The organism is Shimia aestuarii, from assembly GCF_022814865.1.
In the GTDB taxonomy this organism is placed as follows: Bacteria; Pseudomonadota; Alphaproteobacteria; order Rhodobacterales; family Rhodobacteraceae; genus Shimia; species Shimia aestuarii_A.
The window spans coordinates 1-56,643 of the sequence record NZ_JAKVRD010000006.1; the positions used below are offsets into that span (position 1 = coordinate 1).

General features: G+C 58.0%; 55 protein-coding genes, 3 tRNA genes and 1 other RNA gene (1 of these 59 only partly in view). 27 read left to right on the forward strand and 32 right to left on the reverse strand.

From position 1 onward, the window contains the following. The coding region (locus MK745_RS07610; protein WP_243612692.1) for an SIR2 family protein at positions 1–2,009 on the forward strand (2,009 nt) is incomplete at its 5' end. A gap of 517 nt (positions 2,010–2,526) precedes the next feature. Further along, complete coding sequence (locus tag MK745_RS07615; protein WP_243612693.1) at positions 2,527–2,922, forward strand: DUF6634 family protein; 396 nt, start codon at positions 2,527–2,529, stop codon at positions 2,920–2,922. Positions 2,923–3,566: 644 nt separating this feature from the next. Here MK745_RS07615 and MK745_RS07620 read toward each other — a convergent pair. The 5 genes from MK745_RS07620 to MK745_RS07640 all read right to left on the reverse strand — a co-directional run bounded on the left by MK745_RS07620 (position 3,567) and on the right by MK745_RS07640 (position 7,501). Beyond that, positions 3,567–3,926: a helix-turn-helix domain-containing protein gene (locus tag MK745_RS07620; RefSeq protein ID WP_243612694.1), complete on the reverse strand. Its 360-nt coding sequence runs from the start codon at positions 3,924–3,926 to the stop codon at positions 3,567–3,569. Continuing rightward, the gene (locus MK745_RS07625) at positions 3,923–4,120 is read right to left on the reverse strand and encodes a type II toxin-antitoxin system RelE/ParE family toxin (RefSeq protein WP_243612695.1); all 198 of its coding nucleotides are present in this window, start codon (positions 4,118–4,120) and stop codon (positions 3,923–3,925) included. The genes MK745_RS07620 and MK745_RS07625 overlap by 4 nt, the downstream gene beginning before the upstream one ends. A 116-nt stretch (positions 4,121–4,236) precedes the next feature. Beyond that, complete coding sequence (locus tag MK745_RS07630) at positions 4,237–6,108, reverse strand: hypothetical protein (protein ID WP_243612696.1); 1,872 nt, start codon at positions 6,106–6,108, stop codon at positions 4,237–4,239. Between the two features lie 324 nt (positions 6,109–6,432). Further along, a tRNA-Asn gene (locus tag MK745_RS07635) sits at positions 6,433–6,507 on the reverse strand. A gap of 79 nt (positions 6,508–6,586) precedes the next feature. Beyond that, a complete protein-coding gene (locus tag MK745_RS07640; protein WP_243612697.1) occupies positions 6,587–7,501 on the reverse strand; it encodes an MBL fold metallo-hydrolase in 915 nt (304 codons plus the stop codon). A 39-nt stretch (positions 7,502–7,540) separates the two neighbouring features. Here MK745_RS07640 and MK745_RS07645 point away from each other — a divergent pair, with 39 nt between their 5' ends. After that, a complete protein-coding gene (locus tag MK745_RS07645; RefSeq protein WP_243612698.1) occupies positions 7,541–8,860 on the forward strand; it encodes an ATP-binding protein in 1,320 nt (439 codons plus the stop codon). Between the two features lie 24 nt (positions 8,861–8,884). On the opposite strand, the gene MK745_RS07650 is transcribed toward MK745_RS07645, so the two are convergent. Further along, positions 8,885–8,961, reverse strand: a tRNA-Ile gene (locus MK745_RS07650). A gap of 108 nt (positions 8,962–9,069) precedes the next feature. Between MK745_RS07650 and purM the strand changes: the two genes are divergently transcribed. From purM to rnd, 3 genes are all read left to right on the forward strand, one after another. Next, positions 9,070–10,116: a phosphoribosylformylglycinamidine cyclo-ligase gene (gene purM, locus MK745_RS07655; protein ID WP_243612699.1), complete on the forward strand. Its 1,047-nt coding sequence runs from the start codon at positions 9,070–9,072 to the stop codon at positions 10,114–10,116. After that, complete coding sequence (gene purN, locus MK745_RS07660; RefSeq protein WP_297755291.1) at positions 10,113–10,709, forward strand: phosphoribosylglycinamide formyltransferase; 597 nt, start codon at positions 10,113–10,115, stop codon at positions 10,707–10,709. The genes purM and purN overlap by 4 nt, the downstream gene beginning before the upstream one ends. A 91-nt stretch (positions 10,710–10,800) precedes the next feature. Continuing rightward, positions 10,801–11,958: a ribonuclease D gene (gene rnd / locus MK745_RS07665; RefSeq protein WP_243612700.1), complete on the forward strand. Its 1,158-nt coding sequence runs from the start codon at positions 10,801–10,803 to the stop codon at positions 11,956–11,958. 18 nt (positions 11,959–11,976) lie between these two features. On the opposite strand, the gene MK745_RS07670 is transcribed toward rnd, so the two are convergent. Beyond that, entirely contained in the window at positions 11,977–12,483 is a 507-nt protein-coding gene (locus tag MK745_RS07670; RefSeq protein WP_243612701.1) for a hypothetical protein, read from the reverse strand. 123 nt (positions 12,484–12,606) lie between these two features. Between MK745_RS07670 and MK745_RS07675 the strand changes: the two genes are divergently transcribed. Further along, positions 12,607–13,017 carry a SufE family protein gene (locus tag MK745_RS07675; RefSeq protein WP_243612702.1) on the forward strand — a complete coding sequence of 137 codons (411 nt, stop codon included), beginning with the start codon at positions 12,607–12,609 and terminating at the stop codon, positions 13,015–13,017. A 6-nt stretch (positions 13,018–13,023) separates the two neighbouring features. On the opposite strand, the gene MK745_RS07680 is transcribed toward MK745_RS07675, so the two are convergent. The 9 genes from MK745_RS07680 to MK745_RS07720 form a co-directional block, all read right to left on the reverse strand. Continuing rightward, on the reverse strand, positions 13,024–13,245 hold the full coding sequence (locus tag MK745_RS07680) for a ribbon-helix-helix domain-containing protein (RefSeq protein ID WP_243612703.1): 222 nt from the start codon (positions 13,243–13,245) through the stop codon (positions 13,024–13,026). Then, positions 13,242–13,421, reverse strand: coding sequence for a DUF4169 family protein (locus MK745_RS07685; protein WP_243612704.1), 180 nt, complete (start codon positions 13,419–13,421; stop codon positions 13,242–13,244). The genes MK745_RS07680 and MK745_RS07685 overlap by 4 nt, the downstream gene beginning before the upstream one ends. Continuing rightward, a complete protein-coding gene (gene fumC, locus MK745_RS07690; protein WP_243612705.1) occupies positions 13,421–14,815 on the reverse strand; it encodes a class II fumarate hydratase in 1,395 nt (464 codons plus the stop codon). Before fumC ends, MK745_RS07685 begins: the two co-directional genes overlap by 1 nt. Before the next feature lie 104 nt (positions 14,816–14,919). After that, positions 14,920–15,393, reverse strand: a complete 474-nt coding sequence (locus tag MK745_RS07695; RefSeq protein ID WP_243612706.1) for an SspB family protein — start codon at positions 15,391–15,393, stop codon at positions 14,920–14,922. 63 nt (positions 15,394–15,456) lie between these two features. Beyond that, positions 15,457–16,719, reverse strand: a complete 1,263-nt coding sequence (gene chrA, locus MK745_RS07700; protein WP_243612707.1) for a chromate efflux transporter — start codon at positions 16,717–16,719, stop codon at positions 15,457–15,459. A 77-nt stretch (positions 16,720–16,796) separates the two neighbouring features. Further along, on the reverse strand, positions 16,797–17,222 hold the full coding sequence (locus MK745_RS07705) for an ester cyclase (protein ID WP_243612708.1): 426 nt from the start codon (positions 17,220–17,222) through the stop codon (positions 16,797–16,799). A gap of 78 nt (positions 17,223–17,300) precedes the next feature. Further along, positions 17,301–17,652: a transfer-messenger RNA gene (ssrA, locus tag MK745_RS07710) on the reverse strand. A gap of 122 nt (positions 17,653–17,774) precedes the next feature. Continuing rightward, complete coding sequence (locus tag MK745_RS07715) at positions 17,775–17,951, reverse strand: hypothetical protein (protein WP_243612709.1); 177 nt, start codon at positions 17,949–17,951, stop codon at positions 17,775–17,777. A 34-nt stretch (positions 17,952–17,985) separates the two neighbouring features. Beyond that, entirely contained in the window at positions 17,986–18,720 is a 735-nt protein-coding gene (locus MK745_RS07720) for a FadR/GntR family transcriptional regulator (RefSeq protein ID WP_243612710.1), read from the reverse strand. 207 nt (positions 18,721–18,927) lie between these two features. On the opposite strand from MK745_RS07720, the gene MK745_RS07725 reads away from it, so the two are divergent. The 12 genes from MK745_RS07725 to MK745_RS07780 all read left to right on the forward strand — a co-directional run bounded on the left by MK745_RS07725 (position 18,928) and on the right by MK745_RS07780 (position 30,141). After that, a complete protein-coding gene (locus MK745_RS07725) occupies positions 18,928–19,446 on the forward strand; it encodes a DinB family protein (protein ID WP_243612711.1) in 519 nt (172 codons plus the stop codon). A 71-nt stretch (positions 19,447–19,517) separates the two neighbouring features. After that, positions 19,518–20,513: an acryloyl-CoA reductase gene (gene acuI / locus MK745_RS07730; RefSeq protein ID WP_243612712.1), complete on the forward strand. Its 996-nt coding sequence runs from the start codon at positions 19,518–19,520 to the stop codon at positions 20,511–20,513. A 73-nt stretch (positions 20,514–20,586) separates the two neighbouring features. After that, positions 20,587–21,012 carry an HIT family protein gene (locus MK745_RS07735; protein WP_243612713.1) on the forward strand — a complete coding sequence of 142 codons (426 nt, stop codon included), beginning with the start codon at positions 20,587–20,589 and terminating at the stop codon, positions 21,010–21,012. A 195-nt stretch (positions 21,013–21,207) separates the two neighbouring features. Next, on the forward strand, positions 21,208–21,642 hold the full coding sequence (locus MK745_RS07740; RefSeq protein WP_243612714.1) for a hypothetical protein: 435 nt from the start codon (positions 21,208–21,210) through the stop codon (positions 21,640–21,642). Between the two features lie 111 nt (positions 21,643–21,753). Then, positions 21,754–22,977 (forward strand): aminotransferase class V-fold PLP-dependent enzyme, encoded by a 1,224-nt coding sequence (locus tag MK745_RS07745; RefSeq protein WP_243612715.1) that lies wholly within the window; start codon positions 21,754–21,756, stop codon positions 22,975–22,977. Between the two features lie 78 nt (positions 22,978–23,055). After that, entirely contained in the window at positions 23,056–24,264 is a 1,209-nt protein-coding gene (locus MK745_RS07750) for an SAM-dependent methyltransferase (protein WP_243612716.1), read from the forward strand. Further along, positions 24,264–24,713 (forward strand): TrgA family protein, encoded by a 450-nt coding sequence (locus MK745_RS07755; RefSeq protein ID WP_243612717.1) that lies wholly within the window; start codon positions 24,264–24,266, stop codon positions 24,711–24,713. Before MK745_RS07750 ends, MK745_RS07755 begins: the two co-directional genes overlap by 1 nt. A gap of 5 nt (positions 24,714–24,718) precedes the next feature. Next, on the forward strand, positions 24,719–25,843 hold the full coding sequence (locus MK745_RS07760; protein ID WP_243612718.1) for an NUDIX domain-containing protein: 1,125 nt from the start codon (positions 24,719–24,721) through the stop codon (positions 25,841–25,843). A gap of 54 nt (positions 25,844–25,897) precedes the next feature. Beyond that, positions 25,898–26,932 carry a cysteine synthase A gene (locus tag MK745_RS07765; RefSeq protein WP_243612719.1) on the forward strand — a complete coding sequence of 345 codons (1,035 nt, stop codon included), beginning with the start codon at positions 25,898–25,900 and terminating at the stop codon, positions 26,930–26,932. An 8-nt stretch (positions 26,933–26,940) separates the two neighbouring features. Beyond that, complete coding sequence (locus MK745_RS07770) at positions 26,941–29,283, forward strand: DUF3772 domain-containing protein (RefSeq protein ID WP_243612720.1); 2,343 nt, start codon at positions 26,941–26,943, stop codon at positions 29,281–29,283. Beyond that, positions 29,280–29,999, forward strand: coding sequence for an alanyl-tRNA editing protein (locus tag MK745_RS07775; RefSeq protein WP_243612721.1), 720 nt, complete (start codon positions 29,280–29,282; stop codon positions 29,997–29,999). The genes MK745_RS07770 and MK745_RS07775 overlap by 4 nt, the downstream gene beginning before the upstream one ends. A gap of 52 nt (positions 30,000–30,051) precedes the next feature. Continuing rightward, a tRNA-Ser gene (locus MK745_RS07780) sits at positions 30,052–30,141 on the forward strand. Between the two features lie 510 nt (positions 30,142–30,651). Here the strand turns inward: MK745_RS07780 and MK745_RS07785 are convergent. From MK745_RS07785 to MK745_RS07830, 10 genes are all read right to left on the reverse strand, one after another. Then, positions 30,652–31,275, reverse strand: coding sequence for an HAD family hydrolase (locus tag MK745_RS07785; RefSeq protein WP_243612722.1), 624 nt, complete (start codon positions 31,273–31,275; stop codon positions 30,652–30,654). 97 nt (positions 31,276–31,372) lie between these two features. Continuing rightward, positions 31,373–32,518 (reverse strand): iron-containing alcohol dehydrogenase, encoded by a 1,146-nt coding sequence (locus MK745_RS07790; RefSeq protein ID WP_243612723.1) that lies wholly within the window; start codon positions 32,516–32,518, stop codon positions 31,373–31,375. Between the two features lie 41 nt (positions 32,519–32,559). Then, on the reverse strand, positions 32,560–33,936 hold the full coding sequence (locus tag MK745_RS07795; protein WP_243612724.1) for an aldehyde dehydrogenase family protein: 1,377 nt from the start codon (positions 33,934–33,936) through the stop codon (positions 32,560–32,562). A 5-nt stretch (positions 33,937–33,941) separates the two neighbouring features. Beyond that, positions 33,942–35,306, reverse strand: coding sequence for a glutamine synthetase family protein (locus MK745_RS07800; protein WP_243612725.1), 1,365 nt, complete (start codon positions 35,304–35,306; stop codon positions 33,942–33,944). Beyond that, positions 35,294–36,061 carry an N-formylglutamate amidohydrolase gene (locus MK745_RS07805; protein WP_243612726.1) on the reverse strand — a complete coding sequence of 256 codons (768 nt, stop codon included), beginning with the start codon at positions 36,059–36,061 and terminating at the stop codon, positions 35,294–35,296. Before MK745_RS07805 ends, MK745_RS07800 begins: the two co-directional genes overlap by 13 nt. After that, positions 36,061–38,505 (reverse strand): GcvT family protein, encoded by a 2,445-nt coding sequence (locus MK745_RS07810; protein ID WP_243612727.1) that lies wholly within the window; start codon positions 38,503–38,505, stop codon positions 36,061–36,063. Before MK745_RS07810 ends, MK745_RS07805 begins: the two co-directional genes overlap by 1 nt. After that, a complete protein-coding gene (locus MK745_RS07815; protein ID WP_243612728.1) occupies positions 38,502–39,401 on the reverse strand; it encodes a choline/ethanolamine kinase family protein in 900 nt (299 codons plus the stop codon). The genes MK745_RS07810 and MK745_RS07815 overlap by 4 nt, the downstream gene beginning before the upstream one ends. Continuing rightward, positions 39,398–41,401: an ABC transporter permease gene (locus MK745_RS07820; protein WP_243612729.1), complete on the reverse strand. Its 2,004-nt coding sequence runs from the start codon at positions 41,399–41,401 to the stop codon at positions 39,398–39,400. Before MK745_RS07820 ends, MK745_RS07815 begins: the two co-directional genes overlap by 4 nt. Next, entirely contained in the window at positions 41,398–42,426 is a 1,029-nt protein-coding gene (locus MK745_RS07825; protein WP_243612730.1) for a quaternary amine ABC transporter ATP-binding protein, read from the reverse strand. The genes MK745_RS07820 and MK745_RS07825 overlap by 4 nt, the downstream gene beginning before the upstream one ends. A gap of 94 nt (positions 42,427–42,520) precedes the next feature. Then, positions 42,521–43,462 (reverse strand): ABC transporter substrate-binding protein, encoded by a 942-nt coding sequence (locus tag MK745_RS07830; RefSeq protein WP_243612731.1) that lies wholly within the window; start codon positions 43,460–43,462, stop codon positions 42,521–42,523. 211 nt (positions 43,463–43,673) lie between these two features. Between MK745_RS07830 and MK745_RS07835 the strand changes: the two genes are divergently transcribed. Both MK745_RS07835 and MK745_RS07840 read left to right on the forward strand, forming a co-directional pair. Beyond that, the gene (locus MK745_RS07835; RefSeq protein ID WP_243612732.1) at positions 43,674–44,444 is read left to right on the forward strand and encodes a DeoR/GlpR family DNA-binding transcription regulator; all 771 of its coding nucleotides are present in this window, start codon (positions 43,674–43,676) and stop codon (positions 44,442–44,444) included. Between the two features lie 8 nt (positions 44,445–44,452). Further along, positions 44,453–45,229 (forward strand): inositol monophosphatase family protein, encoded by a 777-nt coding sequence (locus tag MK745_RS07840; protein ID WP_243612733.1) that lies wholly within the window; start codon positions 44,453–44,455, stop codon positions 45,227–45,229. Between the two features lie 65 nt (positions 45,230–45,294). On the opposite strand, the gene MK745_RS07845 is transcribed toward MK745_RS07840, so the two are convergent. Beyond that, positions 45,295–46,224 carry a phosphotransferase gene (locus MK745_RS07845; protein WP_243612734.1) on the reverse strand — a complete coding sequence of 310 codons (930 nt, stop codon included), beginning with the start codon at positions 46,222–46,224 and terminating at the stop codon, positions 45,295–45,297. A gap of 9 nt (positions 46,225–46,233) precedes the next feature. After that, positions 46,234–48,657: a GcvT family protein gene (locus tag MK745_RS07850; RefSeq protein ID WP_243612735.1), complete on the reverse strand. Its 2,424-nt coding sequence runs from the start codon at positions 48,655–48,657 to the stop codon at positions 46,234–46,236. A 176-nt stretch (positions 48,658–48,833) separates the two neighbouring features. Between MK745_RS07850 and MK745_RS07855 the strand changes: the two genes are divergently transcribed. The 3 genes from MK745_RS07855 (at position 48,834) to MK745_RS07865 (ending at position 51,809) form a co-directional block, all read left to right on the forward strand. After that, entirely contained in the window at positions 48,834–49,817 is a 984-nt protein-coding gene (locus tag MK745_RS07855; RefSeq protein WP_243612736.1) for a GlxA family transcriptional regulator, read from the forward strand. A 50-nt stretch (positions 49,818–49,867) separates the two neighbouring features. Next, positions 49,868–50,617, forward strand: a complete 750-nt coding sequence (locus MK745_RS07860) for a DeoR/GlpR family DNA-binding transcription regulator (RefSeq protein ID WP_243612737.1) — start codon at positions 49,868–49,870, stop codon at positions 50,615–50,617. Between the two features lie 184 nt (positions 50,618–50,801). Beyond that, positions 50,802–51,809, forward strand: coding sequence for an NAD-dependent epimerase/dehydratase family protein (locus tag MK745_RS07865; RefSeq protein ID WP_243612738.1), 1,008 nt, complete (start codon positions 50,802–50,804; stop codon positions 51,807–51,809). Between the two features lie 12 nt (positions 51,810–51,821). Here the strand turns inward: MK745_RS07865 and MK745_RS07870 are convergent, their stop codons facing one another. From MK745_RS07870 to MK745_RS07880, 3 genes are read right to left on the reverse strand one after another with little or no spacing between them, the layout of a single operon-like run. After that, positions 51,822–52,952, reverse strand: coding sequence for a DegT/DnrJ/EryC1/StrS family aminotransferase (locus MK745_RS07870; protein WP_243612739.1), 1,131 nt, complete (start codon positions 52,950–52,952; stop codon positions 51,822–51,824). Positions 52,953–52,957: 5 nt separating this feature from the next. After that, complete coding sequence (locus tag MK745_RS07875; RefSeq protein WP_243612740.1) at positions 52,958–53,608, reverse strand: acetyltransferase; 651 nt, start codon at positions 53,606–53,608, stop codon at positions 52,958–52,960. After that, positions 53,605–54,201, reverse strand: coding sequence for a sugar transferase (locus MK745_RS07880; protein ID WP_243612741.1), 597 nt, complete (start codon positions 54,199–54,201; stop codon positions 53,605–53,607). Before MK745_RS07880 ends, MK745_RS07875 begins: the two co-directional genes overlap by 4 nt. A 118-nt stretch (positions 54,202–54,319) precedes the next feature. Here MK745_RS07880 and MK745_RS07885 point away from each other — a divergent pair, with 118 nt between their 5' ends. Genes MK745_RS07885 through MK745_RS07895 form a run of 3 tightly spaced genes read left to right on the forward strand, consistent with a single transcriptional unit; the run spans position 54,320 to position 55,625 of the window. After that, positions 54,320–54,583, forward strand: coding sequence for a spike base protein, RCAP_Rcc01079 family (locus MK745_RS07885; protein WP_243612742.1), 264 nt, complete (start codon positions 54,320–54,322; stop codon positions 54,581–54,583). Further along, positions 54,580–55,308, forward strand: a complete 729-nt coding sequence (locus MK745_RS07890) for a hypothetical protein (RefSeq protein ID WP_243612743.1) — start codon at positions 54,580–54,582, stop codon at positions 55,306–55,308. Before MK745_RS07885 ends, MK745_RS07890 begins: the two co-directional genes overlap by 4 nt. Next, a complete protein-coding gene (locus MK745_RS07895) occupies positions 55,305–55,625 on the forward strand; it encodes a hypothetical protein (RefSeq protein WP_243612744.1) in 321 nt (106 codons plus the stop codon). The genes MK745_RS07890 and MK745_RS07895 overlap by 4 nt, the downstream gene beginning before the upstream one ends. Before the next feature lie 105 nt (positions 55,626–55,730). Here the strand turns inward: MK745_RS07895 and MK745_RS07900 are convergent, their stop codons facing one another. Continuing rightward, on the reverse strand, positions 55,731–56,643 hold the 3' portion of the coding sequence (locus MK745_RS07900; RefSeq protein ID WP_243612745.1) for a glycosyltransferase family 2 protein. 62 nt of this gene lie beyond the right edge of the window; the window shows 913 of its 975 coding nt (coding positions 63–975); its start codon lies beyond the right edge, outside the window; it ends in the stop codon at positions 55,731–55,733.

Here is a 56,643-nt window from a genome sequence, read left to right on the forward strand (position 1 = left end):
ATTGTGAACTATTCAAGATCCACGGAACAATTGAGAAAGACATATCGGACGGAAATCAGAGTAGGATCATCTTAACCGTAGACGACTACGACCAAACTGAAGAGTTTCGCGAGCAACTCTATGATCGGATGCGCGGAGACCTCGCCGGTGCCGACCTGGTGATAGTTGGACAATCGCTTTCCGACCCCGACATGGACGCATTGGTGAAGCGTGCCGCAAGACTAAACGAGAGCAGCCTCTCCCCTGGGAGCATCACGCTTCTGGTTTACACTAAGAACGAGAGTCGGGCCCTCCTACAGGAGAGAAAAGGGCTGCGAGTTGTGTTCGGTGGTGTAGATGAGTTATTTACACAGCTTGAAAAGAAGCCGCCGAAAGTAGTTGCTGCAAGTGCGGTGAAAGACGACGAGGTTCTTACCGGCACTCATATTTTGAATTCTATAATTGAGGTTTCAGAAGTTTCGAACGGCGCCGAGGCTGATGTGAGCTCAATGTTCAACGGCTGGCCGGCATCTCACCGGGAAATTGAAGCGGGTTTGACCTTTGAAAGAGACATTTCTCGCGAGATTGCTAAGCACTTCGAAGAACCAGGCATCCTTTCGGGGGTAATTCTCGGCGCGGCTGGTGTAGGTAAGTCAACAGCGGCCCGGCAAGCGCTCCAACTTCTTCGTAGAGCGGGCTTTAGGGCCTGGGAGCATATCAACGAGCACACGCTGAGCGTAACCAACTGGAGAAGGATCGCGGCTAATCTCAAGGAGAAAGAACTCGTCGGCGTACTATTCGTTGACGAAGCTCACTCTCACTTGCACCAGCTCAATGAGCTCGTGGACCTGCTTGTAGCCGACGATAATCCCCATCTAAAAATTTTGGCCGTCTCAACGAAGAGCAACTGGATTCCACGGAGCAGAACCCCAAACTTCAATCGTTGCGGGCAAGATTTTTGGCTCTCAAAATTGTCCGGTGACGAGATCGACCGGTTGTTAAATCTAATTGATCGACAGCCACGTATTCGTGAGCTTGTCGAAGATTCCTTTAGTGGCTTCAACAAATCAGAGCGGCGACGGCGCTTGGTGCATAGATGTGAAGCGGACATGTTTGTTTGCTTGAAAAACATCTTTGCCTCTGAGTCGTTCGACGACATTATTCTTCGCGAGTATGCGGGACTTGATCCCGTTCCCCAAGATATTTACAAGCACGTTGCCGCGATGGAGACATTAGGCGTCCGCGTTCATCGCCAGCTCGCTATACGAATGCTAAAGGTCGAAGCAGGCAACATAGCGAGCATCTTGGCGTCTCTCGATGATATCGTGGAAGAGTATCCTGTCGAAAGACGTCATGGGATATTCGGGTGGAAGTGCAGGCACGGAGTTATTTCAGAGATTGTCACAAGATATAAGTTTGGCGATCTTGAACAGATTGTCGGTCTTCTGGATAAAGTTATCGACAATATATCGCCATCGTATGATATCGAGGTCAGAACGCTACGCGAGCTGTGCAATCTTGACGGCGGACTATCAAGAATCCCAGAGAAGAAGGAGCAGAACCGACTATTGCGGCGAATGATATCCATGGCGCCGGGTGAAAGGGTTCCGCGCCATCGACTAATACGAAATCTCATTGATCAAGGAGAGTTCGAAAAGGCCGAAACAGAAATTCGCGTTTTCAATTACGATTTCGGCTCTGATGGTCCTGTCCACCGCTACAAGATCAAGCTGATGGTTGCGCGGGCCGCGCGGGCACCTGGGCTGCTTGATGAGGATAGAATCGCCATTCTTGAGCAGGCTCAGGAGCTTGCTTCGACAGGTGTTTCGAAATTTCCGAATAATAAAAGTATCCTATCCGCATATGCTGAACTTGGTTTGGAATATCTTCGTCGCACCGGTTCTTACAGTTTCTTCGATGTTGCAATGGATGAGTTGAAAGCCGCGGAGGCCCGCCTGGGCGATGCCGACATCACCACAATGATAAGTCGCTTCGAGCGTCGCGCCGCCGGCTCAGAGACGGATTTTTGAGATAAAAACGGGGAGCAGTCATTGGCTCTCTACGCAGCGAATGACTGCTTCCCGCCCATGCTGTTGAAAAAGTCTTTGTTGCAGCGCGGTGTCCGTCCTGAATGTTGACGCTATATGATGTCCAAGGCCTCTGACGAAGGATTAATCTTCCTATCATTTTTCGGAGGCAATCATCTCTCGTTTAGATTTCCCGTCAGATAGCTGACGTTAGGGGTATCTCCGATAGTCAAGACATTTTTGGCAATGAAGCTTCGATTGTTTTGACAGATGCTTTCAGTAGTTTCTTTTTCGCAATTTTCCTTTGTCTTGGATTGCTTGAATTAGCGGCGCGAGTTCTGCCTTTGTTCTTAAATTTTCGCAAAGATGCTTCGTGTCGCGCGTGCATACATTGTTAGGCATATGGCGCTTCCTGTCTCCTTGCCCATGTTGCACAGTTCACATTTTACCTATTCCGTCCCGTGAAAATCTGATGGTGCGACGGCCTGAGCAGTTCGCATGAAGCATGGAGGGGGCTACTTTGGCACGACGGTATACGGCTGAGCTTGTTTCTCTATATAATCAAGCTCTTGATGCAGTGGAGCAGCGCGAAAAGTTTGACTTGGCGGCAGCTCCGGTTCTGACAGGGTATGTGCCTGTAAAGGTGGCAACCGGTCGGATCTTCATGTTTGGAAATGCCACCGACCACCCAGTTTTAGGGGATACATTGATCTCCACATCCGATCTTGTCTGGCTCGAACATGATGCCAAGATCGCACGCACGGTGTCGCGATTTTACAAGCTTGAAGTGAAAGCCGATTTTCCAACTGGAAGCCTCGTCTCGGCCGGGCATCTCTGGGGGCGCGTTCTTGGTGACGAAGAACTCGAGTACATGCTCCGAGATAAGGCAGCACTATTTCGGAAACTCATGAACTAGGGTACAGCCGGTATCTCATGATCTCATAAAGATTTCCGGCGCGACGAAAGCCGTGAGGCACCATTGGAAGATATCTTAAGATGAGATTCTCGCATTGACCGCAAGCATGACACAGATCTTGCGATTGCTGAATGCCACTGGTCCGTACTTCACTGCGGCGCAGCAATATTTACGTTGGAGCGATGAGGAGTCTAACGGGCAGATTAGGGTCTTGGTTTCAATTGAAAAGGAAGTCGGGGAATTCATCCGATTTCGAAGCTTTGACATCCGGACCTCAGGACTGAATCTAGCAAGATATCAGCCGTCGAGCCCATGGATCATGTTTCATAATAATATCAAGCCACTGGCACTATTTCAGCATTTTAGCATCGACAGAGATTTTGGTCTCTACAATTCCGACGCTCAGCTTCTCAGTGAATGGGTCTATGCGAATAGATCTGGTCAGGTGCTCTTCAGATCGTGTCGAAACATAGGTAAGCTTTGATCCGCTTGGTTTCGTTCAGCCAGTTATGCTTAATATGAGGACCCGAAGGGGAGCAGGGCAAACCCAATCTGTAAACATATCCTCACCCGGAAAGCAAACAGGGCCGCGCAAAGCGCGACCCTAGGACGTTTAGTGTTCTGAAATTCAAGGCATATCGGGATCAGACGTCCACAAGAAGTCTCTCCTTCTCGTTCCGAACAAAATAGCGAGGATCCTGATGAGAGGCGACTTTCTTGAAGCCGATTTCAACATCCCGATTCAATCGAACCATAAACGACAAGAGCTTTTCCAGAGAAAACCCATGAAGTTTTCCGTTCTGCAGAGCAGAGACTTTTGGCTGTGGAACCCCGAGAATCTCAGCTGCTTGTCGTTGATTCAGGTGGCGATGATGAACAATAGAGTTGATTTGACCCGCGATCGTAGCTTTAAGTTTTAGCTCAGGCGCATCATCGAGCCCCAGGTCAGCAAAAACATTTCCGCTGCCAACTTCGATCTCAAGTTCTTCCGCGACATCAGTCATGCTTTTTTCCTCAGTTGTTCTTTTACTTGCTTTAGGCGACGCTTTACCAGATCAGTTTCAGATTTCGGGGTCTTTTTCCCGGTTTTAGACTTCTTTTTGAACGCGTGAAGCACATACAAATCATCCCCGAGATTCACTGCATAGACGGCTCGACAGGTTGCAACAACCTTCGCGCGCTCTGTGCTGTTGCTCATCTTAAGTTACATCTTGTTGCTTCCCATCATCCCAACGCAGTACTTTCGATTGACATTCAAGGTTTCGAATGAATGGGCGTGAACTCTCTTTAGCCCTCCCGTAGGACGCAACGCCATCACATCAGTCGAGGCAGCTTCTCGATTGCGTCCCGCTTCACATGGAGTGGCGTCTCGTCGCGATAGGTAGAGGTGTTGATGGATTCATCGCCTTCGCTATGGATGTGGCCCACCAGATCCGTACGCGTGACATCAAGCACGTCGCCACAATGCAGGAGCGTGTGATTTACGTAGTGGCGCAGACTGTGGATGCACAGTTTGCGGCGATTCCCCTTGAGCGCAATTGTCATTGCTTTCCGCCACGCATCGTCAAAACGTTCGCCGAACTTCTCAACGGACAAGGCGAGGTCTTCGGTCGGTGACCGCTTACTGCCTTTGCGTGGGGCAGGGACGACATCGGGGAACAGCAGCGTGTGACCCTTTTGGGCAGTGGATTCGGCGTATTCCATGATGCCCAGGTCGATCAGCTGCGAGTGAATGGGCACCATGCGAGTCAGCTTGTCAGCCTCATCACAGTCCGCAGCTTCGCCTTTGATGCCACGGTAAACGTTCGACTGAATCACGAAGGTCGGGATGTCGTCGATAATCTGTACATCGGTGGCCAGCATCCCTGCGATCTCGGCCCGTCTTGCGCCAGTGTAAGCCAAAATGAGCGGAATCCAGTATTTCCCATCTTGCACAAGAGTTGTGCCTACCTCGTGGCGGCGTCCGGCTGAACGCGCGCCAGTCCAGATGGGGTGGGAGAACAACTGACGTGCCTCGTCGGTGCGGAAAACGGCGCGGGACTTATGCTTGTTCCGCGATGACTTCTTCTTGGGTTTCAACCCCGAGGTCTCCAGCTCTGGAAGCGGGTTGCCCTCCGCTCTTGCGCGGGCAATCAGCAGATCAATGGATTTCACATGGCGCCGCACCGTGCTCGAGTCGAGGCCGCGCTCATTGGGCGGCAGATGCTTGGCGTTCAAATACACCTCGTCAATCGTGCGGTGCAGATCCTTTGCTGAGCGCAAGAAATTCTTCGGAAACTTCTGCAAGCTGTCGGACCAGTGGGTCAGATGCGCTTGCTTGATCTCTGTGACCTTGGAAATGCCGGTGATAAACATGAAACGGCGAATGTCAGATCCGCGCTGCTTAGCGACATCCTTGCTCATTTTGTTTTCGACCGACGTGCGCCAGAAGATATGGGCGATGTCGTCAGACCAGGTATCGGGAGTTGCCGTCAATGCGTCATCCCGGGCATCAGAGAAATAATTTTCAAGGTTTTTCATTGTCTTGCAGGTGTTCTCTGAAGCACTTTTTGAAGTGCGCTCAACCTGTGGTGATGGCTGTTTAGGACTCGAGATGACCGTCACAGCGGGTGTTTCTTGGAGCTCAATCTCAGGCGGCGGCGCTTTGTCATCCGAGGCGCATTCAGGCGAGGGAGTCTGCAGTGCCACAGGCGTTTCCTCGTTGGGCTCCATGTGGTGCGTTTGTTCGGTGTCGGGGAGGTGTCCCGCCTGAACCGACTGAAGCGCGCGCAGGCGGGCTCGAAAACGCTCGGCCCGTAGCTGCGCGATATGTTCCTCGTCGTTGAGGGTCTCACCGGTGAGGGACGAATAAGTGGAAAGCAGGTCATCCTGTGTCTGTTTGGACAGTGCCTTGCGGCTTTCAGCTTCATAAAGATGTAGGGCCGTCTCCAGTGTCTCCTCGTCCCATTTGGGATCAATTTTCTCGACCGGAAGCTTTTTGCGAATACCCTGCTCAAGGAAGCTCTCATAAATGATCGGCAGTACGGACAATGAGCGCTCATTATCTGCGGAGAATCTTCCCTTCATTCTCGCAAAGTTAATCTGACGGTTCAGGTCGGAAACGCATTTCTTGAGATAATGTTCAAAATACCTGGACACGATTTTGTCAGGTAGCGCAGGCGTTAACAGTACAAAGCTATCGAACATTTGGTCGAACTCCAACTTGAGGCGTTCAAGCCATGTATGCGCAAGATTTCGATCTGTCGTCCCCAATGCCAAAAAAATTGGTGAACGAACTGTGGATAACCCTGGAACCCGCCGACGAAAATAGAATCGATTTCGTTTGCAGTAGAGATATTTTTGCTGTGTCAAAGTTGACCTCGGTGGTGAGGCCATCGCGAGTTTAGCTGTCTACAACCAATGCTCTGTGAGACTTTTGTGAGACGCCAGTGAGACGAATCCAAGTCAGAAATCGAAAGTAAACGGAGCTACTTTCTTTTTCTCATCCATATCAACACGTTAGGGTGTGTATGGCTCCGGCGGTAGGGATCGAACCTACGACCAATTGATTAACAGTCAACTGCTCTACCGCTGAGCTACGCCGGAACATGGGGCGTGATATAGCGGTGGTTTTTTCCGAGGTCCAGAGGGTTTCGTTACATTTTTTTCGTTTTTTTCGGATCGATCAGATCTGTTCGAACACAGCCTCGGATTCGAGGTCACCTTGGCTCTGGATGCGGTTTTTCCCAACAAGATCAACGAGGTGAGCGAAGACGTTGCGTGTTGCGGCCCCCATGAGGGCGGTCGGCGTATCGGTATAAATATGACAGGCGAGGTCATAAGCCCGCGCAGGGCCGGATTCGAGCGCCTTGAGAATCTCTGCCTCTCGCATTTCTCGGTGTTCAATCAGCCATGCAAGCCGCTCCGCCGGGTTCTCTATCGGCGCACCATGCCCGGCATGAAACACCTGCCACTCTCTCGCTGCGAGTTTGCGGCATGACTCCATGAAATCTGTCAGATCACCATCTGGGGGCGACACCAGAGAGCTTGCCCAGCCCATGACATGATCCCCGCAGAAGCAGACATCCTCCATGGCAAAGGACACATGGTTTCCAAAATGGCCAGGCGTGTGGATCGTTTCGAGCGCCCAATCGTCTCCTGAAACAATCTCTCCATCCGCAAGCGTGTGGTCTGGAACAAACCCCGCATCGATACCTTCGCCACCGCCGGCGAGCCCGCGCTCGGCGAGATCCTGCATAACGGGGCTTCGGCCCGCGAAGGCGTCCCCAAAAGCAAAGACCGGCGCTCCCGTGGCCTCTGAAAGGGGCCGCGCCAATGGCGAGTGATCCACATGCGCATGAGTGACCAGAATATGAGTGATCTCTTGTCCAGGAGCCACCGCATTTAGAATTGCATCAAGATGTGTCTCGGAGTCAGGTCCGGGATCTATGACGGCGAGGCCGCGCGCCCCAACAAGATAGGTATTTGTACCCCGAAACGTCATCGGGGAGGGATTCGGAGCCAACAGACGCCGCAAGCCTGAGGAGATCTCCTCGGCGATCCCGACGGGTGGGTCGAATTTCAGGATTTCAGGATCCATGGGCTTTCCTTCCGTTCACTCTCACGGCAAGGTTTACGCATGTTCTTTCAATGGCTCAAACGCTATATGCCGCGCAGTCTCTACGGACGGGCAGCCTTGATCCTGATCCTGCCAGTGGTCACGCTGCAGCTTGTGGTGTCCTTTGTCTTCATCCAAAGGCATTTCGAAGGCGTGACGGAACAGATGACGCGGTCTGTTTCGCGAGAGTTGGTCCTATTGCTCGACATGGTAGAGGCTAGCGGGGAGGGGCGGGAAGGCACCACGCAACTCGCGATGCTCTCGGATGCTCTCGAATACCATGTCGAGATCGGTGCGCTTTTGCCGCCTGGAAACCAACGGCGCTGGTATGATTTTTCAGGATTGGTGGTGATCCGGACGTTAAACGATCTCGTACCTGCTATTCGTGGTGTGGAACTACCTGACAACAGGATTGTTCGGGTCTACGCCGCGACCGGACAGGGGCCAACTATGTTCGAGTTTGACCGCCTTCGACTATCGGCGACCAATCCGCATCAGCTCTTGGTGAACATGGTCTTCTTCGGTGGACTTATGACCTTGATCGCCTATGTCTATCTTCGCAATCAGCTTCGCCCTGTGACGCGTTTGGCTGCCGCAGCCGAAGCATTTGGTCGTGGGCGGCATGTGCCGTATTCCCCGACAGGAGCGATCGAAGTGCGTGCGGCAGGCAATGCCTTTCTCGACATGCGCGCTCGGATTGAACGGCAGATCGAACAGCGGACCTTGATGCTCTCCGGGGTAAGTCATGACCTACGTACTCCACTTACTCGGCTCAAGCTTGGCCTAAGTCTCTTAGATCGAGAGGATGCCGAACCTCTTGAAAAAGATGTTGAAGACATGCGGAGACTCTTGGATGAGTTTCTCAGCTTTGCCCGCGGCGCCCACGAAGGGGAGCCTGAAAAGGTTGATCCAGTGGCACTCGTGCGAGAAATCGTCGAAGACAGCGCGCGCGGAGGACGAGACGTGACATTTGCGCCGGTCGAAGGAGATGGGGAGGGGCCTGTGTCCTTACGAGTTGTCGGGATCAAAAGGGCGGTTGAGAACCTGATCGGAAATGCCGTGCGTTATGGCACGACGGCCCGTGTGTCCCTTCGTCTTTCAGACAAATCCCTGCGCATTCGTGTTGAAGATGACGGCCCTGGCATCGCCGTCGAAGACCGTGAAGAAGCGGTCAAACCTTTCGCGCGCCTTGAACCTGGACGCAATCAGAACCGCGGTATGGGCGTGGGTCTCGGTCTATCGATCGCGGCGGACGTGGCGCGGGCGCATGGCGGGGTCTTGCGACTTGGCGAGAGCGAGGCACTTGGCGGACTCTGCGCGGATATCGTCATCGCGCGGTGACGGCGGTCGAATCGCAATGGAAACTGGTAGGCCCGGCAGGACTTGAACCCGCAACCAAAGCGTTATGAGCGCTCTGCTCTAACCAATTGAGCTACAGGCCCTACCTTAACGCTCTTTTGCTAGCAGAAGGCGCGCCCGCGTCAAGGGTTGGCGTTGCCTCCGAGACAGCGATGGTCTAGTGCCTCTTCAAGCCAGAGATGGAGTATGACATGAGCGACGGCAAGAATGGCATCACCTACGCGGATGCAGGTGTGGATATTGATGCGGGCAATGCGCTCGTTGACCGGATCAAGCCTGCGGCCAAGCGCACATCGCGCTCGGGCGTGATGTCCGGTCTCGGCGGGTTTGGCGCGCTATTTGATCTCAAGGCAGCAGGTTATGAAGATCCGATCCTTGTCGGCGCGACCGACGGTGTCGGCACCAAGCTCCGGATCGCGATTGATACCGGAAATGTCGATGGGGTTGGGATAGATCTCGTGGCCATGTGCGTAAACGACCTTGTGTGCCAAGGCGCGGAACCGCTCTTCTTTCTCGACTATTTCGCGACCGGCAAACTCGAGACCGAGGTGGCCGCGCGGATTATCGAAGGGATTGCTGAGGGCTGTGTGCAGTCGGGCTGCGCCCTGATCGGTGGGGAAACGGCGGAGATGCCGGGCATGTATGAGGCCGGGGATTTCGACCTCGCTGGGTTTGCTGTTGGCGCGATGGAACGCGGTACGGACCTTCCGGTCGATGTTTCCGAGGGTGATGTGCTGCTTGGACTTGCCTCGAACGGTGTGCATTCGAACGGCTATAGCCTCGTGCGCAAGCTTGTTGAGGTGTCTGGCCTTGGCTGGGACGATGACTGTCCCTGGGCTGAGGGCACGCTTGGTGCCGCGCTTCTTGCGCCGACTCGTCTCTATGTCAAACAGGCGTTGGAAGCGGTGCGCGCTGGCGGTGTAAATGGGCTGGCCCATATCACTGGTGGCGGTCTGACTGAAAACTTGCCGCGGGTTCTTCCCGAGGGCCTTGGCGCAGAGATCGACTTGGGTGCTTGGGAGCTTCCGGCCGTCTTCAAGTGGCTGGCGCAAACTGGTGGCATGGCTGAGTCGGAGCTTCTCAAGACTTTTAACTGCGGCATTGGCATGATCCTCGTTGTCAAAGCGGAACGTGCGGATGCTTTGGCCGATCTGCTTGAAAAAGCCGGCGAAGATGTTTCGCGCCTCGGCACGGTCTCGGCAGGCGAGGGTATGCGCTACGCAGGCGCGCTCCTGTGAAAAAGCGCGTCGCGATCTTCATTTCCGGCGGCGGCTCCAACATGGTGCGCCTCATCGAGGATATGCAGGCTGGCGATCATCCGGCTGAACCAGTGCTGGTTCTGGCGAACGATGCAGATGCAGGTGGGCTTGCTAAGGCGGCGGCGCTCGGTGTGCCGACAACTGTCGTTGACCACCGGCCCTTCAAAGGGGATCGAGTCGCTTTTGAGGCCGCGCTTCAGGCCGCTCTGGTAGAGGCTCGGCCTGACATTATCTGCCTTGCAGGGTTCATGCGTGTCCTGACAGAGGCGTTTGTCGCGCCTTGGGAAGGCAAGATGCTGAATATCCACCCTTCGTTGCTGCCAAAATATAAAGGGCTGCATACCCATGCCCGCGCCCTTGAGGCGGGGGACGCAGAACATGGGTGTTCCGTTCATCTTGTGACTCCTGCTCTCGACGATGGTCCGATCCTAGGACAGGCACGTGTCCCGGTCCTTGAAGGCGACAGCCCGGACGACCTCGCCGCGCGTGTTCTGGTGCAGGAGCACAAGCTCTACCCTGCGGTCCTTCGGCGGTTCGCGGCAAATGATCTGCGTCCCGTCCTTCTTCCTTAGAACGGCGTTTCGCACCTATTTGCAATTCCCGCGCATTCGCCGTAGTTCTTTGGAGCAGGGAGCGAGCAATATACATAGAAGAACTCCGCGTATGAAAACACTGACGACGACTGAGGAACTGGCACAGTTTTGCGAACTGGCGCGCACGAAACCCTATGTCACGATCGACACCGAATTCCTCAGAGAGCGGACCTATTTTTCAAAACTCTGCCTGATCCAGATGGCTATTCCGGATCATGAGGGCGATGATGCGGTTCTCGTTGACCCGCTTGTTGGCGATCTCTCTCTCGAGCCTCTCTATGATCTCTTCCGCGATACCTCCGTGGTGAAGGTCTTTCATGCCGCGCGGCAGGATCTCGAGATTTTCTTTGTCGAAGCCAAGGTCTTCCCTGATCCTCTTTTCGACACACAGGTTGCCGCGATGGTCTGTGGCTTTGGTGAGCAAGTGGGCTATGAGACCCTCGTGCGGAAGATCGCCAAGCAAAGCCTCGATAAGTCGAGCCGCTTTACAGATTGGTCGCGCCGCCCATTGACCGAGGCACAGCAGAAATACGCCCTCGGAGATGTGACGCACTTGCGCCGGATCTACGAGTTCTTGGCAGATAAACTTGAAGAGACAGGCCGCGCTCATTGGGTCGCTGAAGAGCTTCGTGTTCTGACCAATCCCGAAACCTACACCGTGCGTCCGTCCGAGGCCTGGAAACGGGTCAAGACACGTACAGTGACACCAAAGTTTCTCGCCGTCGTGCGAGAGCTCGCGCGGTTCCGTGAGGGGTATGCGCAGAGCCGCAATATCCCCCGCAACAGGGTCTTCAAGGATGATGCGCTTGTAGAACTGGCATCCACCAAACCCAAGAATCTTCAGGACTTGGGGCGCTCTCGTCTCTTGTTGCGCGAAGCACGTAAAGGTGAGATCGCCGAGGGAATCCTGAGCGCGATCAAGAACGGTGTGGAGTGTCGCGCAGACGAGATGCCGACACCCGATAAGACCCGCGATAAGTTGCAGGTCAATCCAGCGCTCGCTGATCTCCTGCGGGTTCTGCTCAAGGCGCGCACTGAAAGCTCGGGGGTCGCGGCAAAGCTCATTGCGACGGCGGCAGATCTCGATGCGATCGCAGCAGGACTGCGAGATGTACCCGCATTGAGCGGGTGGCGCCGTGAGGTTTTCGGTGATGAAGCGATTCAGCTTTGTGAAGGCAAGATTGCCTTGGCCGCGAAGGGCAACAACGTGAAGGTTGTGCCGCTCTAATCAGCGTTGCGCGGCGTCTTAGCGCCGCGCCTGCCGGGCGTTGCTCTGGGAATAAACCTTGATCACCCGGACGCCTTCGAGTTGTTGGTTCGTCAGTTTGTGGCCAACGATCAAACGCCGCGCCGATGCCGGGCCCACCGGATAGCGCGGGTTCTGAACCGCTTTCATATCATAGCTCAATACGCCCTTGACCGGCTTGCCTTCATTGCGTGGATCAAGCTTGATCGCGTAGCCACCTTGCACTGTCCCAGTGCCGGTTGCCCGGATGATGGCACCGCCCGGCGTGCGCTCCACGCGCAGCTCATCCACACTCGCGACTGGTGTTCCAAGATAGCCCGGGTCCGGTCGCTTCCCAAGAAGACCAGGACCTTCTTGCGGAATAAGCGGGTTCTGTTTGGCTCTTTCTTCCTCGGTCAGCGCAACCTCTTCACTGCCCCCGAACCAATTGAACGGATTGAGACGGCTCGAACAGGCGCTGACACCAAGTGCAGCGACGAGGAAAAGAATCGTGACGGAATTGCGCATCAGCTCGACCTCTTAGCGTTTGTTATGGGTTAGCGGATTGAGCGCCGCTTGAAAAGCACCAAGCGGGGCTGGACCTTTTGCAAAGACGGTTCTAACTCATGGAAAAGCGATTGGGAGAGCAAGATGGCAACTGCGGCATTCGAGGAAATCGTCGAAGATTTCGAGTTCATCGAAGATTGGGAAGATCGCTATCGGCACGTCATCGATCTTGGAAAGGCGATGGAGCCGCTCGACGATGCACTAAAGGTGCCCGCAACCAAGGTTGATGGCTGCGCCTCACAAGTCTGGCTTCATCCTCGGATCGAGGCCGGGGTCTTCAGTTTCGAAGGCGATAGCGATGCGATGATCGTGCGCGGTCTGATCGCCGTCTTGCGCGCACTCTACAATGACATCCCAGTCGTCAACGTCGGCAAGGTAGATGCGCGGGCAGAATTTGAACGCCTTGGCCTCAACGAACACCTGTCATCGCAACGTTCTAATGGACTCCGCGCTATGATCGAAAGAATCCGCTCCGTGGCTGCTGAAGCGGCTTAGGTCGGATCAGTTCGCATCCCGGTAGTAGCGAAGAACATAGAGACGTATCGCGGTCGCGAGGCCCGTTTCTATATCCCGCTCTGCATCAATTTGTGCCGCCAATTCGTTGATTGCCAAGGTTTTCTTGTCAGCGATTTCACGAAACGCACGCCAGAAGTCATCCTCCAGTGAGACACTAGTGCGGTGGCCGCGCAAAGTCAGAGAGCGTTTGATCGGTCGCGCGCTCATGGCTCGTCGCGCTTGTTGCCATCGAGATGGGCTTTGGCCTTTGCAGCCTCTGATTCATCCCGAGCGCGTTCCGCTTTGGTACGCCCGAATTTCACGGAATTTTCCTGAGCGCGGGCCTTCTTGGCGGCCCGCGCTTTTTCTTTTCGAAACCGGTTCAGGTTAACCGGATCGGCCATTAGTCCTTGGGACCAATCATTTGTTCGGGACGCACGACCTTTTCGAAGGTCTCTTCGTCCACAAAGCCAAGCGCAATGGCCTCTTCCTTGAGGGTTGTGCCATTCTTGTGGGCAGTCTTCGCCACTTTGGTCGCGTTATCGTAGCCGATCGTGGGTGCGAGCGCGGTCACCAGCATGAGCGATTCCTTCATCAGCTTCTCGATGCGCGGCTCATTGGCCTTAATACCGAGGAGCATACGCTCGGTGAAGCTATCTGCGACATCGCCCAGAAGCTGGATCGACTGCAGCAGGTTGTAGCTCATCATCGGATTGTAGACGTTGAGCTCGAAATGGCCCTGCGATCCCGCGAAGGTCATTGCGGCGTTGTTGCCCATGACATGCGCTGCGACCTGGGTCATGGCTTCTGCCTGGGTCGGGTTAACCTTGCCCGGCATGATCGACGAGCCAGGTTCGTTTTCCGGCAGGATCAGTTCGCCAAGCCCGGAGCGCGGGCCCGAGCCAAGGAAGCGGATATCGTTGGCGATCTTGTACATCGCGCCCGCGACAGTCGCGAGAGCGCCAGACATAAAGACCATCGCATCATGCGCGGCAAGCGACTCGAACTTGTTCGGGGCGGTGACAAAGGGCAGGCCGGTGATCTCGGCCATATGCGCAGCAACGGCTTCGCCCCAACCATTTTGGGTGTTGAGCCCGGTGCCGACGGCTGTGCCGCCTTGCGCGAGTTCGTAGATCCCCGGAAGCGCCGCTTCCACGCGCGCAATCCCCTGACGGATTTGGTGTGCGTAGCCGGAGAATTCCTGACCCAGGGTGAGCGGAGTCGCATCCTGCGTGTGGGTGCGGCCGATTTTGATGATGTCTTTGAATTCCTCGGACTTCTGCTCAAGCCCCTCGGCGAGTTTCTTCAGGCCCGGCATGAGCACGTCACGCACGGACATCGCCGTTGCGATATGCATTGCAGTGGGGAAAGTGTCGTTTGAGGACTGGCCCATGTTGCAGTGATCGTTGGGGTGGACCGGGTCTTTGGAACCGATAACACCACCAAGGATTTCGATGGCGCGGTTCGCGATCACTTCGTTGGAGTTCATGTTCGATTGGGTTCCCGAACCGGTTTGCCAAACAACAAGCGGAAAGTTGTCATCGAACTTGCCTTCGATCACTTCACCCGCGGCCTGGATCACGGCATCAGCGATTTTCGCGTCGAGCTTGCCCGTTGCCTTGTTTTCCATGGCGCAAGCCTTCTTGATCACGCCGAGCGCGCGGACGATCGCCACGGGCTGTTTTTCCCAGCCGATGGGAAAGTTCATGATCGAACGCTGGGTCTGGGCGCCCCAATACTTGTCTGTAGGAACCTCGAGCGGGCCAAAGCTATCGGTTTCGGTGCGGGTCTGGGTCATCGGTCGTGCTCCGTAACATTTGTCAGCCCGTGTCATAGAGAAACGGGGGCAGAAATCAATACAGTATACCGTTGGATACCGGCGCCTGCGACGGTGCAGCGCGCCTAGGTCTTACGGAAGCTATCCAGACTCACCACATCGGCGTCCTTGTGCGTTTCCTCAGCTTCGTCCACGTCGAGAGGCTCTTCGGGCGCGACCTCTAGGTCATCCTCACCCTCATCCTCCTCTTGAGTCTCAAAGCGCAGGCCGAACTCGACAGATGGATCCACGAAGGTCTTGATCGCATCGTAGGGAATATAAAGAGGTTCGGGAGAGTCGCCGAAGTTCAAAGTCACCGAGAAGCCTTCGTCACTGACTTCTAGGTTCTCGTACCAATGCTGCATGACAACGGTCATTTCACCAGGGTAGCGATCCATCAACCAGTCTGCGATCCGAACATCTGGGTGGTGGGTGTCGAAGGTGATGAAGAAGTGATGTTCACCGGGTAGACCATTGGCCTCGATGTCTTTCAACACCTCTTGGATGAGGCTGCGCATGGCGCGGTGCATCAGATTTCCGTAGTCGATCGTGCGGGTCATTGAGAGGCCTCGGTTTAGCTGTCTTCACCATAAGAGATTCGGCGGGAAACAAAAGATGTGCGATCAAAAAACCATAGGCACGACGAGAGCAAGGCCGGTTGCGACACAGGAGAGGACAAGAAGTGTGCGTAGCAGAGACTGTCGGAGCCAGAGGAACAGGAGCGCCGCAAGGCCGGTTAGGGCAAGCGGGACAGTGCGCAGCGAATCCAACTCCGGCAGCAAGCCAAAGCCCGTCTCGTGCAGTGTTCCGAAGAGAAGATGCAGCGCGAACCAGAGGCTCAGGTTGGCAATGACACCGAGCACCGCGGCGGAAATGGATTGAAGCGCAGCGGTAAGACGCGGTTGTGCAAGGAGGGTCTCGACATAGGGCGCGGCGGCGAAAATCCATAAGAAACAGGGGACAAACGTGACCCACAGGGTAAGGATGCTGGCTGCGATAGCCATACGCCAGCCCCCTTCGAGATAGCCGGCAAGTTGGCCTGTGAACTGTGTCACGAGGATAAGCGGGCCGGGGGTCGTCTCAGCCAAGCCGAGCGCGTCCATCATCTGCGATGTATCGAGCCAGCCGTGGTCTTGCACGACCGCTTGCACCATGTAGGCAAGAACGGCGTAGGCACCGCCAAAGGTCACCACGGCGAGCTTGGAAAAGAAAAGGGCGATATCGGTCAGGAAGGTATAGCCAAGCGCATAGCACAAAACGATAGGTGCGACCCAGAGCGCGCCCCAAAGAAGAACTGTGCGCAGAAGGCGGCTTGTCGATGTCACGGGAGGCGGCACGGGTGCCGACTCGGGCTCGCTGCGCGTCACGGCTCCGAGAAGAGCCGCGAGAAAAATCACCGCCGGGAAAGGCAATAGGCCGGTATAGAGGGCAAAGAACGCAGCGATTGAGATAGCAATATTTTTCTTTGAAGTCAGAACCTTGGCACCAAGGCGCGCAAGCGCTTGTAAGACGATCGCGACGACGGTGGCCTGCACGCCGAGAAATGCTGCAGCGACAAGCGGCAAGGATCCGAAAGCGATATAAAGCGCGCCGAGAAGGGCGATGGTCAGCGCTCCTGGCAACACGAAGAGGCCGCCACCGATGAGGCCACCAGGTACGCCGCGCAAGCGCCAGCCAGAATAGGTTGCGAGCTGCATCGCTTCCGGGCCGGGCAGAAGCATGCAGAAAGACAGCGCACCGAGGAACTGTTTCTCCGAGAGCCATTGGCGGTCATCGACGAGTTCACGATGCATCAGGCTGATTTGGGCTGCGGGGCCGCCGAAAGACAAACAACCAATGCGTCCAAAGACACGGATCAGGTCGGAGAGGGGCGTAGGCGCAGACATGTCCAGCAACGACCACGCCGGGGCGATTCCTGCAAGGGTTAATGAAACCTTACGACGTCGCGCGCCTCCCGAAACAACTAACCGATCCTCTGGCCCGTGAGGCAGAGAGCGAGGGAATTGGGGGGGAGGAGGCCGATTTGTTCGAAGAAGGCCATGAAATCGAAGCTGTTGTAGGTTTCGACCATCTTATTTTCGCGGAAACGCGCAAAAAGTTGGCCGGAGCCGACCACTGGCTTGCCTGTGGCGCTATCGGTGACGCGCATGGAGTAGAGCGCGGCGGCCCAATCGCCGTCTTCCATGACCTTGTCGAGGGCAACATGCACATCCTCGACCATTGCGAGAAACATCGGCACCAATTCGCGAAATTCGTCTGGGCCGACCTGCATCTCAGGTAGGAGCCCGGCGGCGTGGGTCTCGGGGCAGAACATCTCGTCAATGGCATCGAGATCGCCCTCGACCCAAACGCGGCGAAACCAATCCTCAAGAATCCGTTGCTTTGTCATGGGGTTACAACCCTTTTCGCATGTCGTGTGCGAAACAGGATAGGGGGCAAGCCTGACGAAACAGTTAAGGGAAATGGAAGTGCAGGCTTCTGTTGCCAGGTGCCTGCGAACCCCGCCTGACCTTGCTAGAGATCAGGACTTAAAGTTCGGTTTTTCCAACAGCTTACGCTGCGAGAGCAACCGGAGCACGATTGTCATTTGCAATTGTACAGTTTTCGCCGGTAACGGTGGCAGACAGCCGAGACAAAGCTAACCCCTTTAGACGTTCGTCGATCCTATTTCGGCCCCAAGTCCTTCAAATGAAAGGGTTATTGGTGGAGCCGCCGGGTACCGCCCCCGGGTCCGATCCGCTTATTACGAGCGCGTTTATGTCCATAGTCCCCGAAGAGACAGGTCATAAATAGGCAAGCATCGCACCGGATTCAAGGGATTCGCGGCGGGAGTGTTAACGGCGAAACCCCATGTCGGTATCACGTCGGTATTACGTCGGTATTGCATATGTGCGAGGGGCTTAGAGGCGAGTGTGAAGGATGCGCGCGGTGGGGTAAGGGGTTAACGAAATCGTTTGAAGATTTCGGGCCCTTTTCTTTGAAAGACCACGTGCCAGCCGACAAAGCGGTCGATGTCGCGGGCCTTGCGACGGATCACGCGGCCTACACGCGCGGCGCGGGACGAGAAGAGATCGCGTAGCCAAAGGTCCGCATCGAGAGGGGAGCGTGTCTTGTGCATGGGATGAATGTCCACGCGATTGGGAAAGCTCGGATTAACCTTGCCTGGCCCGCCGTGCCGACATCGCTTGGTCACCAAGCGCCAGTGTATAGGTCGCGAGCTCTGCCAGGGCCGTATCGGCAGCGGCGGCGTCCTGAGCTTCGAGGGCATCTGCGATACGGGTGTGCAGCCCGACAATCTCTTCACGCGAGCGGGCGGTGAAGGTGATCATGTTCATCAGCGGTTGCATCGCCTCGACCGCGCCAGCCAGTTGGTAGGAGAGGACCGGGTTGGCCGCCCCATCGACCAACGCACGATGAAAAGCGACGTCACTATCACAGAAGCTCTCATCTGACAGGCCGGGCTGGGCCTGACGGTGAATTTCGGCGCGCATGGTCGCAAGGTGGTCGAGACTTCGGCGCGCGGCACAAAGCGAGGCGCAAGCGCGCTCGAGCGCGAAACGGGCCTCGCAGGCGGTTTCGAAATCGACCGCATTCATCGACAACAAGAGTGTCGAGGTTGTCACGTGATTGGCGTAGGCCTCTTCATAAGAGAGGTGCCGCACGAAGGCCCCGCCAGTGGCGCCGCGCCGTGTCCGGATCAAATTCTGCGCGGCCAGCCGTTTCAGCGCTTCTCGCACGGTCGAGCGGGACACCTCGAATTGATCCGCGAGTTCGGCCTCGGAGGGCAGGCGATCATCAACGGACATTTCACCCGACAGGATCGAATCGCGGATCGCCTTGGCGATCTGGGCAGAGAGATCTTGGGGTTTGGAGGCGTCTGTTTTCATTTGTCTGACATTTAGTGTTTGCTCGCAGTTTAAATGTCTGACAATTTAATCGCAAGACATTCGAGTCGGACCACGACCCAGAGCCACGCGGCGATGACGGGGCTTTTCAAACGCGTCAGAAGCGCGTTTTCTGGGGCGAGGCCGGACTTGGGTGTGCAAGGGATGTGCGGCCGTGACGTGGCGGAGAGAGTTGAAAGGACCAATAGAATGATCGACCGCGATTATTGCCGGATGATGGCGCGCTACAACGCATGGCAGAACGAACAGGTTGCTGAAGCGGCAGAGGGATTGCCAGACAAGGCGCTGCGCGAGGATCGGGGGGCGTTCTTTGGATCGATCCTCGGCACGCTCAATCATCTTTTGTGGGCGGACCTGTTGTGGATGGCGCGGTTTGATGGTGGTGCACGTCCCGAGGGCGGGATCAAGGACAGCGTGACGCTTTGTCCGACGCTCGCGACGTGGAGTGCGGAGCGGTTTCGCACCGATGGACGGATTCGTATGTGGGCCGACAAGGTGCGCGCGATCGACTTAACGGGGGATCATAGCTGGCACTCTGGGGCGCTTGGGCGCGAGGTCAGCAAGCCGATGGCGCAATGCGTGGTGCATTTCTTCAACCACCAGACCCATCATCGCGGGCAGGTGCATGCGATGCTTACGGCGGCGGGATGCAAGGGGATCGGGGACACGGACCTTATTTTCATGCCCGAGGAAGAAAGCTGGCTCTGACCGGGGACACCTGCGACGAGCATATTTTACCAAGATGATGGCCGGGATGGCCCGGTCGAAAGGAGAGAGACATGTTCAAGGCGCTTGTGGTCAACAAGGACGAGGACAGCGGCAAGACATCGGCGGCGGTTGAGGAAATCTCGGTCGATGACCTGCCGCATGGCGAGGTGCTGGTCGCGGTGGATTTTTCCACGGTCAACTACAAGGACGGACTCTGCATCGGGCCGGGGGGCGGGCTTGTGCGCAAGTATCCGCATGTGCCGGGGATCGATTTTGCAGGCACGGTCGAGGAGAGCGCGGATGATCGCTATAAGCCGGGCGACAAGGTTGTCCTGACTGGCTGGCGCGTGGGAGAGGCCCATTGGGGCGGCTATGCCCAGAAGGCGCGGGTGCTGGCCGATTGGCTTGTGCCGCTGCCTGCGGGGCTTGATACACGCGCGGCGATGGCGGTGGGCACGGCCGGATTGACGGCAATGCTCGCGGTGATGGCGCTTGAGGATCAGGGGCTCAAGAAAGACCACGGTCCCGTGCTTGTGACGGGGGCTGCGGGCGGTGTTGGCTCGGTCGCGACGGCGATCCTTGCAAACCTCGGCTATGAGGTGGCGGCGGTCACTGGGCGGCCCGAGCAGGAAGCCTACCTGCGCGAGCTTGGCGCGGGGCAGATTGTGGCGCGCGAGGAGCTTGAAGAGGTGACGCGCAAACCGCTTGAAAGCGAAATCTGGGCGGGCTGTATCGACGCGGTGGCGGGTGCGATGCTTGGCCGGGTGTTGAAACAGATGAAATATGGCGGGTCCGTCGCGGCGATCGGCCTTGCGGGCGGGGCGGCGATTGAGGGCGCGCTCATCACGCCGTTCATCCTTCGGGGGGTGAACCTTCTTGGCATCGACTCGGTCATGCAGCCCTATGACAATCGTGTCCGCGCCTGGCAACGCATTGCCAGCGATCTGCCGATGGACAAGCTTGAGGCGATGATTCAGCCGGCAACGCTTGCGGAGTTGCCGCAGCTTGGCAAGGATATCCTCAAGGGGCAGGTCAAGGGCCGCGTTGTGGTTGACGTCAACGCCTGATCGGCCGACAAACGAGACCGGCAAGGCGCGCGCGCTTTGCCGGTTCTTGCAATCTAGCCGGAAGAGGCGCGCCATGAGCAGCTATGACAGCGACAACATCTTTGCCAAGATTCTGCGTGGGGAGATCCCGAGCGAGAAACTCTATGAAGATGACGAAACCTATGTGTTCATGGATATCATGCCGCGCGCGGACGGGCATTGTCTGATCATTCCGAAGACGCCCTGCCGCAATATGTTGGACGCGAGCGACGACCAGCTTACGGCCTGCCTGCGCACGGTGCGGAAGATGGGCCATGCGGTCATGGCGGCGTTTGATGCGGGCGGGGTCACAGTGCAGCAGTTCAACGAGGCGCCGGGCGGGCAGGAGGTCTTCCACCTGCATTACCACGTCTTGCCGCGTCATGAGGGCGTCAAGCTGCGTCCGCCGGGGCAGATGGCGGATTTCGATGTGCTCAAGGCACAGGCCGACAAGATCCGCGCTGCACTCGAGACGCTTTGAGTTTTTTCGAATTATATTCGAAAAACAGCATCTATTTGATCTAGATCATGTTGCCCGCCGCGTTTGGCGGGCAGTTTCGTATCTGTAAGGTGCATCTGGAAAGCATGTTTCCTCCGCAATCCTGACAGCTTGCCGGGTGCGCCTTACGTATCTTCCCCACGACACTGAAACGTCAGACAGATACAGGACCTGGATATGAAGCGATTCCTTACCGCCCTGGCCCTTACGGCCATGACCGCAGCCAATGCCGCCTCGGCAGATGAACAAAAAGATCTCGTCACCATTCTCACCGCGCCGGAGCCGCAGACGCAGCTCATGTCGATGGTGCTTACCATGCAGGCGGTGCAGCAGGGCGCGGCGGCGCATATCCTGCTATGCGGCCCGGCCGGTGATCTTGCGCTCAAGGACGCGCCAGAAAGCGCCACGGCGGGCCAACCACCAAAAAACATGAGCCCGCAGGGCCTGATGCAGATGATTATGAAACAGCCAGGCACGAAGGTTGAGGTCTGCGCGATCTATCTTCCGGGCAAGGGCGTTGGGCCGGATGTCCTGCTTGATGGGATCGGTATCGCGAAACCCGGTGAGATGGCGAAAGCCGTGCTTGAGGCCGATGCGTCGATGAGCTTCTGAGCACGGGTCACGCGTTTTCCTTGCGAGGGACGGTCCATTGGGCCGTCCCTTTTTCGTGAGACGCGACGGATCGGGCTTGACCTCTGGTATGGGGCTGGCAAAGTCGCAGCCATGGATCTTGATATCGACTTTGTGCGCGGGCAGTTTCCCGCCTTGCAAGAGCCCTCCCTCGCCGGGCAGGCCTTCTTTGAAAATGCTGGTGGATCATATACTTGTGCGCCAGTGATTGACCGCCTCACGCGGTTCTACCGGGAACGTAAGGTGCAGCCCTATGCGCCCTATGAGGCCTCGCGCCTTGGCGGTGCCGAGATGGACGAGGCGCGGGCGCGGATGGCGGCGATCCTTGGGGTTGAGACCGAGGAACTGTCTTTTGGACCGTCGACGACACAGAACACCTATGTGCTTGCCCAGGCCTTTCGCCAATGGATGAAGCCGGGCGATGCAATCATCGTCACCAATCAGGATCACGAGGCCAATACCGGGCCATGGCGTCGGCTTGCCGATGAGGGGATCGAGATTCGCGAATGGCAGATTGATCCGGAGACCGGGCATCTTGACCCTGAACAGCTTGGCGAGATGCTCGATGACCGGGTGCGGCTCGTGTGTTTTCCGCATTGCTCCAACGTCGTGGGCGAGATCAACCCGGTGACAGAGATCACGGCGCTGGCCCATGCGGCGGGGGCGTTTACCTGTGTCGATGGCGTGTCCTATGCGCCGCACGGTTTCCCGGATGTGGGCGCGACCGGGGCGGATATCTACCTGTTCTCGAGTTACAAGACCTATGGCCCGCATCAGGGGCTCATGGTGATCCGCAAGAACCTTGGGATGATGCTTCCCAATCAGGGGCATTATTTCAATGCCGAGACGCTCTATAAGCGGTTCACGCCTGCGGGGCCGGACCATGCGCAGGTCGCGGCCTGTGCCGGGATGGCGGATTATGTCGATAGGCTTGCCGATCATCACGGGATCACGGCGACGACGCCCGCGGGGCGCGGGGCAGCCGTGCATGACCTGATGCGCGCCCATGAGGAGCGTCTCTTGCAGCCGGTGCTTGACTACGCCGCAGCCAAGAACTCGGTGCGCCTTCTCGGCCCGCAAGACGCCGGAGCACGGGCGCCGACGGTGGCGCTTGCCTGTGCGCACGCCGGGGAAGAGCTTGCGCGCGCGCTGGCAAAGCACGGGATCATGGCGGGCGGGGGCGATTTCTACGCCAACCGGGCGCTTGAGGCGCAAAAGGTCGACATGGCGAAAGGGGTGCTGCGGCTCAGTTTCGTGCATTACACCTCGGAGGCGGAGATTGCACAATTGCTCGAGGCGCTTGACGCTGTGCTCTGAGGGCCAAGATGCAAAACTCTTGCTCGGGCGCGACATTCTGACCTAGCATCCTTCTCGAGAGACCAAGAGGAGGGTGCGATGGTCTTTACGACGACGGACGGGCAGGACGATCTACCGCGCTATTTCAGCAATGTCTTCGAGCTCGCAACGAAGATCAGGCGGGGGCGGATCGACTTTGTCATGCCGGACGGACGCTGTTTTCGCGCCGAGGGGATAGAGGCGGGCCCGGTTGCCGAACTTCGGGTGCATGACGAGGATACATTTGCGCGGCTTGTGCGCGAAGGCGATCTTGGGTTCTGCGATGCCTATATCGAAGGCGGCTGGAGCACCCCGGATTTGCAGGCGTTTCTCGATTTTCTACAGGCCGACAATGATGTGCTCTATGACGGGTTCCCGGGAATGTTCTTTGTTCGTCTTTACGAACGGATGCGCCATTGGATGAACCGCAACACCAAGGATCAGGCCAAAAAGAACATCTCCTATCACTATGATCTCGGCAATGATTTCTATGCGCTTTGGCTCGACGAGACGATGACCTATTCCTCGGCGCTCTTTGAGACCGGTCAGGAGAGCATGGAGGCGGGGCAAGAGGCGAAATACGCCTCGATGATCGACCAGATGGGGGCGCAACCGGGGGATCATGTGCTCGAGATCGGCTGTGGCTGGGGCGGGTTCGCGGAATACGCGGCAAAGGAGCGCGGGCTACGGGTCACAGGGCTGACGATCAGCGAAGAACAATTGAAGTATGCGCGGGAACGCATTGAAAAAGCGGGACTTTCCGATCTAGTCGAGTTTCGCCTTCAGGACTATCGCGACGAGACCGGACAGTATGATGGGATCGCGAGTATCGAGATGTTCGAGGCCGTGGGCGAGCAATACTGGCCCGCCTATTTCAACACTGTGCGTGAGCGGCTCAAGCCGGGCCGCAACGCGACGCTCCAGATCATCACCATCACCGAAGAGCGCTTTGAGATCTATCGCAAGGGCGTAGATTTCATCCAGAAATACATCTTCCCCGGCGGCATGCTCCCAAGCCCCGGCGCGCTTCGTGAGGAGATCAGCAGGGCGGGGCTTGACCTCGTGCGGTCGATCGAGTTCGGAGAAAGCTATAGCCAGACCTTGCGGCGATGGCATGAAACCTTCAATGCGCGGTGGGATGAGGTGCAGGCGATTGGCTTTGATGACCGATTCAGGCGGATGTGGAATTTCTACCTGACCTCTTGCGCTGCAGCGTTTCACAGCGGAAACTGCGATGTGACCCAGATTACAATTCGAAGGCCCGCCTGATGCCTACAGGACCGAAACTCGTTGGTGCCGTGTGTCTTGCCATCTTGGCCGCTCTTGTGGCCGAGCTTACAAAGCAATCCATCCTCGCGGAACGCAGCATGAGTTTCGGCTATTTCACCCCGGTGAGCGCGCTTGTCGGGGGTTTTGTCGGTTGGCGGTTTCTTGGCGGCACGCGGCCCGAGGCAGGCTTGGCCCCGACCTTGGCGCATGGGTTCTCGGCGGTGATCCTGATGCTGCTGCTCGGGTTGTTCGTTTTTGGGTGCTACGACATGTTGATGAATGCGCTCGACCGGCACTATCGCGACGTGGCGCAGGCGCTGCGCGGGATCATTGATTTCGCCATCGAATATACGCCGTTCCTCATGCGCTATGACATCATCGTTGTGCTTTTTGGTGGGGCGTTGGTGTCGGGTGTGCTGACAGGGCTTGCGCGGCGGCACTGGAGATAGGTTTCATGACATCGCTGTTTTTCTACGGGACGCTGCGCCACGTGCCGCTGTTGTCCATTGTCCTTGGCCGCCCGGCGGAGGAGATCGCGCTTTGGCCTGCGATGCTTGAGGGCCACGCGGTGCATGCGGTTGTAGGCGAGAGCTTTCCGATGCTTGTCGAAGGTGGGGATGGAGCGCGGGGGCTCTTCGTGGAGGGCTTGAGCGCGGAAGACCTGACGCGGCTGCGATTTTATGAAGGCGGGTTCGACTATGATGTCGAGACGCGCGTTGTGGCGACGGAGAGCGGACCGCGCGAGGCAGATGTTTTTATTCCTCCCAATGGGTTGCGGGCTGATCCTAAACTTTGGCGTCTTGACGCTTGGGTGGCTGAATGGGGGGAGATGACGCTGCACGCGGCCCGCGAGGTCATGTCTTATTACGGTGAGGCGAGCGCGCAGGACGTGGCGCGGCGATTTGCGATGATCCGCGCCCGTGCCGCGGCAAAGGTCAATGCGCGGCAGGGTGCGCGCGGCCATAGCCCGTGTGGCTTCACAGATAACGACGTGGAGGTTGCGAACGTCACCCGCGCCTATGTCGATTTCTTTGCGCTCGATGAATATGATCTTCGTTTTCGCCAATACGCGGGTGGGCAGAGCGAGACAGTCAAACGCGCGGTCTTTGTCGCGACGGATGCCGTGATCGTGTTGCCCTATGATCCGGTGCGCGACCGGGTGCTCCTAGTCGAACAGTTCCGCTCGGGCCCGTTTGGCCGTGGCGATCCGCGCCCCTGGCAGCTTGAGCCGATTGCCGGGCGGATCGACGCCGGCGAGACCGCAGAAGCAACGGCGCATCGCGAAGCCGCGGAGGAGGCGGGTTTGACGCTTCGGACATTGCATGACGTGGCGCATTGCTATGCCTCGCCGGGATGTTCCACGGAGTTCTTCGATATTTTCGTCGGGATAGCCGATTTGCCGGATGATGTCGTCGGGGTCTCGGGGCTCGAAAGCGAGCAGGAGGATATTCGATCATACCTGTTCAGCTATGACGCCTTGATGGAGCTTGTGGATCGCTTCGAGGCGGTCAATGCGCCGCTGGTTCTGGCGGCGCTTTGGCTTGCACGTCATCGTGAGCGGTTGCGTGAGACGGCTTGAGTTCGCCTGACCCGCGTCTTACACAAGATTCAGGATAAGTTAAGGAGCGCACCCATGCAGTATGCCGCCGATCTCGCCGCCGCCGTGGGGAACACCCCATTGATCCGCCTCAAGAAGGCCAGTGAGGCGACCGGGTGCACCATTCTAGGCAAGGCGGAGTTCCTCAATCCGGGCCAGTCGGTCAAGGATCGTGCCGCGCTCTATATCATTCGAGATGCAGTGGCGCGCGGCGATCTGAAACCGGGCGGTACGATTGTGGAAGGCACCGCCGGCAATACCGGGATCGGTCTTGCGCTTGTCGGTGCGTCAATGGGGTTCAAGACGGTGATCGTCATTCCCGAGACGCAAAGCCAGGAAAAGAAGGATATGCTCCGCCTCGCTGGGGCACAGCTTGTCGAGGTTCCCGCAGCGCCTTACAAAAATCCGAACAATTACGTTCGCTACTCCGGGCGTTTGGCGGCAGAACTTGCAAAAACAGAACCAAATGGTGCAATCTGGGCAAACCAATTCGATAACGTCGCCAACCGGGTGGCCCATATCGAAACCACCGGGCCGGAAATCTGGGAACAGACCGGCGGCAAGGTCGATGGGTTCGTCTGTGCAGTTGGGTCGGGCGGTACGCTGGCGGGTGTTGGCATGGCGCTGCAACCAAAAGGCGTCAAGATTGGTCTTGCCGACCCGATGGGTGCCGCGCTTTACAGCTATTACACGACAGGCGCTTTTGCTTCTGAGGGGAGCTCGATCACCGAGGGGATCGGCCAGGGGCGGATCACCGCGAACCTTGAAGGGTTCACGCCGGACATGTGCTATCAGGTGCCCGATGATGAAGCCCTGCCGGTGGTCTTTGATCTACTGAGCGAAGAGGGGCTTTGCCTTGGTGGATCGTCTGGCGTGAATATCGCCGGGGCGATCCGCATGGCCAAGGAAATGGGGCCCGGGCATACGATTGTGACCGTGCTCTGCGACTATGGTACGCGCTATCAGTCGAAGCTCTTCAACCCGGCGTTCCTCAAGGAAAAGAACCTGCCGGTGCCGGATTGGCTTGATGCGACACCAGCGGACGTCCCGCAGGTCTTCGAGGAAAGCTGAGGTCTGGCATGGCAGTCTTGCGTCGGGTTCTTGGAAGTCTGTGCGTCGTCTTGTTGCTGGGCGTGCAGGCCGTGTTGGCCCAAGACGTCAGTGCGCAGCCGGATTTTGCGGAATGGGAACGGGTTTCTGAGCGCGCGGCCGAAGCGATCGAGGCGGGGCGGGCCTCGGAAGTCGCGATGGATTCCCTGCGCCAACAGCTTGTTGATTGGCGCAGCGAGTTCCGAAATGCGCAGAGCCGCTACTCCGTCGCCGCAAACACCACGCAAGCCAAGCTCGACACACTTGGACCAGTGCCGGAAGGCGGCGACAGCCCGGAAGTGGAAGCCGAGCGCGCCCGGCTCGAAAAGGTGCTTGCAGAAGCCCGCGAGCCAGTGTTGCGGGCCCAGCTTGCCGAGACAGAGGCGACAGAGCTGATTGAGGGGGTCGATTCAGTCGTGCAAGGGCGACGCACGGCACGGCTCTTGGAGCGTGGGCCGACACCGCTCAACCCGGTGTACTGGACCGGGGCGCTTCTGGCTCTGCAACAGACCAATACGCTTATCCTCAACGAATTGCGCACTGCGTGGGATTATGAATGGCGCACAGGCGACCTCCAGAAGAACCTGCCACGGGTGATCGCGCTTTTGATTGTCGGGGTCGTCCTGATCCTGTTCGGGCGCCGCTGGACCGAGAACGCCCAAGCGCTTGTGCGACGCGATCAGATGTCGGGGCGGCGTTGGATTCTTGGGCTCGCGGTATCGTTCGGGCATCTTGTGCTGCCGCTTGCCGGTGTGATGATTTTGGTCGAGGCGTTCTATGCCAGCGATCTTGCAGGCATTCGGGGCGATATTATCCTGTCGATCCTGCCGGAAGCCGCGTTTGTCCTGTTATTTCCAATCTGGCTTGGCCGTCGGGTCTTTCCTTATGAGAGCGAAGATGGGTCTATCCTTCTTTTGAACGACGAACATCGCCGGGAAGGTCGGGCGCTTTCGGTGGCGACGGGGATCATCCTTGCCTTCTCGCTCTTGCTTCAGGCGATTTCAGGCTTCGAAACCTGGACGGCGGGAACGCGGGCGGTGTTGATTTTCCCGCTGATCGTGTTGGCGGCGGGCGTCATGGTGCGGATGGCGCGTCTTTTGCGGGTGCATATCAGCGGACGCGACACCGACCTAGGCGAGGAAGATATCCCCGGCGCCAACCTGCAGCTTATGCGGCTTGTCGCGCTTGGCTATCAGCTTGCTGCGGTGCTTGGGGTGCTTCTCGCGGTCGCTGGCTATAGCAGCGCGGCTGTGGCGCTTGTGTTTCCGACCATCTACACGCTGCAATTCCTTGGGTTCCTGGTGATCCTGCATCGCGGGTTGGTGCGGGTGTTCTCGGTCTTGGCGGGCTTGAGTGCGGAAACCGGCGAAGGGACGCTTTGGTCGGTGTTGCTTGGCTTTGCCATTTCGATAGCGGCGGTGCCTGTGGTGCTCTTGATCTGGGGCGCACGCAGCCAGCAACTTGCCGAATGGGCAGCGCTGATCGGGCAGGGGCTTCGGGTTGGGGAAGTCACGATTTCGCCAATGCAGCTCGTGATCTTCTTTGCGGTGTTCGGGATTGGCTATGCGATCACGCGGCTCCTGCAGGGGACGCTCAAGAACTCGGTCCTGCCACGCACAAAGATCGACGTCGGGGGGCAAAATGCCATTGTCTCCGGCGTCGGATATGTCGGCCTCACCATTGCGGCGCTGATTGCGATTCATAACACCGGGATCGACCTCGGCTCGATCGCGCTTGTCGCCTCGGCGCTTTCGGTTGGCATCGGTTTCGGCCTGCAGACCATCGTGTCAAACTTCGTCAGCGGTATCATCCTGTTGATTGAGCGTCCCATCGCTGAGGGCGATTGGATCGAGGTTGGCGGGCAGATGGGCTATGTGCGCGATATCTCGGTCCGCTCGACCCGGATAGAGACCTTCGACCGCACCGATGTTATTATCCCAAACAGCGACCTCGTTGCTGGTACGGTCACCAACTACACGCGTGGGAACACCGTGGGCCGGGTCATCGTGCCGGTGGGCGTTGCCTATGGCACCGAGCCGCGCAAAGTCGAGGCCATCTTGCTTGAGATCGCGCGGGCACATCCGATGGTGCTTGCCAATCCAGAACCCTATGTGGTGTTCCAAGGGTTCGGTGCGAGTTCGATGGATTTCGAGATCCGCGCCATCCTGCGGGATGTGAACTGGGTTCTGAATGTGCGCTCTGAAATGAATTACAAGATTGCGGAGCGGTTCATGGAAGAAGGGATCGAAATTCCCTTCCCGCAACAGGATATCTGGCTGCGCAATGCCAAGGCGCTGCGCACGGACGAAGATGAAGGGAAAGACGACGCATGAGCGAGCTGCTTTTTCGCGAGGACGCGTATCTGCGCGACGCTGAGGCGCGGGTCACGTCCCATACGGCCGAAGGCGGGATCGTGCTCGACAAAACGGTGTTCTACCCCACGGGCGGCGGCCAGCCGGGCGACAGTGGCAAGCTTCGCTGGGCGGGTGGCAGTGTGTCGATCGCGACGGCGGTCAAGGCCGGGCACGACGACGTGGCGCTTGTGCCAGCAGAGCCCGTGCCCCTGCCTCCGGTAGGGGCCGTGGTCCAACAAGAGATCGATTGGGAACGACGGCATCGACACATGCGGGTCCATACGGCGCTGCACCTGTTGTCGGTGGTCATTCCCTTGCCTGTGACCGGTGGCAGTATCTCAGCCGAGAAAGGCCGGCTCGATTTCAATATGCCAGACGCCCCGGACTCTCCCGAGGCGCTTCAGGAGGCGCTCAACGCACTGATTGAGCGTGATCTCGTCGTGCATGAGAAATGGATCAGCGCCGAAGAACTCGCCGCCAATCCGGGCCTTGTGAAGACCATGTCGGTACAGCCCCCGACGGGGAGCGGCGATGTGCGTCTCGTGGCGATTGGAAAGGGCGCGCGACAAGTCGATTTGCAACCCTGTGGCGGCACGCATGTCGCGCGCACCTCAGAGATCGGCGGGGTCCGGATCGGCAAGATCGAGAACAAGGGCCGGCAGAACCGCCGGGTAAATCTCCATCTTGAGAATTAAAGCGTTTTGCCTCTTGCAAGCCCCTGCCGGGTAACGTTAAAGAGCGCAGCACGGAGCGGTGGCCGAGTGGTCGAAGGCGCACGCCTGGAAAGTGTGTAGGCGGGAGACCGTCTCCAGGGTTCGAATCCCTGTCGCTCCGCCATTTTCCACCTTTCGCAGTCAAGGTGCCGTGCAGGCGCGGATCTCCGAGCGAAGTCTATCGCTTGGGTATTGCCAAAGAAGACCGGATTGAGGTGGGCAGGGCAATCTCGTAGCGTTCTGCCATGGCTAAGCTCTCCACATTTAAGCAATTAGGAACCCGTCCCGAGATCATCCGTTTGGTGGTAAATCACTCAGGTGAGAACGCGCGATGTTGCGCTTCCGACGGTTCTTCCATCTACGACCTATTCAGCTTGGAGCGCAGTCATTCTTCTAGGTCAGATAATAGGCAGCAGCACCGTCGTACTTCTTGAGAGGCGCGGGCGTCTTGCGGGGTGACCCAATCGTTGTCTTGGCAAAAGAGACTGCTTCGCATTGGCCTGATGGCACCTTGCAACCTTGTTTTCCGCGGGCTTGCAGGCGATTGCGGCCGTTTGCCGGAAATCCCTCTACTGAAACCGGAAAGTTTGGGGGCGCGGCTAGGATGTTTCGAACCAGTATGACGTCGATCAAATCAGCCCGTGTAAGACCAAAGCTGCATTGCGATGGCTTGGATCTCATCCGGAGACCCAGCCATGAAAGTGGCGCCTTGAGACAGGAGTTTTTCTGGCGACTGCCACCCCCAAGTGACACCGATGGAGGCAATGCCTGCGGTGGCGGCCGCTTTGACATCGCTCACCCCGTCACCCACCAGAGCAATGGGCCTGAAGTGCCCCTCGCGTCGTAACGACATGATCTTTTCGGCCTTGGTTCCGGGCTCTGAACGAGAAAGAAGGACGGAAATGCAGTCCGTGATGTCATTGGCTGTGAGAAAGCGTTCGATGAACCCTTTTGGGGAGGCCGATAGAATGCCCACAGGTATCTCTGTCGAGATGTTTTTCAGTGTGTCGATGATACTGGCAAATGCCGGTGCGGTATCACTCCGTTTTCCAAGAAACGCGGTGGCATCGGCGGCGAAGCCAGCGGGGCAAAGCCCAAGCGTTTCGGCGAGTGCTTCGAACGTAACATGTTCAAGCTCGGCGAAAGGGTTGGCTGGCAGGTTGCCCTGATACCCCTGACACCGCGCGGCACGGGTGCAAATGTCAGTGTAGATTTGCAGAGAGTCGGCCATCACGCCATCGAAGTCGAACAGAAGCATCTCTTGATCCGTGGTGCCGGGAATATTGTCGCACGGCGAGAAGCGGGGGATACTGCGCAGGCTCTCCTGGCCTGCACAGTGTCATTTTTGTCCTCACTCAGAGAGCGGCTTCGAACAGGGCCGTGACATTCATCTCGGTCAGCTCGATCGGATTGCCGCCACAGCTCGGGTCGGTCAGTGCTCCGGAAACGAGCTCTGGAATCGCGTCTTTGGTCACGCCCATCTCGGATAGCTTGCGCGGGATGGCCATGGAATCGTTCATGGCCTGCACAAAGGCGCGGAACCCGTCGAACCCTCCGTCGATGCCGAGATAGGCCGCCGCCAAGTCGAACCGGTCGGCAATCGCGGGCGCATTGAACTCAAGCACCGCCGGCATGCACACCGCGTTGGTGGTGCCATGATGGGTGTTAAAGTGCGCCCCGATCGGGTGGCTCATCGCGTGAATGGCGCCGAGGCCCTTCTGAAACGCCGTCGCGCCCATCGCCGCGGCACTCATCATCTGTGCGCGTGCTTCAAGATCGTTGCCATCCTCGTAAGCGCGGGGCAGATACTCTTTCACCAAACGCATCCCTTCGAGGGCGATACCCTGACTCATCGGGTGGTAATGCGGGCTCGAGAACGCTTCGACACAATGGGCAAAGGCGTCCAGACCCGTGCCTGCAGTGATGAACTTCGGCATACCCACGGTCAGTTCGGGATCGCAGATTACGACACCCGGCAAGACTTTGGGGTGGAAGATGATCTTTTTCGCGTGGGTTTCGGAATTGGTAATCACGCTGGCGCGCCCGACTTCCGAACCGGTTCCGGCCGTGGTCGGGACAGCGATGATCGGAGCAATGACATCCGCATCTGCGCGCGTCCACCAATCGCCGATATCCTCGAAATCCCAGATTGGGCGGGTTTGACCGGCCATGAAGGCCACCATCTTGCCCAGATCGAGGCCCGAGCCGCCGCCGAATGCGATAACCCCGTCGTGGCCGCCAGCGTTGTAGGCCGCAACACCGGCTTCGAGATTGGTTTCGTTCGGGTTCGGATCCACGTCGGCGAACAGACCGCGACCAAGCCCTGCGGCCTCCATGATGTTGAGGGTGTCCTGCGTGATTGGAAGATCGGCCAGACCGCGATCCGTGACAAGCAGAGGATTTTTCATGCCGAGGGCCGCGCAGGCCTCTGGCAGTTCCTTGATCCGGCCGGCGCCGAACTTGATGTTGGTCGGGTAAGACCAGTTTCCAACAAGAGACATGTGGTGTTTCCTTTAATATCCCAGAGACCCGTGACAGGGGCTCAGGCAGTGACTTTCTTGAGGTGGTAGCTCTTGGGGCGGGTCAGGTTGTGATACCCGATGACCGAGAGCCCCCCACCACGGCCGGTATTCTTGCAACCGGTCCAGCACAGTCCCGGATCAAGATAATCGGCGCGGTTCATGAAAACCGTGCCGGTTTCGATCCGGTCTCCCACACGCGCGGCACGGTCGATATCGCGGGTCCAAAGGGATGCGGTCAGTCCGAACTCGCTATCGTTCATCAGCTCGATGGCTTCCTCGTCGGAGGTCACTTTCATGATCCCCACAACCGGTCCGAAGCTCTCCTCGCGCATGACGCGCATGTCGTGCGTGACATTGGTCAGGATCTGCGGCGTCAGGTAGGCCCCGCCCTCATCCGCGGGCATGGTGTCGATATGGGGCACGGCGCCAGCGGCGACGGCTTCGTCGATCTGGGCACGCACTTCCTTCGCAAAACGCGTGTTGGCCATCGGGCCGATTGTCGTATCGGGGTCCAGAGGATTGCCCAGTTTCATCGCTTGCACGATCGCCACGGCCTTGTCGACAAAGGCGTCGTAGAGGCTTTCGTGCACATAGATCCGTTCAATCCCGCAGCAGCACTGTCCGGAATTGAACATGGCCCCGTCGATCAGCGTGTCGACGGCGGCCTCTAGGTCGGCGTCGTCCATCACATATCCCGGATCCTTGCCGCCCAGTTCCGTACCAACTCCGGTAAAGGTGCCTGCTGCCGCATGTTCCATAGCGCGTCCGCCACCGACGGAGCCGGTGAAGTTCACGAAGTCGAACGCGTTGGCCGAAATAAGGTCGGTTGTCACGTCATGATCGAGAAAGAGGTTTTGGAACACGTCGGTCGGAACGCCAGCCGCGTGGAAAGCAGCCGCCATGCGCTCGCCCGCCAACAGCGTCTGGGAGGCGTGCTTCAGGATCACGGTATTGCCCGCGATTAGGGCCGGTGCCACCGTGTTGATCGCAGTCATGTAGGGGTAGTTCCAAGGCGCGACCACAAACACAACGCCATGCGGGAGACGTTTGATATAGCGTTTGAAGGTGTCGTCCTCGCCCACTGCGATATCCGCGAGCGCTTCCTTTGCAATGGTCGCCATGTGGCTTGCGCGTTCCTCGAAGCCGCCAAACTCGCCGCCATAGCGGACGGGGCGACCCATCATATGGGCCAGTTCCGGCACGATCTCGTCATTCATAGCGCCAACGGCGGCCACACCGTCCATCACCAGCTCGGTCCGTTCTGCGAGAGACCGTGCTGCCCATGCCTTTTGTGCGGCGCGCGCGCGGACCACCGCGTCGGTCGCCGCCTCAAGCGAAAGGGTCGGACGTTCGGCGAAAACCGATCCGTCTATCGGGGAGATACATTTCAATGTCATTTGTGTCAGGCTTTCTCAAACCCGCGCGCGACTTCCCAGTCGGTCACGACGCGGTCGTATTCTTCTTGTTCGACTTCGGCGGCACGGGTGTAGTGATCTACCACCCAATCACCCAAGGCAGTGCGCAGCATGTCCGACTTGCGCAGGGACTCGGTCGCGGCGCGCAGGGTGTAGGGCACATCGGCGACATCCTGCATAGAGTAGAGGTCACCGGAGACCGGCTCGGGGCACGCAAGGCCTTCTTCTATCCCGGCCAGTCCAGCGGCCAGTTGGGCAGCGCAGGCGAGGTAGGGGTTAATGTCCGATCCCGGAATACGGCACTCGATCCGCACACCCTTGGTGTCTTCTCCGACAAGACGGAAACCAGCAGTGCGGTTGTCAACGGACCACGCGCTTTTCGTGGGGGCGAAGGTGCCGGGCACAAACCGTTTGTAGCTGTTTACATATGGCGCCAAGAACACCATGCCGTCGGCGGCGTATTTGATCAGACCCGCCACGTAGCTGCCCATGAGGTCGGACATGCAGCGCGGCTTGTCCGCATCATAAAACACGTTCTCGCCATCCCGGAACAGGGACTGGTGAATATGCGCGGCGCTGCCGACCTTGTCGTGGTGCCACTTGGGCAGGAAGGAGGCGGCATGGCCTTTCTGGTCCGCGATTTCCTTGATCGCCTGCTTAGAGACCGTGTGTTGATCGGCGGCCAGAAGCGCGTCTGCATACCGGATGTTCAGTTCTGCCTGACCAGCCTCGGCCTCGCCTTTTGTGTTTTCGACCGGGACGCCCGCCTCGACGAGCAGATTGCGGATCGGACGCATCACGTGCTCTTCTCGCGAGGTCTGGAGGATGTGGTAGTCCTCGTTATATCCACCCAGCGTTTCAAGATCACGGAACCCGCTCTTGCGGATTTCATCATAGCTTTTCTCGAACAAGAAGAATTCCAGTTCGGTCGCCATATAGGGCGTCAGCCCCATCGCTTGTGCGCGCGCAACCTGTTTCTTGAGAATCTGGCGGGGCGAATGGGGGACGGGTTCGTGCGTGTGGTGGTCGATAACATCACACAGAACCATTGCGGTGCCGTCGAGCCATGGAACACGGCGCAGCGTGCCAAGATCGGGTTTCATGACATAGTCGCCATAGCCCGCCTCCCAGCTTGTTGCTGCGTATCCGTCAGGCGTTGCCATTTCCAGATCGGTTGCCAGCAGGTAGTTGCAGCAATGGGTTTCCTTGTGCCCGCTTTCGAGGAAATTCGAGACGTGAAACCGTTTGCCCATCAGTCGGCCCTGCATATCGACGAGGCAGACTAGGACAGTGTCGAGCGTCCCGGCCTTGGCTTCGGACGTCAGGGTGTCCAGAGAAATCAAACCGGACATTGGCCAGCCTCCTTGTTCTTCGTAAGTGCGAGCGCTTTCAGCGCGTCGATAATGAGCGCCCCGGTATCAGTAGCGACGAGGTGTTGTTGCAGCGGTGTTGCGATCATGTCGTTGCGATACTCCAGCATGACGTTGAGCCATTTCCTCGGAAGCGCGTGGTGCTTGAGGGTATGGGTGACCCCATCTTCGGGGCCGTAGGGTTCATTGCGCGCGACCTTGAGGGAGGTGTGGTCGTGCGCCAGGTCGAGCATTTTGTCGGCAAGGGCGGTGTCTTCGTCGTTGAGGATTCCCAATTGGACCTGGCGGGGCTGGCCGTGAAAAACCGGTGTAAAACTGTGCACCGTGACCAGAACGCCGGAGGCTCTCTGATCCAGCATCTCCGAGACGGCCTTTTCAAAGGGCCGGTACACCGTGTCGATGCGCTCGGCCCGTTGCTCTTTGGTCAGATCGCGGTTGCCTGGAATGTCGTAGATCTCTGACACTTCGCGGATGGCGGTATCTGACTCGGGCGGGCGGTTGCAGTCGTAGACCAGCCGGGAGACAGCCGATGCGACAAGAGGCGCGTCCAGTATGGCCGAGAGTTCCCGCGCCACACCATAGGCGCCGGGGTCCCAGGCCGCATGGCTGTTGGCTGCGTCCTCCGTCAGCCCCAGCCCACCATAGCGGGCTGGTATATGCTGTGAGGCATGTTCACACACCAGAACGATGTCTGACGTGCCGGAGCCATTGAAAATGATAACGGGGGTGTCGTCCATCAGACCTTTACCCGCTCCATTTTGGGATCGAACAGGGGGGCAAGCGACACGGTACAGGGGACGCGCACGGTTGCGACCTCGAGTTCATAGTCGCCGTCGAGAATATAGGCCCGGTCGAGCCCCTCGTCGCAACGCACGTACCCCATGGCGATCGACTTACCGATCGTGTGGCCGTAACCGGCCGAACTGATGTAGCCGACACGCTCGCCATTGCGGTAGATGGTTTCGCGACCAGATAGGATGACATCGCCCTCTGTCGTAAAGGTGGCGAGCATCTTCTTGAGCTTGCCTTGACGCTGTTCTTCAACCGCTGCGCGGCCCTTGAAGGGAATGTCTTTCTTCAACTTGACCGCCCAGCCCAAGCCGGCCTCGTCAGGTGTGTGGTCCGGCCCGATATCGGACGGCCAGGCACGATACCCTTTCTCAAGACGCAAGGTTTCGATCGCGCGGTATCCCGCGTCGATCAGACCATGTTCCGCACCGGCGGCGTGCAACGCTGCGTAGACGGTCGTGGCGTATTCGACCGGCAGGTGAAGCTCCCAGCCCAACTCGCCGACATAGGTCACGCGCAGAGCGTTGACGGGACATCCGGCGATGCCGATCGTTTTGGCCTTGCCGAACGGGAAGGCCGCATTCGACACGTCGTCGTTTGTCACGGCCTGAAGGATATCTCGTGCTTTGGGCCCCATGAGGGAGAGGACCGCATAGGACGAGGTGACATCGAGGAGCTGGGCGTTCATGCCGTCGGGGATGTTCTTGGAAATCCAGTCGAAATCGTGGGTGGCATAGCCGGTCCCTGTGACAATGTAGTATTCATCCTCCGCGACACGAACACAGGTCAGGTCACATTCGATACCACCTCTGTCGTTCAGCATCTGGGTATAGATCAACGATCCGACAGGCTTGGCCACGTCATTGGACGCAATCCAGCTCAGTGCGGCTTCGGCATCCGGGCCTTTCAGTGCGAATTTGGCAAAGGATGTCTGGTCGAACAGAACTGCGGCATTCCGGCAGGCGTTGTGCTCTCGGCCGACTGGAACGTGCCAGTTCGGGCGCTCGAACGTGTAGATGTCCCGCTGTTCCTCTCCGGCGCTTGTGTCTGCGTACCAGTTGGGTCGCTCCCAGCCGAGCTTTTCCCCGAATACGGCGCCCTTGGTGTGCAGCGTATCGTAGAGAGGCGATTTCCGGCAGGGACGGCCGGAGTCGTGCTCTTCGGACGGCCAAGCCATCGTGTAGTGTTTGCCATAGGCTTCGATCGTGCGGGTGCGGATCCAGTCATCGTCAAAGTGCGGGCGCCCAAAGCGGCGGATATCGACGGGCCAGAGGTCGAACGGCGGTTCGCCTTTGGCGACCCATTCCGCCAGTGCCATGCCTGCACCGCCACCGGCGGCGATACCATATGCGTTGAAACCGGCGCCCACGAAGAAGTTCTTCAGTTCGGGTGCTTCGCCGAGGATGAAATTGCCATCCGGGGTAAAGCTCTCGGGTCCGTTGACCAGTTCCTTGATGCCTGCGGTTTCCAGCGCTGGCACGCGGCCGAGGGAGAGCTCCATGAGCTGTTCGAAATGGTCGAAGTTGCTATCCAGCAGTGTGTAGTGGAACCCTTGCGGGATTCCGTTGGTGGCCCAAGGGATCGGGTTCGGCTCGTAGCCGCCCATCACAAGGCCGCCGACTTCTTCCTTGTAATAGGTCAGGCGGTCGGGATCGCGCAGGGTCGGCAGGTTGGAGGGAACGCCCTCGATCCGTTCGGTCACCATATACTGGTGCTCCATCGGGACGAGCGGGACATTCACACCGACGGATTTCGCAAAGGTCCGTGTCCATTGACCACAGCAGGCGATCACGATCGGGGTTTCGATGCGGCCCTTTTCGGTTTCGACGCCCTTGATCACACCTTTTTCGATGTCGACGGAAGTCACTTTAGTGTCTTCGAAAATCCGCGCGCCGGCCATGCGTGCGCCCTTGGCCAATGCCTGCGTGATATCCGAGGGGTTGGCCTGACCGTCGGTCGGCAGATAAGCTGCGCCGATGACGTCGTCGATTGTCATCAGCGGCCAAAGCTCCTGCGCCTCTTTCGGGGTCAGCAGTTGCATGTCGAGGCCAAAGGAATGGGCTGTGGTGGCCTGACGTTTGACTTCGGTCCAACGCTCGGGATTACAGGCCAATCGCAGCCCGCCGTTCATCTTCCAGCCCGTGCCCAGACCTGTTTCCTGTTCCAGCGAGTTGTAGAGATCGACAGAATAACCCAGAAGCTGGGTGATGTTCGCGTTCGAGCGCAACTGGCCCACAAGGCCTGCGGCATGGAAGGTCGTCCCGGATGTCAGCTTCTTGCGTTCGACAAGAACCACGTCCCAACCCATCTTGGCCAGGTGATATGCGGTCGAGCAGCCAACGATCCCGCCGCCAACGATGACGGCTTGTGCAGTATTAGGGAAATCGCTCATTTTGATCCTCTTTGGGAGTAGTATTCAGAAAGGGCCTGCCTGTAGCGGGCCAGGTTGTCAGCGGTGTAAGCGGCATAGTCGAAGTCGATCTTCGAGGTGATTTCCGAGACCATGCTCCACATGGTCTCGCGCAGCAGGGAGGCGCATTTCATGGCGCCATAGCTGTTCATCAGGTCCCGATCCGGCGGCGTGCCGAAATAGGTTTCCAGCATCAGATGCTCGGCATCAGGAGACAGGCCGCAGTTGGTGGCGAGACCACCAAGGTCGAAGAGGGGCGAGTTGAAACCGCCGTAGTCCCAGTCGATGAGCCATAGCCTGTCCTCGGCACGCAGGAGGTTTGATGGAAGCAGGTCGTTATGGCCGAGAACAAGGTCGACCTTGCCAACGGCCTTTTCCAGCGCCTGGGCCTCTAGCATCAGTTCGGCCAGAAGCGGGGTATGGGGCGATGTGTTTTCCGACAGGAACGCCGCATAGTCGTGCAGCACGTGGAACACCCAAAATGTCAGAACCGGACCGCGGACCTTTTGGGTCACGTCGCAGTGCAGGGTTCGGATCAAGTGGACGGCCTGCTGCAACGTGTCGGTGTCATGCAGATCGGTGGCCTCGAGCGGTGTCGACGGGATATAGTCAAGCACCAGAACGCCGGGGGCGGTGTGATGGATCGCGGGCGACAGGCCACAGGCATGAGCCGCGCGTGAGATGGCCAGTTCATTGAAACGCATCACGCCGTGTTCGGGAATATCCTCGCCGAACCGGACCACGTATTCGCCGGCTTCGTCTGACACTCTCAAGTTGATGTTCGTGATGCCGCCACCGAGTTGTGATATCTGCGGTGTTCCTTGCCAACAGGGCAGGGCGCGAGCGGTTTCAAAGGCGCGATCGAGTATAGAGGTCATTTGATCCCCAACCTTTCCTGCGAGTTGCGAGCGAGCGCCGTGACGATGCGATCGGCGATGATGGCGATGAAGGCTACTGAAAGTCCGGCAATGATCCCTTGGCCCGTGTTGGCTTTGGTCAGGGCGATATAGACCTCTTGACCAAGGTCACGAGTGCCGACCAGCGCGGTGATCACGAGCATCGACAAGGCCAGCATGATGGTCTGGTTCAGCCCCAGCAGCAGCGACGGTGCAGCCAGCGGCAGCTTGATCCGCAAGAGCAGCTGGCGTTCCGTGCAGCCCGACACCTTGCCGGCCTCAATCAATTCGCTATCGATTGAGCGGATACCGTGGGCCGCATAACGGACCGCCGGGGCGAGGGCATAGAGGACGACGGCGATCATCGCCGAGAAGTCACCCACCCGGAACAGCATGACCACTGGGATGAGGTAGACGAAGCTTGGCAGGGTCTGCAGTGTGTCAATCAGCGCACCGATGACATTGTTGGCACGTGCGCTCTGTCCGGCCCAGATGCCAAGCGGGATGCCGATCACGCTGGCGATGAGGACGGAGACGGAAACCAGATAGACGGTGATCATCGCTTTGGCCCAAAGACCGTTTGCGGCAATGAAGAGGGTCATCAAGGCCGATATCAGCCCCAGCTTCCAGCCGCCGAGGCGACCGGCGGCGATCCCGACGACGAGAATGCCCCAGATCCACGGGATGCCGGCGAAAAAGCGCTTCACAGGCAGCAGGAGGCTGGTCAGGAAGAATGTCTTGATCGCTTCGAACGTGTCGAAGAAGGTGATGTTGATCCACTCCATCATTGTGGTCCAGATCGAGCCGGTGTTGATGGTGACGGCTTCGGGCAGAACGCGGAAGGCAGGCACGTAGAGGCTCAGAAGTGTGGTCACAACAGTCAGGGCAAGCGCAGCACTGGTCAGCGGGTAGCGCTGGTAGAATGGGTGCGCCGGGTCAGGACGGGGGCGCACACGCCGGATCGCGAAAGCCTGGCTGACGCGATCCAGCGCGATTGCCATGACGACGATGGCCAGACCAGCCTCGATACCGCCGCCAATGTCCAGGCGCCGTAGCGAGGTCAGGACGTCGTAGCCGAGACCGCCCGCACCGATCATCGACGCGATGATCACCATGTTGAGCGACAGCATGATGACCTGATTCACCCCGACCATCAGGGACGGGAGCGCGGTCGGCACCAGCACTTTCCACATCAACTGACGCGGTTTGCAGCCGACCATGCGCCCCGCCTCAATCACCTCTTCGGGGACCGTCTGAAGGGCCACGGTAGAAATCCGCACCATGGGGGGCATGGCGTAGATCACGGTGGCAACGAGGGCCGAGACCGGACCGAAACCGAACAGAAAAAGGATCGGGACGAGATAGGCGAAGACGGGCACAGTCTGCATGAGGTCGAGCACCGGGCGCAGGGTCCGCTCGAACCATGGGTGACGATAAGACAGGATGCCGAGCATCAGGCCGCCAGCCACCCCGATCGGCACTGCGATCAGGACCGAGGCGAGCGTGACCATGGCGCTTTCCCATTGGCCGAAGATCGCGAGATAGGCAAAACACAGGGCGGCGAGCCATGCCAGAGCCTTGTTCTTGGCATAATATGCCAGCGCCGCCATCGTTCCAATAATCGCAATCCAACTGATGGAGGGAGCGATTTCGATGGCTTGTTGCCCCTGGCCGACAGAAAATCCATCAATCAGCAGGGATCGCACCATTTGATATGGCAGCTCGATGACGGCTGCGATGAAGCGTGTCAGGTCGCGGAAAGAGAAAAAGCCGAAATGGGCCTCTTCAACCAGCCACGACATGGCGCAGGAGATCCAAACATCGAGAGGCAACTCGTACTGCTTTGGAAAGCGGATGATCCAGCGCGCGTCCAACGCCTTGTAGAGGGCAAAGGACCAGGTCGACAGCGCCCACGTTACAAGAAACAGAGGGAGCCAGAAAAGACGGGGTCCGGACGTCAGGAATTTGAACAGCCTGCTCATTCCACACCCCGCCCGATCATAACGTCAATAGCGGCGCGTGCGTCGATGGTGCCGATGGGCGTCTGATCCTCATCCAGAACGCGGAACGGCAGAGAGGCTTCGTCCAACTGATGGACGGTGTCCGCGACTGTCAGGTGGCCAGGAAGATCGCCGGCATATTCGCCATCGGGCACACCCGGTGACATGATGGATTCCAGGCGCATGACCTTGGCGCGGGGAATATGGCGCGTGAATTCCTGCACATAGGGCGTGGCCGGATTCATCACCAGATTTTCCGGCGTGTCGATCTGCTCGATACAGCCATCTTTCATCACGGCAATCCGGTCGGCCAGTCGAATGGCCTCGTCGAAATCATGGGTGATGAAAACGATGGTCTTGTGCAGCAAGGATTGGAGGCGCAGGAATTCGTCCTGCATTTCCCGACGGATCAGGGGATCAAGCGCCGAAAACGGTTCGTCGAGGAACCAAAGATCGGGGTCTGCAACCAATGAACGGGCGATTCCGACACGCTGCTGCTGGCCTCCCGACAATTGGCGAGGGTAATGGTCTTCGCGCCCCTTCAAGCCGACGGTCTCGATCATCTGGCGCGCGCGGTCTTCGCGGTCTTTCCGGGAAACGCCCTGAATTTCCAGCGGGAAGGCGGCGTTTTGCAAAACGGTGAGGTGGGGGAGCAGTGCGAAATGTTGAAACACCATGCCCATTTTCTTGCGACGCACGTCAATCAATTCGGCGTCGCCCATGGTCAGAAGATCACGGCCCTCGAAGTTGATCTCGCCCGCCGTGGATTCGACCAGACGTGACAGGCAGCGCACAAGTGTGGACTTGCCGGAGCCGGACAGCCCCATAATGACAAAGATCTCGCCCTCGTAAATCTGGACGTTGGCATCACGCACCGCGCCAACAGAGTGCGCCTTTTCGAAATCGTCAGAGGTCGGTGCGCCATTGTGTTGTTCAAGAAAGGCTTTGGGCTGCGGCCCATAAATCTTCCACACGCCGCGGCACTCCAGTTTTACGGAACGCTCCATATTTACCTCGGGGTTGGGCCGGTTTCGGCCTGTATTGTAGGAAAATGTGGGGAGAAGGCGCGGGGAGTGGGGCGCCTTCTCCGGTGGGCTAATTTTACTTAACCCAGGTCGACCACGTGGCTTCGTTGGCGGTCATCCATTCGGCGACGACGCCCTCGATGCTTTCGCCCTCCAGATCGACTTTGCCGACGAGGGAGCCCATCGTGTCATTGTCGATGTTGAAGGCGTTGATTGCATCTGCTGCACCCGGCCATTTCTCTGCGACGCCGGACCATGCCACTTTCCAGATGGGGCCGGTCGGCTTGCCACAGTCATATGCTGCGTTCGGGTTCACGCCGACGGATGGGTCGTTGTAACATTCGGAAGAATAGGGCGGAAACTCGACGAATTTTCCGTCATATTTGGCTGTTGCCCAGTGCGGCGAATAGATCCACAGGACAATCGGGGCTTTCCGCTGGTAAGCGGATTCCAGCTCGGCAAAAAGCGCCGCGTCGGTGCCCGCGTGAACCACTTCGAAATCCATGCCCAGAGCCTCGACGCGTTCGTCATCAAAGCCGCCCCATGTCACGGGGCCGCCGAGGTAACGGCCCATGGGCGCGGTCTCGGGGGTTGCGAATTCCATGGCGCAGTCATTGAGTGCTTGCCAGTCGGGCAGGCCGGGGCAGACCTCTTCCATGTAGGCAGGATACCACCATTCCTCGATGGCTTTCATGCCGCTCGGGCCCATGTTGACCACTTTGCCCGTGCCAAAGGCTTCGTCCATGGCTTCGCGACCGGTGGTTTCCCAGATTTCCATGGCGACATGCAGGTCACCGGTTTTCAGGCCCGCAAACTGCGCGATGTAGTCAGCCTGGACGTATTCGACATTGTAGCCCGCTTTTTTCAGGACTTCGCCCATGATGGTAGTGGTGATGATCTGGCCGGTCCAGTCATGCGTGGTGAGCTTGATCGGGTCGAGGGATTCAACGTCTGCAATCGCCCCCGAGGCCGAAAGGGCCGCCAGAAGTGCCGCGGAATATGTGGTTAATTTTGTCATGATCAGCCTCCGAGCTGTTGGTTTTTTGGGTTTTGCAAATCCAGTTGTCTGAAAGTGCGGTATTGCGTTGATGGTTGGTCACATACCAACAAAAAGCAACAAAAAAAGTTCGATAAAGTTGTAAACCCGAAAAAATATGTGGAATTATGTCGATAAAAGAAGCTTAATGTTGGGAAAGCCACGTTGCTGACCGCCAAATTGGAGAAGAATCATGGAGACACGGGTAAACCACCGACAGAGAGCTATCCTGACGGAATTGCACCAGTCCGGCGGTTCAATGCGGATTCATGCACTGGCCGAAGCTCTGCAAGTGACCGAAGAAACGGTTCGCAGGAACCTCAAGGTGCTGGCCGATGATGGGGTGGTCGAGAGAATGCACGGTGGTGTCCGCCTCATGAACGACAGCGCTGAGGCTGATTTTAACGCGCGCTACCGCGAGAACCCGGTCGCCAAGCAGCGGATTGCCCAGCATGTGGCCAGCATGTTGCCCAACGATGTGTCGTTGTTTCTCGACATCGGAAGTACGACAGCCCATATCGCCGATGCGCTCCGCGATCACCGTCGTTTGGTTGTGGTCACGAACTCTGTTTATGTGGCTTTCCGCCTCGCCACGCGGAATGAGAACCGTGTCTTCCTCGCCGGTGGCGAGCTACGCGGGCATGATGGTGGTGCATTCGGTGCGGATGCCATGGAATTTGCAGCGAACTTCAATACCGACTACGCCGTACTGTCTTCCGCCGGGATCAGTGAAAAAGGGTTCTTCCTGTATGATCTGGAGGAGGCGCGGTTCTCGCGTCTCATCATGCGTCAGGCCAGCACGCGTATCATTGCGGCCGATTCAAGCAAGTTCGGCCGTGTCGCACCCGTTGATATCGGTCATCCCGAACATGTCGATTACCTGATTTGTGACAAGGAACCGCCCAAGGCAATTGTCTCGGCGGCTCTTGGCGATTGGGGCACCGAGATCCAGATAGCCAAATAGGAGAAATGATGAACACCCCGTTGGAAGAAATCGGCGCGATCGCTGAGAAAATCTCGCGCGAAGCAAGCGCGATCCCGATGGCCCATTTTCGCGCAGCGCTCGATATCGATGCAAAGGCCGATGATAGCCCTGTGACCGTGGCGGACAGAAAGACGGAAGCTTACATTCGCGACGCCCTGCAAAGCGCCTTTCCCGATCACGGGATCTTTGGCGAGGAATACGGCATCTCGGGCTCGCTCGATGGAGAGACCTGGATCATCGACCCGATCGACGGCACCCGGTCGTTCATCACCGGGTCGCCATTGTTCGGTATGTTGCTGGGGTTTCTTGCTGAGGGACGTCCCAAGCTCGGGCTGGTCCGGATGCCGGCGTTGGACGAGACATTTGTCGGATTGGCGGGCAGTGGGGCGACGTTGAACGGGGCCGCCATACATTGCCGCCAGACCCGGACACTGAGCGAAGCGATGATCTACCTGAATGAAGGTGAACGACTGGCGGGGATGAATCCGGAGCTGTTCGGACGGCTGTGCCGCAGCGGACATACACGGCGTATGGCCTATGATTGCTATCCCCACGCGCTTGTGGCGGCGGGGCAGATTGATGCCGTGGTGGATTGCGGACTCGAGCCTTACGATTATCTGCCGCTTGTCGGACTCATCGAGGCTGCTGGTGGCGTGATTACGGACTGGCAGGGCAGAGACCTGACCCTCGACTCCGATGGCAAGGTGGTGACTGCGGCGACGCCCGAGTTGCTTCAGGAGATGCTCGAGCTGATCAACGGCTAAATGAGAAAGGGCGCCGGAGAGATTTCCGGCGCCCTTCTTCTATTCTTATAAATGGGAAAGTCGCGTCAGCCAGCCGTCACCGCCGCGACGTGGGCCGGGAAATCTTTGCCATTCATGAGTGTCTTGCAGCGGTCGAAGCGTGTGGTGGCATAGGCCCAGAAATCTTCGGCCGGGTTGTCATCGGCGTGCTGGATCAGGCCCCATAGGGTCCAAAGCAAGTCGCACATGGCTTTGTAGATTACGACGCGCCCTTTTTCCGCCGCAGTGGGCTCGCGTCCGAAATAGCCGCGCAGCAATTCAGCCTCCTGCGCATCGTCCATTTCGGCTTCGACAGACAGGTCACCAACGTCCCACAGCGGGTCGTTCATGCCGGAATACTCCCAATCGACGATCCACATCGCGTTGCCATCATCGAGAAAGTTCTCGCAAAGCGGATCACAATGGCAAGGTGCAAGGCGGGCGGGGTTGGCATCCAGTGCCTCCTTGACCGGATCTGCCGCCTTGACCACGGCATGATATCCTTCGGGAAGATCGACATCCTTGGTGGCCAGAACCTTGAGATATTCCTCGATCATCGCAAAAAGTTCGAACCGGAAATCAAAGCTTTCACCCGATTGATGCAGCTTGGCCAGTGCTTTGCCGGCGCGTTCCGGGGCCCCGTTTCTTTCCTTGAACAAGGCGGGTGTCATCGTCTCGATGTTCTCGATTGCGGTTGAGACCATTTCACCGGAGGCGGCGTTGGCCCAGAGGACCTCGGCCGAAATGCCGGCGCGCCAAGCCGCTTGGGCGTTGGTGATTTCAACGCCGCGGTCGATGTATTCATTGGTCCCGTCTCCGGGAATGCGCACGATCACGCGCGCGTCCGAGGTTTCGACAAGATGGACAAGATTGGTCAACCCTCCAAGGCGTGTGATTTTGCATTGTTCTGCCGAGACGCTCTCGAAGCCGGGTGTCTTCCGCAAGGTGGACAGAACGGTTTGAGTGTATTCGTACATGAGCGCTCCTTAGGCTTTAAGCTTTTCATTCTGAGGGTCAAACACCGGCCCGTCGACCTTCGTTATCGCGTGTCGCTCGCCGAACACCTCGATTTCGAATTCTGTTTCATCACACAGCGCTTTTTCAAGGTAGCCGAAGATGATGGTTTGCCCAACCGAGTAACCGAACCCGGCGCTTGTCGCGAGGGATACTGTCTGGCCATCGTGAATGATCGTTTCGCCGCCATAGAGGGGCAATTTCGTTGTTGTGACAAAGGTGCAAAGCTTCCTATCCGGTCCTTCGGTTTTCTGCTTTTCAAGAACAGCGCGGCCGAGAAAATCGCCTTTGGCCTTGAGATGGACCCGGAAACCGAGCCCCGCCTCGATGGGGGTGTAGTCGGGGGAGATATCGCCGGACCAGTAGAGATACCCTTTTTCCAGTCGCAGGGAATCGATGGCACGATAGCCGACATCGCGAATGCCATGGGCTTCTCCCGCGGCGCGCAGGGTCTTGTAGACGTGGGCTGCAAATTCAGTTGGAACATGCAATTCCCAACCAAGCTCGCCGACGAAGCCAATGCGAACAGCACGTACCGGTGCGCTGCCCACGGTGATATTTCGGGCGGTACCGAACGGGAAGGCTTGGTTCGATACATCCTGTTCGCAGACCGCTTGCAGCACATCGCGCGCTTTGGGTCCGCAGATGTTGATCACGGCCCGGCCCGAGGTGACCTCGATCAGGTGCACCGAGCCGTCTTTGGGCATGTTGCGGCGGATCCAGTCTTCGTCATGCGTTCCGAAGCCTGATCCTGTCACAAGATAGAAATGGTCGGGCCCTAACCGGGTAATCGTGACGTCGGCCTCGATGCCGCCGGTTTCGTTACAGAACTGGGCGTAGATCACTGTGCCATCGGGCTTGTCCATGTTGCAGGCGGCAAGGCGCTGCAGGAGATCGAGGGCGCCGGGGCCGATGATTTCGAACTTGGCAAAGCTCGACTGATCGATAAGGGCGACGCCTTCGCGCACCGCTTTATGTTCTTCAGCTGCGAACTTGTGCCAGCCGGGCTCGAGGAAATCGAGCTGATCGACCGGTTCGACACCTTCAGGCGCGAACCAAAGCGGTCGCTCCCATCCGTTCTTCGAGCCGTAGACAGCACCGTTTTTCTTGAGGATGTCATAGAGGGGAGAGAGACGCAGGTTTCGCGCGCTTTCATGTTCCTGTCCCGGATAACGCATTTTGTAGTGATGGGCGTAGTGCTCGACTGCGCGCGGATACATAAAGGACTTGGTACCATGATGCGGACCAAATCGACGGCAATCGAGAGGCCAAAGGTCGAGGCTTGGGCGTCCTTCGGTGATCCATTCGGCGATCATTTCGCCAGCGCCGCCGCCAGCGGCGATTCCGTAGAGGAATCCGGTTGCCATCATAAGGTTATCAAAGCCCGGCGCCCAACCCAGTACGAAGTCGCCGTCGGCAGAATAAGGGATCGGGCCGTTGATCACAGAGCGGATGCCGACCTCGTTCAACACGGGGGTCACTTCGGCTGCAAGCTCTGCGAGAGGCCCGAAGCGGTCGAGATTGTCCGGTAGAAGCTGACGCACGAATTCGCCAGGAATGCCATCGTCTCCAAAGGGTAGGGTGCCTTCTTCATAGCCGCCGATCACAAGGCGTCCCCCCGCATCGGGCTTGTAGTAGACAAGGCGTTCAGGGTCGCGCAGGGTCGGCAGACCTTTGACCAGCTCGATGTCCGGAAGGGGCTCGGTCACGATATATTGGTGTTCCACCGCGCAAGCCGGCACGTGAATCCCCAGTTTTTCACCGAGTTCGCGGCTCCACATCCCAGCGGCCATCACGATGGTTTCAGCTTCGTAATCGCCCTCGCTGGTCATGACTTTGGTGATGCGGCCGTCTTTGACTTCGAAATCTAGAACCTTCACGCCTTGACGAATTTGTGCGCCGTATTTTCGCGCACCTGCGGCGATGGCCTGGCAGAGGCTGGCGGGATCAACATGCCCGTCCGAGGGGATGAAGGCCGCACCCTGGAGCCCGGTATCGTCGATATAGGGAAACAGCTCTTTGGCTTCTTGCGCCGTGATCATTTCCATTTCCAGATCGAAGCTTTTCGCCATCGTCGTCAGGCGCTTGGCTTCAAGCAGTCGTTCGTTCGTCGCGGCCAATCGCAGGCTGCCGACTTTCTTCCAGTCGAACGCCATGCCGGTTTCTTCTTGTAGCCGGTCATACATGGCGACCGACCGTTTCAGCATACGGGTGGTATTGCGCGACGAGCGCAGCTGTCCGACAAGCCCCGCCGCGTGCCAAGTGGCGCCTTCTGTCAGGGATGCCTTCTCAAGAAGAACAACGTCCTTCTCGCCATTTCTTGCTAGGTGATATGCGGTGGAGCATCCGATGATACCTCCGCCAATGATGAGATGCTTTGCCGAATGGGTGGTCATTTCCGATTCCTCACTGAATTCGGAAGTAGACTGACACAAAACCAACAAAAAACAACAAATAATGTGGATAAATGTTGATGTGGGGTTGGAATTGGCGCAGGATGCCTTTCAATCTGGCGTCTATCTCGGGCTCCAGGGACCAATTCTGTGTTGGAACAGACCAAAGGAGGTCGCTCATGGAACACCCTGCTCGGAATTCCTTCAGTTCAGGCGCGCAACCGGTGCAGCCGATTGTACAGGATGTCGTTATCGTTCTCGGCGAGGGAGCGACACTCGCGGATTGCAGCGCGGTTACCCAGCCGATGCATACAGCCAACTCGGTTTCAGGTCTTGTGCATTTCCGCTGGCACTATGCGTCGCTTTCGGGAAGGCCTACGAAGCTCGCCTGCGGTGCCGAACTGGCCTGTAGTACCGACATGAACCAGTTGCATCGAGATACCCTGGTCGTGCTGAACTGGGGGAAAACACCTTCGGAAGAGGAAAAGAAGCTTATTTCATGGCTGCGCCGTCAATACCGTGTGGGTAACAGGTTCATTCTGTTAGGAAACTCTGTTTTCACCATGGCCCGAGCCGGTTTGTTGAGCGACATTCCCGTTGCTGTTCATTGGGAGTGGATGGACCCCATGCGAGAGCTGTTTCCCGATGTCGACTCGGTCGACCAGCTCTATACGGTTACGCCGCGTATCTGTGCCAGCACGTGCAGCGATGCGGCGACAGAAATGATGGTCGGCCTGATCGAGGCACGTCATGGGCGCGATGTCTCATATGATGTTCAAGGGCAGCTTAACCGGCCGGCATGCCGTCCTCCGAGCACTCCCCAGAGAATCCCGCTGGCCCGCAAATACGGGTCTCGCAACCAGATTTTCCTGTCCGTGGTGGAACGTATCGAGAGGAGCTACGAAGAAGACATCTCGGTTCAGGATCTTTGCCGCGAATTCAACATCTCCAGACGGCAACTGGAACGGCTTTTCGCCAAGAAAACCGGGACATCGCCGTTCAGGTTCATCAAGGATCATCGCCTGCGCAAGGCACAGAAACTCTTGCAGGTGACAAACATGAGCGTTTTAGAAGTTGCCCTCGCTTGCGGGTTTCCGTCTGATTCCTGCTTCAGAAACGCTTTCAAACGCAAATTCGGGGTAACACCAACACAGTTTAGCTGAATTTCCGTGCCGTAGTTGCGCCCGGTGTTGGATTCTGGAAAATAGCAACCATGGCTAAGTATGATCAAGAAATCCTCAACGCTGTCGCTTTGCGTGGTACTATGACGGTCACGGAATTGGCAGAAATGCTGGATGTTTCGGATCAGACGATCCGCCGGATCGTCAAGCCTCTGGTTGCCGATGGAAAGGTCGAAAAGGTACACGGCGCCATCGTCAGCGTCGAAAACCCCACGACGGCGCCTTTCCAGATCCGGATGCAACACAACCGCGATGCCAAGGCGCGCATCGCAGCAAAAATTGCGGAGCTTATTCCTGACGGGGCGTCGCTCGCGATTGATGCGGGATCAAGCTCTGGTTTTGTTGCTCAAGCCCTACAGATGAAGCAAGACCTCACGATTGTGACCAATTCCGCTTTTGTGGCCAGCAACCTCTCCATGACTAAGGGCAATCGAGTGTATTTTGCCGGAACGCAATTACGTGATTATGACGGCGCCTCCTACGATCGAACGGCATTTGACACGATCGGTCGAATGCAGGTCGATTTCTGTATCGCAACCGCGGCGCAGGTTCACCCGGAGCGGGGTTTCCTGATGAGTGAGCAATGCGAGGCCGATATGGTCATCGCGATGGCACAGATTGCGGAGCAGGTCATTTTCGCCGTCGATCACAGCAAAATGCACACGGAAGGCACCTCCGGTTTGATCGCGGCAGAGAATGTCTTTGGGTCTTCTTGGATGGTGACGGATCGTATCATCGACGACGACCGCTATGCAGAGTTGACCAGAGTCATAACGATCTGATCTTGCGGGCAAAGGCTGGCGCTATTGGTCGCAAACGGAGACGGGTTCCCACTCGTTTGTCGCTTCGCCATTCTCTTCGGCAAGAAATCGAACCCTCTTGCCGCAAGTGTGGGGACTCTGTCTCGACACGCGTTAGGGCCTGACTTAGGGTCGGCAGCGTATCATCAGGGTTCTTAGTCAAGACATGTCACACAAACGCGTATTCATCACTGGCGCTGCGGGATTTATCGGGTTTCATCTTGCACAGCGGATGTTGAAGGATGGCTGGGAAGTCATGGGGTTCGACGGTCTGACGCCTTACTATGATCCCAAGCTCAAGCAGGCGCGGCTCTCTATTCTGCAAGCGCAGGAGCGTTTCCTCTTTGAGGAGGGGATGCTTGAGGATGAAGGGGTATTGACCCGGCTTATCGCGGAGTTTCGGCCCGATGTGATCGTGCATCTCGCGGCGCAGGCAGGCGTGCGGTATTCGATTGACGCGCCACGCTCCTATGTGACCTCAAATCTCATCGGCACCCACGAGATCCTCGAGGCGGCACGGGCCTGTCCGCCAAAGCACCTGATGATGGCCTCGACCAGCTCGGTCTACGGCGCGAATACCGAGATGCCTTATGGCGAGACGGATCGAGCGGTGCACCCCAAGAGCTTTTACGCCGCGACGAAGATCGCCAATGAGGCGATGGCGCATTCCTACGCACATCTGTTTGCGATTCCGACGACGATGTTCCGGTTCTTCACGGTCTACGGGCCATGGGGCCGGCCGGATATGGCGCCCTTCAAGTTCACCAAAGCGATCCTAAACGGCGAGGCGATCGACGTTTACAATCATGGCGATATGCAGCGCGATTTCACTTATGTTGAAGACCTCGTGGAAGGCATTCTGCGCCTTTCCGCGACCATTCCAGGCACAGAGCCGGTCGGCCCCATGGACAGCCTTTCCCCCGTCGCGCCGTTTCGCACCGTGAATATCGGCAATGGGTCTCCTGTGCAGCTTGGCGCGTTCATTGAGGCAATCGAGGCGGCAACCGGGCGCACAGCGGAACGCAACCTCATGCCGATGCAGCCAGGGGATGTGCATGCGACATGGGCCGATGCGCGGCTGATCGAGGCGCTTGTGGGCGCGTTGCCGCGCACTGATATACGAGATGGCGTCAAATCTTTCGTCGATTGGTATCGCGGCTGGAACGACCGTTAGGCCCGAGGGGCGCTACGCGCCATCCAACAGGCGCGTGATCCGGTCGATCACCTCATCCTGCTGAGCATCGCTCATATCGCTGCCCGAGGGCAGGCAGAGGCCATTCGCGAAGAGCGTCTCATCGAAACCTGTGCCGTGATAGGGCGCTCCGTCATAGAGGGGCTGCATGTGCATCGGTTTCCAAAGCGGACGCGATTCAATCTCATGCTCAAGGAGTGCAAGGCGGATGTCTTCTCGGCCAACGCCAGTCTGATCCGGGTCGATGGTCAGCGCCGTAAGCCAGCGGGTCGAGAAAAGGCCGTCCGGTTCCGGCATGAAGGCGATGCCGGGGCGGGTGAGCGCGGCGGCGTAGCGGGCGAAGATCTCGCGGCGGCGGGCGACGCGGTCATCCAGCACTTCCATCTGGCCTAGGCCGATGGCCGCGCAGATGTTGGAGAGGCGGTAGTTATAGCCAAAGGTCGAGTGTTCGTAATGCGGGGCGGGGTCGCGGGCTTGGGTCGCGAGGAAGCGCGCCTCGTCGGCCCAGTCCTTGTGCTTGGTCACCAACATGCCGCCGCCGGAGGTCGTGATGATCTTGTTGCCATTGAACGAGAGGATCGCGGCATCGCCACCGGTGCCGGCCTTGCGGCCGTTGGTGTAGGCCGCGCCGAGGCTCTCGGCGCTGTCGACGATCAGGCGCACGCCATATTGCGCGGCCAGCGCCTCGAGCGGGTCGAGATCGGCAGATTGGCCATAGAGGTCTGTTGGCACGATAGCTTTGGGCAGGCGGTTCTCGGAATCGGCCCTGGCAAGCTCTTCGGCAAGGCGGGTGGTGTCGATGGTCCAGCTTGCCGGATCGAGATCGAAGAACCGTGGAGTCGCGCCGAGGTAATTCACCGGGAAGATGCCACCTGCGAAGGTCATCGAGGAAATCCAGACCTCGTCTCCGGGCCCGACACCGGCGATGCGCAAGGCCAGATGAAGCGCGGCAGAGCCGGACGAAAGGCCAACGCAATGCAGGTCTTCGCCAAGATAGTCCGCGACGGTGGCCTCGAAGGCATCGAGTTGCGGCCCGAGGGGGGCAACAAAATTTGATGCGAACGCTTCTGCGACACGGGCCTCTTCATGGCCGGACATATGCGGGCGGGACAGGTAGAGGCGCATGAGGGTCAGTCCTTGATGAGCGGTTTGGCCGGATTACCGACGACGGTTGCACCGGGCGGCACATCGCGAGTCACCACAGCCCCCATACCGACAATCGCCCCGGCACCGATGGTGAGCGGTTTCTCCGGTGTCCCTTGGCGTAGGATTGCACCGGTTCCTATGTAGGCATGGTCATCGATATGGACGTTTCCGTTGCATTTCACGCCCGGCGCGAAAGTGACGAAATCTCCGATCACGCAATCATGGGCGACGTATGAGTAGATATTTGCGTGAAATTGACGGCCAATTTTGACATTCGAAGTGATGGTCGAAAAAGGACACAAGATTGAGCCTGCTGCCAGTTCAACTTCGTCCATAATAAGCGCGTTCGTGGCTTTCACATCGAAGGGCAAAATGCCTTCGGCGATACATTTTTTCTCGAGCGTCTCACGGACCACACCACTCGCGATTGCGATCGTGATCGCTCGCCTCTCGGCAGGTTGCGCGCAGAAAGCCTCGAATGTCATGCACTCATGGCCATTGATGGCGTCGTCCTGACCCGCGTCATCCACAAAGACACAACGTGCCTGTTTCCTGTCACCCAGTTGTGCAAGCAGCACCGGCATCACTTCGCGTCCGAAACCGCTTGCCCCATAGACACCAATCAGTTGCGTCATGACCCGGGCCCCTCAAATCTTGACATGGTGGCTTCGCCTGCTGCTGAGATCCCTTCGCGCTTGACCACTTTGCGGATGGTCAGCCAGATGATCTTGAGGTCGAGCCAGAGGCTGCGGTTGTCGACGTACCAGACATCGAGAGCGAATTTCTCGTCCCAGGAGATGGCGTTGCGGCCATTGATCTGTGCCCAGCCGGTCACGCCGGGACGGACCTCGTGGCGGCGGGCTTGCTCGGCAGAGTAGAGCGGTAGGTAGTCCATCAGGAGGGGGCGCGGGCCGACGAGGCTCATGTCGCCCTTGAGCACGTTCCACAGTTCCGGCAGTTCGTCGAGCGAGCTTGAGCGCAGGAAGCGACCAAGCGGTGTCATGCGTTCAGAATCGGGCAGGGGGGTGCCGCCGGCATCCACCGCATCGCGCATGGTGCGGAATTTCACCATCTGGAAAGGTCTGCCATCGCGGCCTGGGCGGGTCTGTCGAAACAATACCGGTGCACCCATTTGTCCACGAATCTTCCAGGCGACAAAAGCAAGGATCGGCGAGAAGAGAAGCAATCCGAGGCCAGCGCCGAGAATATCGAGACCACGTTTAAACAATGAACAAACTCCTAATCGTACGTTTGCGCGATCAACCTTTACGCAGCCTTTCTGCGGGAAATTGCCCTGAACTTCAATCGCGGATGCAGCCAGTATCCCCTAGTCGTGAGGATTTTTCATGAACCCTTTTGCCGATCGCGCGCGTTCCATCTCGGGTCCGGCCACGGATGCCCTTCCGGTTGTGCCGGATGACAGCAACGATCTGCCCATCGTGGCGATCGCGCTTTATGCGGAAAGCGGCGGAACCGTCGTTGTCGATACCGTTGCAGGCGAGACCCGATCCATCGCCGTGGCGGATTTCTCGATCCTGCCATTGGGCGTTCGCCGTATTCGGGCGAGCGGAACATCGGCGACGGGTCTTCATGCACTGGTTCTCGCATGAAGACGCTGTGCGATTTTTCCATAACATCGGCGCGCCATCGGCCGCGTCACATCTGGGATCCCGGCGCGCTTTTTCAGGTCGCGCGGCTTGGAGCTTGGTATGATTTTTCCGATCTCTCGGTGCTGTTCCAAGACGCGGCCGGCACGATCCCGGTGACCTCTGATGGTGATCCTGTGGGATGTGTTCAGGACAAATCCGGCAACGGCCATGACGCGGTGCAAGTCACTCCCGCCGCGCGACCTACATGGCGCACGAATGGCAGTTTGAGCTGGATCGAGTTCGACGGTGTTGACGACCACATGGTCATCCCGGCCATTGCCTATACGGCGCCGATGACCACGTGCCTTGGGCTACAGCGGTTTGCAGAAGGCAGTTGGAGCAGCTTTCGAAGCGCAAAGGTGATCCCGCCCTATATCAATACCGGATCCGCGACCCCGAGCAGCACGGGGGCGGTGACAAACTCTGCGGGAGGGAGCGACCGTGTTGACGGTGTCGTGTCGAGCTATAACCGGCAAGAGCTCTACACGGCGCTTTTGACACCGCGCGTTGGCACCGCGTTTGCCAATACCAGCACCAGCCTTCACGCGGAGGGCACTTTCTTCTGCTATGGCCATATACGTGCCAGTGGCAAGGTCTTTGGCTATGCGGAGTGGGACGACGCCAATCTTGCCGAGGTCGCTCAGGTCGAACACTGGATGGCGAAGAAAACAGGAGTGGTCCTATGACGAAATCCATCGCGGTCCTGACGACGGGCTCGGCCTTGGCCGCCGCCAACGCGCTTTTCGCCGAAAATGGATGGGGCGCAGATAATTTTCTCGTCTCACTGAGCGCTTCGGGCGATGCGCCTCCAAGCCATTTTGGCCTTCGGGCAAGCGTCAACAGCGGGTTTGCCTCAGGGCTTGCCGACGCGGTTGCCGCCGATACGGAGCTTTCGGCGCATATCACGGTGGACGTTCGCGCGGATACGGATCGACAAGGCCATTTCGCGGCTTTGCTGCACGCAGCAGGATTGCAGCGGATCGAGCCCCAGCCAGAAGGCTAAAGCTTGGCAGTGTCCGCGCCCCAGGCGTGTGCAGGGTCGACAGAGAACAGACATGGCGGTGCAAAAAGCTGCCTTGTCTACACGCATTTGAGACCGTGAGAGGGTCTAGGACGCAGGTGCTCTCTGGAGGGCCGCCTCATCGGAATAAACGTTGCGCCAACGTTGATATTCCAATTCCGCAAACAAGTGACCAGAGTCACCCGCTCCAAGAGCATAGCCGACGCCTTCGCCAGCGGCACTGACCGCGAGAAAAATGGCAAGATGCGGGAAGCAGCGAAACAGTTCACGCCCATGTCCGCCGCGGATCGCAGTCCAAGAGATCGAAATCAGGCGTTTGACAAAGATGAGCGGCGCCGCAGCTGCAAACGCCAGCCGATGAAGCGAGGACCAGGTTTCACGTCGGCTTGCAGCAAACATGCGGCCTTCTGCGAAATGCAGGGCGAGAGAAGCACGGAAGAACGAGTAGTTCATATGTGCGACTTCGATCTCTGGGTCGATCCAGAACTTATAGCCTTTCTTGCGCAGATCATTCTGCAGCACCCATTCTGCCTCGAGCATGTTCGCGAGATCGTCGCCATAGGTGAGCAGCATCTCGCGGTCATACGCAGAGTTATGCCCGGCGATATAGGGCACGAATTCTGCTTTGGGTGCGTGCATCCACATCCCGTACTCAATCATCAGCGATGCCCAACTTGCCGCAGTGCGGGGATTGGCGTTCCGCATGACCGGTCCAATAGCCGCGGCGTAGGCGTGGTGGCTGACAAGGCGTTCTGCCCAGCGATCGGAAAGGGGAAAGGCATGGTCCTCTGAAAAGATCACCACCGCCCCTTGCGCCGCACGGATGCCTTCGGCTCTGGCGCGTGCCGAGCTCGACAAATCATGACCAATGACCTGAAAACGCGCGAAGTCTTGTAGGTCGAGGGCCTCGATGGGGGCGACCAATTGCGGTTTCGCGACGATGATCAGTTCCAGTTCCTGCACGATGCTCTGCGTCTTTAGCCGAGACAGGAGGCCATGG

Bases quoted from the DNA above. Each gene is read 5' to 3' on its own strand.
- MK745_RS07620 (WP_243612694.1), bottom strand. From the start codon at position 3,926: ATGACTGATGTCGCGGAAGAACTTGAGATCGAAGTTGGCAGCGGAAAT.
- MK745_RS07625 (WP_243612695.1), bottom strand. From the start codon at position 4,120: ATGAGCAACAGCACAGAGCGCGCGAAGGTTGTTGCAACCTGTCGAGCC.
- MK745_RS07630 (WP_243612696.1), bottom strand. From the start codon at position 6,108: ATGTTCGATAGCTTTGTACTGTTAACGCCTGCGCTACCTGACAAAATC.
- MK745_RS07640 (WP_243612697.1), bottom strand. From the start codon at position 7,501: ATGGATCCTGAAATCCTGAAATTCGACCCACCCGTCGGGATCGCCGAG.
- MK745_RS07645 (WP_243612698.1), top strand. From the start codon at position 7,541: ATGTTCTTTCAATGGCTCAAACGCTATATGCCGCGCAGTCTCTACGGA.
- purM (WP_243612699.1), top strand. From the start codon at position 9,070: ATGAGCGACGGCAAGAATGGCATCACCTACGCGGATGCAGGTGTGGAT.
- rnd (WP_243612700.1), top strand. From the start codon at position 10,801: ATGAAAACACTGACGACGACTGAGGAACTGGCACAGTTTTGCGAACTG.
- MK745_RS07670 (WP_243612701.1), bottom strand. From the start codon at position 12,483: ATGCGCAATTCCGTCACGATTCTTTTCCTCGTCGCTGCACTTGGTGTC.
- MK745_RS07675 (WP_243612702.1), top strand. From the start codon at position 12,607: ATGGCAACTGCGGCATTCGAGGAAATCGTCGAAGATTTCGAGTTCATC.
- MK745_RS07680 (WP_243612703.1), bottom strand. From the start codon at position 13,245: ATGAGCGCGCGACCGATCAAACGCTCTCTGACTTTGCGCGGCCACCGC.
- MK745_RS07685 (WP_243612704.1), bottom strand. From the start codon at position 13,421: ATGGCCGATCCGGTTAACCTGAACCGGTTTCGAAAAGAAAAAGCGCGG.
- fumC (WP_243612705.1), bottom strand. From the start codon at position 14,815: ATGACCCAGACCCGCACCGAAACCGATAGCTTTGGCCCGCTCGAGGTT.
- MK745_RS07695 (WP_243612706.1), bottom strand. From the start codon at position 15,393: ATGACCCGCACGATCGACTACGGAAATCTGATGCACCGCGCCATGCGC.
- chrA (WP_243612707.1), bottom strand. From the start codon at position 16,719: ATGTCTGCGCCTACGCCCCTCTCCGACCTGATCCGTGTCTTTGGACGC.
- MK745_RS07705 (WP_243612708.1), bottom strand. From the start codon at position 17,222: ATGACAAAGCAACGGATTCTTGAGGATTGGTTTCGCCGCGTTTGGGTC.
- MK745_RS07715 (WP_243612709.1), bottom strand. From the start codon at position 17,951: ATGCACAAGACACGCTCCCCTCTCGATGCGGACCTTTGGCTACGCGAT.
- MK745_RS07720 (WP_243612710.1), bottom strand. From the start codon at position 18,720: ATGAAAACAGACGCCTCCAAACCCCAAGATCTCTCTGCCCAGATCGCC.
- MK745_RS07725 (WP_243612711.1), top strand. From the start codon at position 18,928: ATGATCGACCGCGATTATTGCCGGATGATGGCGCGCTACAACGCATGG.
- acuI (WP_243612712.1), top strand. From the start codon at position 19,518: ATGTTCAAGGCGCTTGTGGTCAACAAGGACGAGGACAGCGGCAAGACA.
- MK745_RS07735 (WP_243612713.1), top strand. From the start codon at position 20,587: ATGAGCAGCTATGACAGCGACAACATCTTTGCCAAGATTCTGCGTGGG.
- MK745_RS07740 (WP_243612714.1), top strand. From the start codon at position 21,208: ATGAAGCGATTCCTTACCGCCCTGGCCCTTACGGCCATGACCGCAGCC.
- MK745_RS07745 (WP_243612715.1), top strand. From the start codon at position 21,754: ATGGATCTTGATATCGACTTTGTGCGCGGGCAGTTTCCCGCCTTGCAA.
- MK745_RS07750 (WP_243612716.1), top strand. From the start codon at position 23,056: ATGGTCTTTACGACGACGGACGGGCAGGACGATCTACCGCGCTATTTC.
- MK745_RS07755 (WP_243612717.1), top strand. From the start codon at position 24,264: ATGCCTACAGGACCGAAACTCGTTGGTGCCGTGTGTCTTGCCATCTTG.
- MK745_RS07760 (WP_243612718.1), top strand. From the start codon at position 24,719: ATGACATCGCTGTTTTTCTACGGGACGCTGCGCCACGTGCCGCTGTTG.
- MK745_RS07765 (WP_243612719.1), top strand. From the start codon at position 25,898: ATGCAGTATGCCGCCGATCTCGCCGCCGCCGTGGGGAACACCCCATTG.
- MK745_RS07770 (WP_243612720.1), top strand. From the start codon at position 26,941: ATGGCAGTCTTGCGTCGGGTTCTTGGAAGTCTGTGCGTCGTCTTGTTG.
- MK745_RS07775 (WP_243612721.1), top strand. From the start codon at position 29,280: ATGAGCGAGCTGCTTTTTCGCGAGGACGCGTATCTGCGCGACGCTGAG.
- MK745_RS07785 (WP_243612722.1), bottom strand. From the start codon at position 31,275: ATGCTTCTGTTCGACTTCGATGGCGTGATGGCCGACTCTCTGCAAATC.
- MK745_RS07790 (WP_243612723.1), bottom strand. From the start codon at position 32,518: ATGTCTCTTGTTGGAAACTGGTCTTACCCGACCAACATCAAGTTCGGC.
- MK745_RS07795 (WP_243612724.1), bottom strand. From the start codon at position 33,936: ATGACATTGAAATGTATCTCCCCGATAGACGGATCGGTTTTCGCCGAA.
- MK745_RS07800 (WP_243612725.1), bottom strand. From the start codon at position 35,306: ATGTCCGGTTTGATTTCTCTGGACACCCTGACGTCCGAAGCCAAGGCC.
- MK745_RS07805 (WP_243612726.1), bottom strand. From the start codon at position 36,061: ATGGACGACACCCCCGTTATCATTTTCAATGGCTCCGGCACGTCAGAC.
- MK745_RS07810 (WP_243612727.1), bottom strand. From the start codon at position 38,505: ATGAGCGATTTCCCTAATACTGCACAAGCCGTCATCGTTGGCGGCGGG.
- MK745_RS07815 (WP_243612728.1), bottom strand. From the start codon at position 39,401: ATGACCTCTATACTCGATCGCGCCTTTGAAACCGCTCGCGCCCTGCCC.
- MK745_RS07820 (WP_243612729.1), bottom strand. From the start codon at position 41,401: ATGAGCAGGCTGTTCAAATTCCTGACGTCCGGACCCCGTCTTTTCTGG.
- MK745_RS07825 (WP_243612730.1), bottom strand. From the start codon at position 42,426: ATGGAGCGTTCCGTAAAACTGGAGTGCCGCGGCGTGTGGAAGATTTAT.
- MK745_RS07830 (WP_243612731.1), bottom strand. From the start codon at position 43,462: ATGACAAAATTAACCACATATTCCGCGGCACTTCTGGCGGCCCTTTCG.
- MK745_RS07835 (WP_243612732.1), top strand. From the start codon at position 43,674: ATGGAGACACGGGTAAACCACCGACAGAGAGCTATCCTGACGGAATTG.
- MK745_RS07840 (WP_243612733.1), top strand. From the start codon at position 44,453: ATGAACACCCCGTTGGAAGAAATCGGCGCGATCGCTGAGAAAATCTCG.
- MK745_RS07845 (WP_243612734.1), bottom strand. From the start codon at position 46,224: ATGTACGAATACACTCAAACCGTTCTGTCCACCTTGCGGAAGACACCC.
- MK745_RS07850 (WP_243612735.1), bottom strand. From the start codon at position 48,657: ATGACCACCCATTCGGCAAAGCATCTCATCATTGGCGGAGGTATCATC.
- MK745_RS07855 (WP_243612736.1), top strand. From the start codon at position 48,834: ATGGAACACCCTGCTCGGAATTCCTTCAGTTCAGGCGCGCAACCGGTG.
- MK745_RS07860 (WP_243612737.1), top strand. From the start codon at position 49,868: ATGGCTAAGTATGATCAAGAAATCCTCAACGCTGTCGCTTTGCGTGGT.
- MK745_RS07865 (WP_243612738.1), top strand. From the start codon at position 50,802: ATGTCACACAAACGCGTATTCATCACTGGCGCTGCGGGATTTATCGGG.
- MK745_RS07870 (WP_243612739.1), bottom strand. From the start codon at position 52,952: ATGCGCCTCTACCTGTCCCGCCCGCATATGTCCGGCCATGAAGAGGCC.
- MK745_RS07875 (WP_243612740.1), bottom strand. From the start codon at position 53,608: ATGACGCAACTGATTGGTGTCTATGGGGCAAGCGGTTTCGGACGCGAA.
- MK745_RS07885 (WP_243612742.1), top strand. From the start codon at position 54,320: ATGAACCCTTTTGCCGATCGCGCGCGTTCCATCTCGGGTCCGGCCACG.
- MK745_RS07890 (WP_243612743.1), top strand. From the start codon at position 54,580: ATGAAGACGCTGTGCGATTTTTCCATAACATCGGCGCGCCATCGGCCG.
- MK745_RS07895 (WP_243612744.1), top strand. From the start codon at position 55,305: ATGACGAAATCCATCGCGGTCCTGACGACGGGCTCGGCCTTGGCCGCC.